This is a genomic window from Ruegeria sp. MALMAid1280 (genome assembly GCF_049195285.1).
Taxonomy (GTDB): Bacteria; Pseudomonadota; Alphaproteobacteria; order Rhodobacterales; family Rhodobacteraceae; genus Ruegeria.
In genome coordinates, this window is sequence record NZ_JBMIRT010000045.1 from 1 (window position 1) to 55787 (window position 55787).

Annotated in this window: 56 protein-coding genes and 2 pseudogenes (1 of these 58 running past the window's edge); 31 read left to right on the forward strand and 27 right to left on the reverse strand. The window is 60.4% G+C overall.

All coding sequences use genetic code 11. The features are described from left to right. Together ACOQFT_RS08950 and ACOQFT_RS08955 are read right to left on the reverse strand one after the other, a co-directional pair. A pseudogene (locus tag ACOQFT_RS08950) lies at nt 1-265 on the reverse strand (hypothetical protein); the annotation flags it as partial. A gap of 54 nt (nt 266-319) precedes the next feature. After that, nucleotides 320-1033 (reverse strand): uroporphyrinogen-III synthase, encoded by a 714-nt coding sequence (locus tag ACOQFT_RS08955; protein ID WP_421597593.1) that lies wholly within the window; start codon nt 1031-1033, stop codon nt 320-322. Between the two features lie 97 nt (nt 1034-1130). Here ACOQFT_RS08955 and tsaD point away from each other — a divergent pair, with 97 nt between their 5' ends. Genes tsaD through ACOQFT_RS08975 form a run of 4 tightly spaced genes read left to right on the forward strand, consistent with a single transcriptional unit; the run spans nt 1131 to nt 3880 of the window. Continuing rightward, nucleotides 1131-2228, forward strand: a complete 1098-nt coding sequence (tsaD, locus tag ACOQFT_RS08960) for a tRNA (adenosine(37)-N6)-threonylcarbamoyltransferase complex transferase subunit TsaD (RefSeq protein WP_421597594.1) — start codon at nt 1131-1133, stop codon at nt 2226-2228. Next, nucleotides 2225-3187 carry an NAD(P)H-dependent glycerol-3-phosphate dehydrogenase gene (locus ACOQFT_RS08965; protein WP_421597595.1) on the forward strand — a complete coding sequence of 321 codons (963 nt, stop codon included), beginning with the start codon at nt 2225-2227 and terminating at the stop codon, nt 3185-3187. The genes tsaD and ACOQFT_RS08965 overlap by 4 nt, the downstream gene beginning before the upstream one ends. Before the next feature lies 1 nt (nt 3188). After that, nucleotides 3189-3458, forward strand: a complete 270-nt coding sequence (locus ACOQFT_RS08970; protein ID WP_421597596.1) for a YciI family protein — start codon at nt 3189-3191, stop codon at nt 3456-3458. Next, a complete protein-coding gene (locus tag ACOQFT_RS08975; protein WP_421597597.1) occupies nt 3458-3880 on the forward strand; it encodes an EVE domain-containing protein in 423 nt (140 codons plus the stop codon). The genes ACOQFT_RS08970 and ACOQFT_RS08975 overlap by 1 nt, the downstream gene beginning before the upstream one ends. Nucleotides 3881-4083: 203 nt before the next feature. Here ACOQFT_RS08975 and ACOQFT_RS08980 read toward each other — a convergent pair whose 3' ends face one another. The 4 genes from ACOQFT_RS08980 to ACOQFT_RS08995 form a co-directional block, all read right to left on the reverse strand. Continuing rightward, on the reverse strand, nt 4084-4425 hold the full coding sequence (locus tag ACOQFT_RS08980; protein ID WP_421597598.1) for a DUF2853 family protein: 342 nt from the start codon (nt 4423-4425) through the stop codon (nt 4084-4086). Nucleotides 4426-4558: 133 nt separating this feature from the next. Further along, complete coding sequence (locus tag ACOQFT_RS08985) at nt 4559-5308, reverse strand: extensin family protein (RefSeq protein WP_421597599.1); 750 nt, start codon at nt 5306-5308, stop codon at nt 4559-4561. A 13-nt stretch (nt 5309-5321) separates the two neighbouring features. Next, complete coding sequence (gene ahcY, locus ACOQFT_RS08990; RefSeq protein WP_421597600.1) at nt 5322-6710, reverse strand: adenosylhomocysteinase; 1389 nt, start codon at nt 6708-6710, stop codon at nt 5322-5324. Nucleotides 6711-6810: 100 nt separating this feature from the next. Further along, nucleotides 6811-7125 (reverse strand): hypothetical protein, encoded by a 315-nt coding sequence (locus ACOQFT_RS08995; RefSeq protein WP_421597601.1) that lies wholly within the window; start codon nt 7123-7125, stop codon nt 6811-6813. 205 nt (nt 7126-7330) lie between these two features. On the opposite strand from ACOQFT_RS08995, the gene ACOQFT_RS09000 reads away from it, so the two are divergent. Next, complete coding sequence (locus tag ACOQFT_RS09000) at nt 7331-7924, forward strand: HD domain-containing protein (RefSeq protein ID WP_421597602.1); 594 nt, start codon at nt 7331-7333, stop codon at nt 7922-7924. Between the two features lie 115 nt (nt 7925-8039). On the opposite strand, the gene ACOQFT_RS09005 is transcribed toward ACOQFT_RS09000, so the two are convergent. The 3 genes from ACOQFT_RS09005 to ACOQFT_RS09015 all read right to left on the reverse strand — a co-directional run bounded on the left by ACOQFT_RS09005 (nt 8040) and on the right by ACOQFT_RS09015 (nt 9825). Further along, entirely contained in the window at nt 8040-8411 is a 372-nt protein-coding gene (locus ACOQFT_RS09005; RefSeq protein ID WP_421597603.1) for a DUF1330 domain-containing protein, read from the reverse strand. A 162-nt stretch (nt 8412-8573) separates the two neighbouring features. Next, complete coding sequence (locus tag ACOQFT_RS09010; protein ID WP_421597604.1) at nt 8574-9128, reverse strand: ActR/PrrA/RegA family redox response regulator transcription factor; 555 nt, start codon at nt 9126-9128, stop codon at nt 8574-8576. Nucleotides 9129-9204: 76 nt separating this feature from the next. After that, nucleotides 9205-9825, reverse strand: a complete 621-nt coding sequence (locus ACOQFT_RS09015) for an SCO family protein (protein ID WP_421597605.1) — start codon at nt 9823-9825, stop codon at nt 9205-9207. A 92-nt stretch (nt 9826-9917) separates the two neighbouring features. Here ACOQFT_RS09015 and regB point away from each other — a divergent pair, with 92 nt between their 5' ends. The 9 genes and pseudogenes from regB (at nt 9918) to ACOQFT_RS09060 (ending at nt 22164) form a co-directional block, all read left to right on the forward strand. After that, on the forward strand, nt 9918-11315 hold the full coding sequence (gene regB, locus ACOQFT_RS09020) for a sensor histidine kinase RegB (protein ID WP_421597606.1): 1398 nt from the start codon (nt 9918-9920) through the stop codon (nt 11313-11315). A 60-nt stretch (nt 11316-11375) separates the two neighbouring features. Then, nucleotides 11376-12881 carry a PAS-domain containing protein gene (locus ACOQFT_RS09025; protein WP_421597607.1) on the forward strand — a complete coding sequence of 502 codons (1506 nt, stop codon included), beginning with the start codon at nt 11376-11378 and terminating at the stop codon, nt 12879-12881. 41 nt (nt 12882-12922) lie between these two features. Beyond that, entirely contained in the window at nt 12923-13396 is a 474-nt protein-coding gene (tsaE, locus tag ACOQFT_RS09030) for a tRNA (adenosine(37)-N6)-threonylcarbamoyltransferase complex ATPase subunit type 1 TsaE (RefSeq protein WP_421597608.1), read from the forward strand. Continuing rightward, nucleotides 13393-14397, forward strand: coding sequence for an aminoglycoside phosphotransferase family protein (locus tag ACOQFT_RS09035; protein ID WP_421597609.1), 1005 nt, complete (start codon nt 13393-13395; stop codon nt 14395-14397). Before tsaE ends, ACOQFT_RS09035 begins: the two co-directional genes overlap by 4 nt. Then, nucleotides 14394-15080 (forward strand): nucleotidyltransferase family protein, encoded by a 687-nt coding sequence (locus tag ACOQFT_RS09040; RefSeq protein WP_421597610.1) that lies wholly within the window; start codon nt 14394-14396, stop codon nt 15078-15080. The genes ACOQFT_RS09035 and ACOQFT_RS09040 overlap by 4 nt, the downstream gene beginning before the upstream one ends. Beyond that, complete coding sequence (gene addB, locus ACOQFT_RS09045; protein ID WP_421597611.1) at nt 15073-18000, forward strand: double-strand break repair protein AddB; 2928 nt, start codon at nt 15073-15075, stop codon at nt 17998-18000. The genes ACOQFT_RS09040 and addB overlap by 8 nt, the downstream gene beginning before the upstream one ends. After that, on the forward strand, nt 17997-21356 hold the full coding sequence (gene addA / locus ACOQFT_RS09050) for a double-strand break repair helicase AddA (protein ID WP_421597612.1): 3360 nt from the start codon (nt 17997-17999) through the stop codon (nt 21354-21356). The genes addB and addA overlap by 4 nt, the downstream gene beginning before the upstream one ends. A 42-nt stretch (nt 21357-21398) precedes the next feature. Continuing rightward, a pseudogene (gene trxA / locus ACOQFT_RS09055) lies at nt 21399-21737 on the forward strand (thioredoxin); the annotation flags it as partial. Nucleotides 21738-21801: 64 nt separating this feature from the next. Continuing rightward, nucleotides 21802-22164: a Lin0512 family protein gene (locus ACOQFT_RS09060; protein WP_421597613.1), complete on the forward strand. Its 363-nt coding sequence runs from the start codon at nt 21802-21804 to the stop codon at nt 22162-22164. 57 nt (nt 22165-22221) lie between these two features. On the opposite strand, the gene ACOQFT_RS09065 is transcribed toward ACOQFT_RS09060, so the two are convergent. Beyond that, on the reverse strand, nt 22222-22416 hold the full coding sequence (locus ACOQFT_RS09065; protein ID WP_421597614.1) for a DUF1127 domain-containing protein: 195 nt from the start codon (nt 22414-22416) through the stop codon (nt 22222-22224). Nucleotides 22417-22613: 197 nt separating this feature from the next. Between ACOQFT_RS09065 and hslV the strand changes: the two genes are divergently transcribed. Continuing rightward, nucleotides 22614-23171 (forward strand): ATP-dependent protease subunit HslV, encoded by a 558-nt coding sequence (gene hslV, locus ACOQFT_RS09070; RefSeq protein WP_421597615.1) that lies wholly within the window; start codon nt 22614-22616, stop codon nt 23169-23171. Here the strand turns inward: hslV and ACOQFT_RS09075 are convergent. Beyond that, the gene (locus tag ACOQFT_RS09075) at nt 23163-24404 is read right to left on the reverse strand and encodes an MFS transporter (protein WP_170672576.1); all 1242 of its coding nucleotides are present in this window, start codon (nt 24402-24404) and stop codon (nt 23163-23165) included. The genes hslV and ACOQFT_RS09075 overlap by 9 nt on opposite strands. Nucleotides 24405-24595: 191 nt before the next feature. On the opposite strand from ACOQFT_RS09075, the gene hslU reads away from it, so the two are divergent. The 3 genes from hslU to ACOQFT_RS09090 all read left to right on the forward strand — a co-directional run bounded on the left by hslU (nt 24596) and on the right by ACOQFT_RS09090 (nt 28312). Beyond that, on the forward strand, nt 24596-25903 hold the full coding sequence (gene hslU, locus ACOQFT_RS09080) for an ATP-dependent protease ATPase subunit HslU (protein ID WP_421597616.1): 1308 nt from the start codon (nt 24596-24598) through the stop codon (nt 25901-25903). Nucleotides 25904-26000: 97 nt separating this feature from the next. Then, nucleotides 26001-27098: an alpha/beta hydrolase gene (locus ACOQFT_RS09085; protein ID WP_421597617.1), complete on the forward strand. Its 1098-nt coding sequence runs from the start codon at nt 26001-26003 to the stop codon at nt 27096-27098. Between the two features lie 68 nt (nt 27099-27166). Then, nucleotides 27167-28312: an MFS transporter gene (locus ACOQFT_RS09090; protein WP_421597730.1), complete on the forward strand. Its 1146-nt coding sequence runs from the start codon at nt 27167-27169 to the stop codon at nt 28310-28312. On the opposite strand, the gene ACOQFT_RS09095 is transcribed toward ACOQFT_RS09090, so the two are convergent. Genes ACOQFT_RS09095 through ACOQFT_RS09105 form a run of 3 tightly spaced genes read right to left on the reverse strand, consistent with a single transcriptional unit; the run spans nt 28309 to nt 30592 of the window. After that, complete coding sequence (locus tag ACOQFT_RS09095) at nt 28309-28896, reverse strand: Smr/MutS family protein (protein ID WP_421597618.1); 588 nt, start codon at nt 28894-28896, stop codon at nt 28309-28311. The two genes, ACOQFT_RS09090 and ACOQFT_RS09095, sit on opposite strands and share 4 nt — an antisense overlap. Beyond that, the gene (locus ACOQFT_RS09100) at nt 28896-29936 is read right to left on the reverse strand and encodes a murein transglycosylase A (RefSeq protein WP_421597619.1); all 1041 of its coding nucleotides are present in this window, start codon (nt 29934-29936) and stop codon (nt 28896-28898) included. Before ACOQFT_RS09100 ends, ACOQFT_RS09095 begins: the two co-directional genes overlap by 1 nt. After that, the gene (locus ACOQFT_RS09105; protein ID WP_421597620.1) at nt 29933-30592 is read right to left on the reverse strand and encodes a Tim44/TimA family putative adaptor protein; all 660 of its coding nucleotides are present in this window, start codon (nt 30590-30592) and stop codon (nt 29933-29935) included. The genes ACOQFT_RS09100 and ACOQFT_RS09105 overlap by 4 nt, the downstream gene beginning before the upstream one ends. Nucleotides 30593-30699: 107 nt before the next feature. Here ACOQFT_RS09105 and ACOQFT_RS09110 point away from each other — a divergent pair, with 107 nt between their 5' ends. Both ACOQFT_RS09110 and secB read left to right on the forward strand, forming a co-directional pair. Beyond that, nucleotides 30700-31188 (forward strand): FxsA family protein, encoded by a 489-nt coding sequence (locus ACOQFT_RS09110; protein ID WP_421597621.1) that lies wholly within the window; start codon nt 30700-30702, stop codon nt 31186-31188. Between the two features lie 64 nt (nt 31189-31252). Further along, the gene (secB, locus tag ACOQFT_RS09115; protein ID WP_421597622.1) at nt 31253-31750 is read left to right on the forward strand and encodes a protein-export chaperone SecB; all 498 of its coding nucleotides are present in this window, start codon (nt 31253-31255) and stop codon (nt 31748-31750) included. 27 nt (nt 31751-31777) lie between these two features. On the opposite strand, the gene dnaQ is transcribed toward secB, so the two are convergent. Genes dnaQ through ACOQFT_RS09135 form a run of 4 tightly spaced genes read right to left on the reverse strand, consistent with a single transcriptional unit; the run spans nt 31778 to nt 34512 of the window. Further along, nucleotides 31778-32500, reverse strand: a complete 723-nt coding sequence (gene dnaQ / locus ACOQFT_RS09120) for a DNA polymerase III subunit epsilon (RefSeq protein ID WP_421597623.1) — start codon at nt 32498-32500, stop codon at nt 31778-31780. Continuing rightward, nucleotides 32493-33086: a dephospho-CoA kinase gene (gene coaE / locus ACOQFT_RS09125; RefSeq protein ID WP_421597624.1), complete on the reverse strand. Its 594-nt coding sequence runs from the start codon at nt 33084-33086 to the stop codon at nt 32493-32495. Before coaE ends, dnaQ begins: the two co-directional genes overlap by 8 nt. Continuing rightward, nucleotides 33083-33916, reverse strand: a complete 834-nt coding sequence (locus ACOQFT_RS09130; RefSeq protein WP_421597625.1) for a shikimate dehydrogenase — start codon at nt 33914-33916, stop codon at nt 33083-33085. Before ACOQFT_RS09130 ends, coaE begins: the two co-directional genes overlap by 4 nt. Continuing rightward, nucleotides 33913-34512 (reverse strand): Maf family protein, encoded by a 600-nt coding sequence (locus ACOQFT_RS09135; protein WP_421597626.1) that lies wholly within the window; start codon nt 34510-34512, stop codon nt 33913-33915. Before ACOQFT_RS09135 ends, ACOQFT_RS09130 begins: the two co-directional genes overlap by 4 nt. 404 nt (nt 34513-34916) lie before the next feature. On the opposite strand from ACOQFT_RS09135, the gene ACOQFT_RS09140 reads away from it, so the two are divergent. The 7 genes from ACOQFT_RS09140 to ACOQFT_RS09170 all read left to right on the forward strand — a co-directional run bounded on the left by ACOQFT_RS09140 (nt 34917) and on the right by ACOQFT_RS09170 (nt 42279). Further along, entirely contained in the window at nt 34917-35366 is a 450-nt protein-coding gene (locus tag ACOQFT_RS09140) for a CopD family protein (protein ID WP_421597627.1), read from the forward strand. Between the two features lie 122 nt (nt 35367-35488). Continuing rightward, complete coding sequence (gene rho / locus ACOQFT_RS09145) at nt 35489-36760, forward strand: transcription termination factor Rho (protein WP_421597628.1); 1272 nt, start codon at nt 35489-35491, stop codon at nt 36758-36760. A gap of 30 nt (nt 36761-36790) precedes the next feature. Beyond that, a complete protein-coding gene (gene mnmE / locus ACOQFT_RS09150) occupies nt 36791-38077 on the forward strand; it encodes a tRNA uridine-5-carboxymethylaminomethyl(34) synthesis GTPase MnmE (protein WP_421597629.1) in 1287 nt (428 codons plus the stop codon). A gap of 12 nt (nt 38078-38089) precedes the next feature. Further along, nucleotides 38090-39958 (forward strand): tRNA uridine-5-carboxymethylaminomethyl(34) synthesis enzyme MnmG, encoded by a 1869-nt coding sequence (gene mnmG, locus ACOQFT_RS09155; RefSeq protein ID WP_421597630.1) that lies wholly within the window; start codon nt 38090-38092, stop codon nt 39956-39958. Beyond that, nucleotides 39955-40569, forward strand: a complete 615-nt coding sequence (rsmG, locus tag ACOQFT_RS09160) for a 16S rRNA (guanine(527)-N(7))-methyltransferase RsmG (RefSeq protein WP_421597631.1) — start codon at nt 39955-39957, stop codon at nt 40567-40569. Before mnmG ends, rsmG begins: the two co-directional genes overlap by 4 nt. Beyond that, nucleotides 40562-41365 carry a ParA family protein gene (locus tag ACOQFT_RS09165; RefSeq protein ID WP_421597632.1) on the forward strand — a complete coding sequence of 268 codons (804 nt, stop codon included), beginning with the start codon at nt 40562-40564 and terminating at the stop codon, nt 41363-41365. Before rsmG ends, ACOQFT_RS09165 begins: the two co-directional genes overlap by 8 nt. A 20-nt stretch (nt 41366-41385) precedes the next feature. Beyond that, nucleotides 41386-42279 carry a ParB/RepB/Spo0J family partition protein gene (locus ACOQFT_RS09170; RefSeq protein ID WP_421597633.1) on the forward strand — a complete coding sequence of 298 codons (894 nt, stop codon included), beginning with the start codon at nt 41386-41388 and terminating at the stop codon, nt 42277-42279. Here ACOQFT_RS09170 and ACOQFT_RS09175 read toward each other — a convergent pair. The 4 genes from ACOQFT_RS09175 to rph are packed head-to-tail and all read right to left on the reverse strand — an operon-like array spanning nt 42269 to nt 45094. Further along, entirely contained in the window at nt 42269-42622 is a 354-nt protein-coding gene (locus ACOQFT_RS09175; RefSeq protein ID WP_421597634.1) for a YbaN family protein, read from the reverse strand. The two genes, ACOQFT_RS09170 and ACOQFT_RS09175, sit on opposite strands and share 11 nt — an antisense overlap. A 3-nt stretch (nt 42623-42625) precedes the next feature. Then, nucleotides 42626-43780, reverse strand: coding sequence for a radical SAM family heme chaperone HemW (gene hemW / locus ACOQFT_RS09180; protein ID WP_421597635.1), 1155 nt, complete (start codon nt 43778-43780; stop codon nt 42626-42628). Next, a complete protein-coding gene (rdgB, locus tag ACOQFT_RS09185) occupies nt 43770-44384 on the reverse strand; it encodes an RdgB/HAM1 family non-canonical purine NTP pyrophosphatase (protein WP_421597636.1) in 615 nt (204 codons plus the stop codon). The genes hemW and rdgB overlap by 11 nt, the downstream gene beginning before the upstream one ends. Beyond that, entirely contained in the window at nt 44381-45094 is a 714-nt protein-coding gene (gene rph / locus ACOQFT_RS09190; protein ID WP_421597637.1) for a ribonuclease PH, read from the reverse strand. The genes rdgB and rph overlap by 4 nt, the downstream gene beginning before the upstream one ends. A gap of 112 nt (nt 45095-45206) precedes the next feature. Between rph and hrcA the strand changes: the two genes are divergently transcribed. Together hrcA and ACOQFT_RS09200 are read left to right on the forward strand one after the other, a co-directional pair. Next, the gene (gene hrcA / locus ACOQFT_RS09195; RefSeq protein WP_421597638.1) at nt 45207-46271 is read left to right on the forward strand and encodes a heat-inducible transcriptional repressor HrcA; all 1065 of its coding nucleotides are present in this window, start codon (nt 45207-45209) and stop codon (nt 46269-46271) included. A gap of 10 nt (nt 46272-46281) precedes the next feature. Next, nucleotides 46282-46845, forward strand: a complete 564-nt coding sequence (locus ACOQFT_RS09200; RefSeq protein ID WP_421597639.1) for a nucleotide exchange factor GrpE — start codon at nt 46282-46284, stop codon at nt 46843-46845. Between the two features lie 58 nt (nt 46846-46903). Here the strand turns inward: ACOQFT_RS09200 and mutS are convergent, their stop codons facing one another. After that, nucleotides 46904-49519, reverse strand: coding sequence for a DNA mismatch repair protein MutS (gene mutS / locus ACOQFT_RS09205; RefSeq protein WP_421597731.1), 2616 nt, complete (start codon nt 49517-49519; stop codon nt 46904-46906). A 163-nt stretch (nt 49520-49682) separates the two neighbouring features. Here mutS and ACOQFT_RS09210 point away from each other — a divergent pair, with 163 nt between their 5' ends. Together ACOQFT_RS09210 and ACOQFT_RS09215 are read left to right on the forward strand one after the other, a co-directional pair. Then, complete coding sequence (locus ACOQFT_RS09210) at nt 49683-51947, forward strand: NADP-dependent malic enzyme (RefSeq protein ID WP_421597640.1); 2265 nt, start codon at nt 49683-49685, stop codon at nt 51945-51947. Beyond that, nucleotides 51944-52813: a ribokinase gene (locus tag ACOQFT_RS09215; RefSeq protein WP_421597641.1), complete on the forward strand. Its 870-nt coding sequence runs from the start codon at nt 51944-51946 to the stop codon at nt 52811-52813. The genes ACOQFT_RS09210 and ACOQFT_RS09215 overlap by 4 nt, the downstream gene beginning before the upstream one ends. Here the strand turns inward: ACOQFT_RS09215 and msrA are convergent. From msrA to ACOQFT_RS09235, 4 genes are all read right to left on the reverse strand, one after another. Further along, complete coding sequence (gene msrA, locus ACOQFT_RS09220; RefSeq protein WP_421597642.1) at nt 52810-53481, reverse strand: peptide-methionine (S)-S-oxide reductase MsrA; 672 nt, start codon at nt 53479-53481, stop codon at nt 52810-52812. The two genes, ACOQFT_RS09215 and msrA, sit on opposite strands and share 4 nt — an antisense overlap. A 96-nt stretch (nt 53482-53577) precedes the next feature. After that, on the reverse strand, nt 53578-53862 hold the full coding sequence (locus ACOQFT_RS09225) for an SCP2 sterol-binding domain-containing protein (RefSeq protein ID WP_421597643.1): 285 nt from the start codon (nt 53860-53862) through the stop codon (nt 53578-53580). Nucleotides 53863-53926: 64 nt separating this feature from the next. Next, nucleotides 53927-54970 (reverse strand): M48 family metallopeptidase, encoded by a 1044-nt coding sequence (locus ACOQFT_RS09230; protein ID WP_421597644.1) that lies wholly within the window; start codon nt 54968-54970, stop codon nt 53927-53929. Between the two features lie 3 nt (nt 54971-54973). Continuing rightward, nucleotides 54974-55787, reverse strand: the 3' portion of a protein-coding gene (locus ACOQFT_RS09235; protein WP_421597645.1) for a YjgN family protein. 254 nt of this gene lie beyond the right edge of the window; 814 of the gene's 1068 nt are visible here — the last part of the coding sequence; its start codon lies beyond the right edge, outside the window; its stop codon occupies nt 54974-54976.

Sequence of the window (55787 nt, forward strand, 5' to 3'; positions counted from 1 at the left end):
CCGCGGCTTCCGCTTCGGCTTCGGCTTCGGCCTCCGCTTCGGCTTCGGCTTCGGCTTCGGCTTCGGCTTCGGCTTCGGCTTCGGCTTCGGCTTCGGCTTCGGCTTCGGCTTCGGCTTCGGCTTCGGCTTCGGCTTCGGAAAGGGCCTCTTCTACAGGCTCGACCGCGTCAAGAGGCGCACCATCCTGCGTGGAAACGGATTCAACCGCTTCGTTCGACTTGGGGTCTTCCACCGGCTTTCGATCGGTTTTCTTCTTACCAGCCACCGCAACGTTCCCCTTATCGAATCCAATTTCACATGAATAACAGACCACTCTAGGTTAATCGGTGGTCCCGCTGCCCTCAACCCGCATCGCATGTTTCACAAGTTTTTTAACGGCTTTCTGCATTTTCTTCGGGGTCGGCTCGTTGACAATCTTCAGATGCGCATAGTCCAAGGAATAAAGGGGGTCCGCCGTCGCCTGACTGATTGCGGCCAGCCACAAGGGCGCCGAACCGGTCCAGATATCGGCAAATTGTCGCGCCGTTCTGGGTGAAAACAGCGGTGCGACAACCGGTATATCTGCGTCAGCAACCGCAGCGGCTTCGGGTGTCAGCGGCAACAGGCGCTGCTGATAGACGGGTTGTTCGCGCACGGTCAGGCCCGACTCGGTCAGGCGGTGAGCGATATTGCCCCGGCTGTGTTCACCCCGCAGGTGCAGCAGCGGACTTTCAGGGCGATGCTTCAGCAGATACGCCACCAGTTCCTCGGCGGTTGCGCCAACCATCTGCGCGTCCCACCCGGCGTCTTTTGCGGTGCCGGTGGTGGCAGGGCCAACGCAAAAGGCAGGCATGTCGCGCGCCAAACCCAGAGACACCGCGGCATTCACCCCGTTGGCAGATGTGAATATCAGCCCGCGCAAACCGTTGGTATCGACGCTGATCGGCAGGGGTTTGATCTCGAGGATCGGGGAATAGATAACCTCGACCTGCGATCTGATGCGGGTCGGCAGCTGCGCAACAAACCGTTCAGAAGCAGCGCGCGGGCGGGTCATCAGCAAATACAACAGTCGGCGCCTTCCGCCTTGGGATTGTTTGCATCCGCGCGGGGTGATACCCCGCTTGGCAATCAAGGTGTAACGGATCGGGCCAATGGTGCAAACACTTACCGTCCTCGGACTGGAAAGCAGCTGTGACGACACAGCGGCCGCCGTCGTGCGCCAGACCGATGGCGCCGGGGCCGAAGTGCTGTCATCCATCGTACACGGCCAGACCGAATTGCACAGCGCCTTTGGCGGTGTGGTGCCCGAAATCGCCGCGCGGGCGCATGCGGAAAAGCTGGATACCTGCGTGGTGCAGGCGCTTGCGGCTGCGGGCCTGACCCTTGCCGATATGGACGCCATCGCTGTCACCGCCGGTCCTGGCCTGATCGGTGGGGTCATGTCCGGCGTCATGTGTGCCAAAGGACTTTGCGCCGCGACCGGCCTGCCTTTGGTCGGTGTCAACCATCTGGCGGGCCATGCTCTGACGCCGCGCCTGACCGATGGAATCGCCTTTCCCTACCTGATGCTGTTGGTTTCAGGCGGGCACTGCCAATACCTGATCGCCCAGGGGCCAGAACAGTTCACCCGACTGGGCGGCACTATCGACGACGCGCCGGGTGAGGCGTTCGACAAAACCGCCCGCCTGCTGGGTCTGCCGCAACCCGGCGGTCCCTCGGTCGAGGCCGAGGCCCGGTCGGGTGATCCCAAACGGTTTCGCTTTCCCCGGCCATTGTTGGATCGACCCGGATGTGACCTGTCGTTTTCGGGGCTTAAGACCGCGCTGATGCGGATGCGGGACCAGATCGTCGCCGAAAAAGGCGGCCTGACCCGTCAGGATCGCGCTGATCTGTGCGCCGGGTTTCAGCAGGCCATCGTCGACACGCTGGCCGAGAAAACCCGCCGCGCGATGGATCTGTATCTGGAGGAAAACCCCGCGGACCCGGTGATTGCCGTGGCCGGAGGTGTTGCCGCAAATACCGCCATTCGTGCCGCGTTAGAGACTGTTTGCGCCGAAAAAGGCGCCCGTTTCACCGCGCCGCCGCTGGCGTTGTGCACCGACAACGCGGCCATGATCGCCTATGCCGGGCTGGAGCGGTTTCGCACCGGCGCCCGCGATGGTCTGGACCTGACAGCCCGACCCCGATGGCCCTTGGACCAAACCAGCCCGGCGATGCTGGGCAGCGGCAAGAAAGGGGCCAAGGCATGAGTGTTTCGGTGCTGGGATCCGGTGCCTTCGGCACGGCGCTGGCAATTTCGCTGGCCGGAAACGGGCCGGTCACGCTGTGGTCGCGCAACGCCGGTCAGGTGGTGCAGATGCAAAACAGCCGCCAGAACTCGGCCCGCCTGCCGAATGTAACCCTACCGGATGCAATTACCGTGACCGCCGATATTGAAGACGCCGTCGCCGCGAATGTGCTGTTGCTGGCCGTCCCGATGCAGAAACTACGTGAGGCTCTGACAGAACATACCTCGGATCTGGCCGGGAAAACGCTGGTGGCCTGCTGTAAGGGGATCGAGCTATCCACCGGCCTCGGACCCATTTCCGTGATCCGCGCGACCATTCCGAACGCGCGCCCTGCCCTGCTGACCGGGCCTAGCTTTGCCGATGACATCGCACGGGGGCTGCCCACGGCGCTGACCCTGGCCTGCGCGGATGCCGATCTGAGCGAAACACTTCAGACCGAACTGACCACCGCCAATCTGCGCCTCTATCGCACGACGGATGTGATCGGCGCGGAACTGGGCGGCGCGTTGAAAAACGTGATGGCCATTGGCTGCGGGGCCGCCATCGGGGCGGGCCTCGGCGACAGCGCCCGCGCCGCCTTGATGACCCGCGGATTTGCCGAAATGCAGCGCTTTGCCCTGATGCGTGGTGCGCGACCCGAGACGCTGATGGGGCTGTCCGGGCTGGGGGATCTGGTGCTCACCTGCTCGTCCGACCTTTCCCGAAACTACCGTTTTGGCCTGAGTTTGGGTCTGAATCGTCCCTTTGACAGCCACACAACGGTCGAAGGCGTCGCCACCGCGCGCGCCATGTCCGAGATCGCCACAAACGAGGGGCTGGACATGCCCATCAGTGCCACAGTGGCAGACCTGAGCCACGGTGCCTACAGTGTCGCGCAAGCCATCGAAACCCTGCTCAACCGACCCCTCAAGGAGGAATAACATGCTGATCGCCCTCATCGCCCGTGACAAGGACGGCGCCTTGCAGACCCGGCTGGACAACCGCGCGGCCCATCTGGCCTATATCGAGGAAACCGGCGTCGTTTCACAGGCCGGTCCGTTGCTGAACGGGGACGCGATGATCGGCTCGCTGGTGATCCTCGAGGTCGAGGACATGGCTGCCGCCGAAATCTGGGCCGTAAATGACCCCTATGCCAAGGCAGGGCTGTTCCAGTCCGTCGACCTGATCCCGTGGAAGAAGGTCGTGGGCTGATGGCATACTGGCTGTTCAAATCCGAACCATCGACCTGGAGCTGGGACCAGCAGGTTGCCAAAGGCGATGCGGGCGAAGAATGGGACGGTGTGCGCAACTATCAGGCGCGCAATTTCATGCGGCAGATGGTGGTCGGGGATCGCGGGTTTTTCTACCACTCGCAAAAGGACAAGGCGATTGTCGGTATCGTCGAGGTCTGCGCCGAGGCCCATCCCGACAGCACCACCGATGACGAACGCTGGGACTGCGTGGATATCAAGGCGGTGCGGCCGTTTACAACACCGGTGACGCTGGACCAGATCAAGACGGACGAGCGTCTGGCCGAGATGGTTCTGGTGAAGAACTCGCGCCTGTCGGTTCAGCCGGTCAGCGAGGCCGAATGGCAGGTGATCTGCGCCTTGGGTGGCACGCAAGCGGATTGATCAAATAAAAAGGGAAGGCCCTGACGGTTGCAGAACCTTCCCTACCCCGCGTGCTCCCTACTCACCACACGCATATGGAAATCTTTGGCTCTGACCGTCCTGGTCGCACTCTGACACTAGCCCATTTCTGGCGGCTGGCACAAACGCCAAGTGCTTAAAATTGAAAACGCCCGCCGCGGGGCGGGCGCCAGAAAACCAAAGGATCAGGCGTAGACCGACTCTTTTCCGAACCGCTTGGTCAGCATATAGTAGACCACGGCGCGGTATTTGTTGCGCTCGGACATGCCATAGGTTTCCAGAACCGAATTGATCGCTTCCATCAGTTCCGGCCCGTCCGCCAGACCCAGTTTCTTGATCAGGTAATTGTTCTTGACGGTCTCAAGCTCGGCTTCCTGCGTGGCCGCCACGGTCGACGCGTCGGCGTCATAGATCGCCGGACCGCAACCGATGGTGACCTTGGTCAGCAGGTCCATATCGGGGTCCATCCCGCATTTGCCTTTCAGATCTTCGGCGTATTTGGCGATCAGCTCGTCGCGTTTTCCCATGTTCAATTCTCCTAAACTTGTGTTGTTACGGCGCATTGCGCCGTTCCGGAAAAGATTAGCCGCGACTATGGCCATCCCAAAAGGAAAAAAATCGGCAGTTTCTCCCCCCTGCTGGGGCCGCCGAGGGCAGAGGTTACCGGCAATACCCCCAGCCGGGTCCTTGCAGATGGAAATGATCCGCGTGAAGTCGGTTGAAATTCGGGCTCAGCACCACCCGGAACCAATTACAGGCGCCCTGCCCGATGCGGTGCAGAAACTCGGCCTCGGGACCGGGTGTTGCCCAGTCATGAAGCAGGCTGAGCTTCCGTCCGTCCTCAAGCTCCAGCCCAGTGATATCGATCGAATCCGCTGTCGCATGACTGCTCCACCGGTTGTTTTCACCCTCAGCGGTGCGCATGCGACGGCAGTTGTAGCTGCCCAGATGGCGAATTCTGTGAACTTTGGTCGCCAAAACATCCCGTGCAGCGGGCTGAACCACGTGGTGTTCCCACATCACCAACCGCAGGGCGGTGGTGCAACGGGTCTCAACCGGTGCAAGGCGGGCCGTGCCAAGTTGTGACAACTCTCCCCGGCCTGAAATCCCGCAATTCCGATCGACGACCAGATCTTCCATCGGCGCGAACATAACACCGGCCTCGGACAAAACCGCACGGCATTGGGCGTCATCCGCCAGCGCCCGGTTCAGCTGGTATCCGGTGATCGGGGTCACCGGGGCCGCTACCGATAAGTCCCGCAGCGGGTTCCAATGCGCCGGAAGGGGTGTTTTCGGATGGGACAGCAACAACCACCCGCCACCACCCACAAGGATCAGCAAGACAAGACAGGTAAAAAGAAAAGACGCCGCCAGATACAAGATCCGGCGGCGTCCCGTGCGTTTGGTCATACCCGACCCGCAATCAGTAGCGGTAGTGCTCGGGCTTGTAGGGGCCTTCGGGTTTCACACCGATATAGGCGGCCTGCTCGGCGTCCATCTTGGTCAGCTTCACGCCGATGCGGTCCAGGTGCAGACGGGCAACCTTTTCGTCCAGATGTTTGGGCAGGATGTAGACGTCGTTATTGTACTGATCACCCTTGGTGAACAGCTCGATCTGCGCCAGCACCTGGTTGGTGAACGAGGCCGACATCACAAAGGACGGGTGGCCGGTGGCGTTGCCGAGGTTCAGCAGACGGCCTTCGGACAGCAGGATGATGCGGTTGCCCGAGGGCATCTCGATCATGTCCACCTGTTCCTTGATATTGGTCCATTTGTGGTTCTTCAGGCTGGCCACCTGAATTTCGTTGTCGAAGTGACCGATATTGCCGACGATGGCCATGTCCTTCATCTCGCGCATATGCTCGATGCGGATCACGTCCTTGTTGCCTGTGGTGGTGATGAACACGTCAGCAGAGGCAACTTCGTCTTCCAGCAGCGTGACCTCGAACCCGTCCATCGCGGCCTGCAGGGCGCAGATCGGGTCAACCTCGGTCACTTTCACACGGGCACCTGCGCCAGCCAGCGACGCGGCCGAGCCTTTGCCCACGTCGCCATACCCGCAGACCACGGCAACCTTACCGGCCAGCATGGTGTCGGTGGCGCGGCGGATACCGTCGACCAGCGATTCCTTGCAGCCGTATTTGTTGTCAAATTTCGACTTGGTGACGCTGTCGTTGACGTTGATCGCCGGGAACGGCAGGTGACCCTCTTTCACCAGCTGATACAGGCGGTTCACACCGGTGGTGGTTTCCTCGGACACGCCCTTGATCTGGTCGCGCATCTTGGTGAACCAGCCTGGGGACGCGGCCATACGCTTGACGATCTGCTTCTTGATCACCTCTTCCTCTTCCGAACCGGGAACGGGGATGATGTCTTCCCCCGCTTCGGCGCGTGCGCCCAGCAGGATGTACAGCGTTGCGTCGCCGCCATCGTCCAGGATCATGTTCGGGCCGTCGTCGAACATGAAGGATTTGTCCAGATAATCCCAATGCTCTTCCAGCGTCTGGCCCTTGATGGCGAAAACGGGAATGCCGGCTTCGGCAATCGCCGCCGCCGCATGGTCCTGGGTCGAGAAGATGTTGCACGACGCCCAGCGCACATCCGCGCCCAGTGCAACCAGGGTTTCAATCAGAACTGCGGTCTGAATGGTCATGTGCAGCGAACCGACGATCCGCGCACCTTTCAACGGCTTGGCCTCGCCATATTCGGCGCGCAGGGACATCAGGCCCGGCATCTCGGTTTCGGCAATGTCCAGCTCTTTACGGCCAAACCCGGCCAATGAAATGTCTTTGACGATATAGTCCCCGGCCATCAGGTGCTCCATTGAGTAAATCACGTTCGGGCTGCCCCTAGCATTCCTTGGGGCAGGTGGCAACGCGAATGGCCGGAAACGGGGTTTTCCGCCGCTCAATTCAGCTGGGTTGACCCTTTAGCTTAATCTTCGGGATCGCTTCAAAAAAATCAGTGCCAACGGCGACAATACAACTGATGCCGTTCGCCTGGGTCACCAGAACCGTGTAGCTTCCGGTTTCCTTCGAGGTCCAGACCTCCATGACCGCCTGCGCACCGCGTGTTTTCTGCAATCCGCCAAAGACCAGCTCTTCTGAATAGCTGTCCTGCAGCTTGGCGATCACATGTTCACGCTGTGCACAACTTTGGGCAAATGCGGGTGGGGCAGTGGCGGCCATTCCAAAGGTCAGGGTAATTCCAAACAGTCGCTTAAACATAGCTAGCTCCTTTCGATACGAGTTACGTTCCGAGAGGGGCACACCAGGAGGAGCATGCACCCCCCTCAGCACAAATGTCGGTATCACCACGCGCTGGTTCAAAGCACGTCTGGTCAAGAAAAAGTTGGCAGCCGGTGATCTCGACAGGTACATCATAACACAAAAACGCGAAACTTACGTGTCCCACTTCACAAGGCATGGCAGAATGGCAACACAAGCACGAGCATGGCAGCGGATGTTGTCGGGGCGCAGGCTGGACCTGCTGGACCCGACCCCTGTGGACATCGAAATCGAAGATATCGCCCACGGGCTGGCCTTTGTGGCCCGCTGGAACGGCCAAACGGCAGGGGATTTTGCCTATTCCGTGGCCGAACATTCCCTGCTGGTCGAAGAGCTTTTTGGCCGGATCGCCCCAAAAGCACCGGTGAAATGGCGGCTCGCAGCCTTGTTACACGACGCGCCGGAATATGTGATCGGAGATATGATCTCGCCAGTCAAATCCGCCGTCGGCCCCGACTACGGCGCACTGGATGACCGTCTGGCGGCAGCGATCCACATCCGCTTTGGCCTGCCTGCTGCAGTGCCGAAAACGGTGAAACGACAGATCAAAAAGGCCGACAAGATCAGCGCCTGGATGGAGGCCACCCAGATTGCGGGTTTTTCCGAGGCCGAGGCGACCAAATTCTTCGGTCGCCCGGATAAGGCGGTGATGGAAGGGTTGGAGATTACTCTGCGCCCGCCGGTTGAGGTGCGAGAGGCGTATATGGAGCGGCATGAGGCGCTGATAGATGGGCTCTAGCTGTCCAATTTGGTCAAACGCCCCTTCTGAGCCCAAAGCAGACGCGTAACGAAGGTTCAAAGTACAAACCGGGCCAAAACCCTCGGTCCGCACCATTAAACAGTCATCACGATAGCTACTTGTTCAGTGCCTCTACCAAGACCCAGTCAACCGTTGATCCTGTCTGACGCAGATCACGAAGCGGTGCGTATTCCGGGTCATTGTACCAGGCAAGGGCGCTTTCAACAGAAGGGAACTCGACAACGAGTATCGCGTTTGCTTCTGGCGCCTTACCTTCCAGAGTTTCGACGGGCGCGCCCCTGACAAGAATTTTGCCGCCATGTTTTTCTAACAGTTCGGCAGTTTTCGGGCGGTATTCGGCGATCCAATCCTTGTTCTGGATTGTAACCGTTCCGACAATATAGCCTTTTGCGTCTTCTGCACTTGCCATAACCGGAACCAAAGAACCAAAAAGTAGTGAGAGTACTGAGAATACTTGACGAAACATTCGTTCTCTCCTTCTCCTATGACATGACAGCAAGTCTACCATAGTTCGAAGGATGACCGGAAATCAGGCCAGCAAGTCGAAACCGTTGGTGATCGGATTACCCCTGTAAGCAGGTAAAACCGATGTTTTCTGTAGGGAAGCCGATGTCCGGCTAAGGGTTCGCTAACGCGGACTACGTTTCGCCAAAATTCGCTGCAACGTCCGGCGGTGCATGTTCAGGCGGCGGGCGGTTTCCGAGACGTTCCGGTCACACAGTTCATAGACGCGCTGGATATGCTCCCAGCGCACGCGATCCGCGCTCATGGGGTTTTCCGGTGGTGGGGGCAGTTCGTCGCCCTTGGCCAGCAGCGCGCTGGTGATGTCGGTGGCGTCAGCGGGTTTCGACAGATAGTCGGTCGCGCCGATCTTGACCGCAGCCACGGCGGTGGCAATCGCGCCATATCCGGTCAGAACCACGACCCGGCTGTCGGGGCGTTTTTCGCGCAGCACTTCGACCACATCCAGACCGTTGCCATCCTCAAGCCGCAGATCGACAACGGCATAGGCGGGGGGGCGGGCGGTGGAAATGGCGCGGCCTGCGGCGACAGAGCCTGCGGTTTCAACCTCGAACCCGCGTTTTTCCATGGCCTTGGCCAGTCGCCTCAGAAACGGCTCGTCATCATCCACCAGAAGCAGGGATTTATCGGGGCCGATATCGAGGCCAGAGCTGTCCGCCATATTCTGTTCTTTCCGCTATTTCACGCCTTTGGCTTAAACATGAGTAATAGCAGCGCCATTCCAAAGGTCAAACGCATCACAGCTTATCCAGAAAACATCCAACCTTGTCGGCCATCTGCTCGGCACTGTCATCGCGGTTGAAAAACTCAAGGAAACCCTGCCCGGGCGTCACCAGGTAGGTAAAGGTGGAATGGTCGACCAGATAGAACTCGTCGCTTTTGTCATGCGCCCGGTAATAGGTCTTGTAGGCCTGGCTGGCGGCCTTTACCTGCTCGGGCGAGCCGGTCAGCGCGATGGTCTTGCCACCCAGGTTGAAGGCAAAGTCATCCACCACCTGCGGCGTGTCCCGATCCGGATCGATCGAGATGAACAGCGGCGTCACCGACTGGCCACGCTCGGCCAGAATGTCCACGGCCTCGGCGTTGCGCGACATGTCAAAGGGGCAGACATCGGGGCAGAAGGTATAACCGAAATAAACCAGTGTCGGCTCGGTGATCACATCGGTGTCGGTGACGGTTTCGCCCTTGCCGTTAACCAGCTCAAACGGACCGCCGATTGCGGCCGCCCCGCCGGCGATCTGGGCCGACCGGCATTGTGCGAACTGATCGTCCGACCCCGCCCCCCGCGTCAGCAGCCACATGGCGCCCAGACCGACGGCCAGAACAACGGTTGCAAGGATGGCGTAAAGGCGGATCATGACATCTATCCTGGGATGAGAGGGGTTGTTGATCGTTTCGGTCGGGACACCTATCAAGATGACCAGCCGATGCAACAGGACATAATAGACCGATGGCAAATTCCAACATCACATTATGGCGCAGTCAGGAACGCAGCAGCTGGATTCGGCTGCGCACGCTGATCCTGCTGCGTTGGGTGGCCATCATCGGTCAGTTCACCGCCATCACGGTTGCGCAGCAATATTTTCAGGTGCAGCTGGAGGTGGCGCTGTGTTACCTGGCCATCGGCGTGTCGGTCATGGGCAACATGACCGCCATTCTGCTGTTTCCGAAAAACAAGCGCCTGACCGAGTTCGAAAACTTCCTGATGGTGCTGTTCGACCTGTCGCAGCTGGCGATCCTGCTGTACCTGACCGGCGGCCTGAACAACCCCTTCGCCCTGCTGCTGCTGGGTCCGGTGACGATTTCGGCCAATGTGATGAGCACACGCTCGACCGTGATTGTCGGCGCCGTGGCAATTGCGCTGACAAGCATGCTGGCTGAGTTTCACCTGCCTTTGCGCACTGAACAGGGTCTCATACTGCAGATTCCGGATCTGCTTTTGTTCGGCAATTGGGCGGCGGTTGTTATCGCCATCGTTTTCATCGGCGCCTATTCCCACCGCGTCAGCTCCGAGGTGCAGTCGATGTCCGAGGCTCTGGCCGCCACCCATATGGCTCTGGCGCGCGAGCAGAAGCTGACCGATCTGGGCGGCGTTGTTGCGGCGGCTGCGCATGAGCTGGGCACACCGCTGGCCACCATCAAGCTGACCAGTTCCGAACTGATCGAGGAACTGGAGGACCGCCCTGACCTGAAGGAAGACGCTGCCCTGATCCGCGAACAGGCCAACCGCTGCCGCGACATCCTGCGCGATATGGGCCGGGCCGGCAAAGACGACCTGCATCTGCGGCAGGCGCCTCTGTCCACCGTGGTGCATGAGGCCGCCGAGCCGCATATCCACCGGGGCAAAGCCGTTCACTTTGCCGAAGGCCCGGCGGGCGATGGCGATGTGCAGCAACCCTCGATCCTGCGCAAGCCCGAGATCATTCACGGATTGCGCAACCTGATCCAGAACGCGGTGGATTTCGCCCGCGCCAATGTCTGGGTCGAGGCTGAATGGACTGCGGATCAGATCACCGTCAATATCATGGATGACGGGCGCGGATACCCGTCCCAGATGATCGGCCGCATCGGCGATCCATTCATGCGTCGCCGCCGGACCGAAAAAGACCAGAAGACCCGCCCGGAATATGAAGGCATGGGGCTGGGTCTGTTCATCGCCAAGACCCTGCTGGAACGCAGCGGTGCCGAGCTGGACTTTGCCAACGGCTCGGACCCCTACCAGACGCTGTGTGACAATCCCGAACGCCGGGGCGCGATTGTAAGGGTGTCGTGGCCGCGCAATCTGGTGGATGCCCAGACCGGCGATACCCCTGTCCCCTCGGGTGAGAACCAGCGCATCCGGGTCTGAGTTAAGACCCCGTTAACCATTAACACGCATAGTTCCCCCGGTATCAGTTCCGGAGGGCGCATGGTCGACTGGATCATTCTGGCCGCGATCAGCCTGGTGTCTGCCAGCCTGGCGGTGCAATGGCTTTTGCCCCGCCGCCGGCAGCGGGGCGACAATTTCGGCTTGTCCGCACCTGCATCGCTGTATGATGCGGTATTTCTGTTCGACGGCAACCGCCTGATCAGCCATTCCGACATCGCGCTGGAAGGGTTCGAAGCAGTCCGCGACTGGCCCGACCTGCGCCGTCTGCTGCAGCGGGATTTTCCCAGCTTTCCCGAAACACCCGACCATATCCGGCGTCAGGGCATGCTGATCATACCCGCCATCGACTGCACCGTCGAACGGGATATCCTGTGCGAGTGGATTGACGGTATCGTCCGGGTCCAGCTGCGCCACAGCGCCGACCGTCCAACTCCGGTCCAGCGCGACACGCAGGATCCGATCCGTCTGGCGATGGAGCAGGCGCCCTACCCCGTTTGGCTGCTGGATTATCAAAGCAATGTCCGTTGGTGCAATGCAGCCTATGTCGCCTTGGCCAGAAAGGTTCGTGGCCCGGATACCGATCTGACCGCACCGCTGTTTCCCGGGGCGGACGGCGATGCGCGGCTAAGCGCAAAAACCCGCATCTCGATCTCGTCCGAGAGCAGCGAAAACAAGCTGTGGTTCGACCTGACGCTGGTCGATCACCCCGAAGGTCACCTGTGCTATGCAGTTGATATCAATGCCATTGTTGCGGCCGAAACCGCCCAGCGCAAATTCGTTCAAACCATGACGAAGACCTTCGCCCAGCTGTCCATCGGGCTGGCGATCTTCGACCGCAACCGACAATTGGCGCTGTTCAACCCGGCCCTGATCGACCTGACCACCCTGCCCCCGGATTTCCTCAGCTGCCGCCCCGGCCTGTCCAGCTTTTTCGACCGGCTGCGCGATCAGCACATGATGCCGGAACCCAAGAATTACCGCAGCTGGCGCAGTCAGATGAATGACCTGCTCGAGGCCGCCGAGGACGGGAATTACCAGGAAACCTGGTCGCTGCCCTCGGGGTCGGTCTATTCGGTCAGCGGGCGCCCGCATCCTGACGGGGCGGTGGCGTTCCTGTTCGAGGATATCACCGCCGAGATTACCCTGACCCGCCGGTTCCGCTCGGAAATGGACCTGATGCAATCGGTTCTGGACAAGCTGGCCGATGCCATCGCGGTGTTCGGCGATGACGGAACGCTGGCCTTTACCAACCGTGCCTATCAAAAACTATGGGGAGAGTCCGACGAGACCGGGTTCGAACCGGACTCGGTGCTGGACGTCACGCGCAGCTGGCAGGACCAATGCGCTGCCACGCCGCTGCTGGGTGAAGTGCGCGACTTTGTCGAGATGCGCGACAACCGCGCCGAATGGTCCGGCGACATTCGGATGCGCAATGGCACCGAACTGATCTGTATCGTCAGCCCGATGCAGAACGGCGCCACGATTGTCCGGTTCGTGGTGGATGAGCTTCGGACGGCGCAGCCGATACGCCAAATCAGCGCCTGAACCGGGTTGCAGCCGACAGGGCCTGAGGTCATTGTGGCGCCATGACGCTGCACCCTCGTTCGATCACCCTGACTTCACCCGAAGAAACCTCGCAATTCGCCGCCCGGCTGGGGGCGGAATTGCGCCCCGGCGACGTGCTGCTGCTTGAAGGTGAGATCGGCAGCGGCAAGACCCATTTCGCCCGCAGCCTGATCCAATCGCTGATGACCGTCCGCGAGGATGTGCCCTCGCCCACCTATACGTTGGTGCAGGCCTATGACACATCGGCAGGCGAGATCTGGCATTGCGACCTCTACCGGCTGGGCGCCGTGGAAGAGATCGAGGAACTGGGCCTGACCGAGGCGTTTGATGCGGCCATTTGTCTGATCGAATGGCCCGGCAAGCTGGGTCCGCTGACCCCTGAAACCGCCCTGAAACTAAGCTTTGAAACAGACCCTGATACGATGGAAAACCGTCATCTGACCCTGTCGTGGTCCGATCCGAAATGGCCCCCCAAACTGGAGAGCGCCGCATGACCAACCGCGCTGTGCTGGCCGAGGCGCTGATTGCACAAACACCATGGGCCAACGCCAAGCGTGCGCCGCTGGCCGGGGATGCCTCGAACCGTCGATACGAGCGTCTGACCGATCCCGAAACCGGCCGGACCGCCGTGTTGATGGACTCTCCGCCGGGCAAAGCCGAACCGGTCGAGGATTTTGTGCGCATGGCGAACCATTTGCGGTCCGTCGGCCTCAGCGCGCCTGAGATTTATGCCGAAGATGCGGAATACGGCTTTCTGCTGCTGGAAGACCTGGGCGACGACTTGTTTGCCCGCATCCTGAAACAAAACCCAAAGAGGGAGCTGCAGCTATACGAGGCCGCAACCGACGTTCTGATCGCGCTGCACAAGGCCCCCACCCTGTCGCTGCCCTCATACGGCCCGTCACTGATGACCGAGCTTGCGGCACTGTCCTTTTCCAAATACGCGCAGGCGGTTCAGGGTCAGCACGACAGGGATGCGCGGGAACAGTTCGAATACCGGTTTTCGGACATTCTGCACCAGGAAACCTCGGGGACCAAAGTGGTGATCCAGCGCGATTACCACGCCGAAAACTTGATCTGGCTGCAGGACCGTGACGGCGTGAAACGGGTGGGTCTGCTGGATTTCCAGACCGCCATGCTGGGTCATCCGGCCTATGACCTTGTGTCGATGCTGCAGGATGTCCGCCGCGATGTGGCCGCGGGGACCGAGATGCGGATGGTCAGCCGCTATATCACCGCGACCGGCGTGAACGATCACGATTTCCGCACCGCCTATGCCGTGCTGGGGGCGCAGAGAAACCTGCGGATTCTGGGCGTTTTTGCCCGTCTGGCGACGGAATACGGCAAACCTCAGTATGTTGAACTGATCCCTGCCACTTGGGCGCATCTGATGCGCGATCTGGACCACCCGGCGCTGGCCACCGTGGCCGATCTGCTGCGCACGGCCCTGCCCGCCCCGACCCCGGAAAACCTGGACAGGCTCAGACAGACATGACCCGACTCCCCGAAGCCGTGATGCTGTTCGCCGCCGGGTTTGGCACCCGCATGGGCGCGATGACCAAAACCCGCCCGAAACCCCTGATCGAGGTCGCGGACCGCCCCCTGATCGATCATGCGCTGGATCTGGTGGATGATCTCGGCCCGGGTCGCGTGGTGGCCAATCTGCACTATCTGCCCGATCAGCTTGCCGCACATCTGGCCCCCAAAGGCGTGCTGATGTCCCGTGAAGAGCCCGAGATTCTGGAAACCGGCGGCGGGTTGCGGGCGGCTTTGCCCCTGCTGGGACCGGACCCGGTTTATACCCTGAACACCGATGCAATCTGGGCCGGACCGAACCCTCTGACCCTGTTGCGCGAGGCTTGGGATCCGGATCGGATGGATGCGTTGCTGATGTGCATTCCAACCAACCAGACACTCGGACACACCGGCGCAGGTGATTTCACCGCCGATGCCGACGGCCGGATCACCCGCGGTCCCGGTCTGATCTATGGCGGGGCGCAAATCCTGAAGACTGACGGGCTGATGGCCATTCCGGACAAGGCATTCTCGCTGAACCTGCTTTGGGATCAGATACATGGCCAAGGTCGCCTGTTCGCCGTCACCTATCCCGGCCGCTGGTGCGATGTGGGCCGCCCCGAGGGCATCGCTCTGGCCGAGGGGCTGATCGCGGATGTTTGAACCCAGCGCCGCACCCCGCGTCTTTGCCGTTCCGCCCGGATCGGATTTCCCCAAAGCGCTGGTGGACGGGTTGCGACAGCGCAGCGCCGAACACCCGCCCGAGGCCTTGGCCCGGGTGCAGCTTGTCGTGAACACCCGCCGGATGGCCCGCCGGGTGCGCGATCTGTTCGATCTGGGCCCGGCCTGCCTGTTGCCGCGGCTTTCGCTGGTCACCGATTTGGGGGAAAGCGTCGATCTGGCGCAAATACCCCCCGCCATTCCGGGCCTACGGCGCAGGTTGGAACTGACGCAGCTGATTGCCAAGCTGTTGGAGCAACAGCCTGATCTGGCCGCGCGGTCCTCGCTGTTTGATCTCTCCGACAGTCTGGCCGCGCTGATTGACGAGATGCAGGGCGAAGGGGTCTCCCCCGATACGATCCGCCAACTGGATGTCAGCGATATGTCTGGTCACTGGGCGCGGGCGCAGGCCTTTATCGGGATTGCCGATCACTTTATCGACTCCGGTCCCAATGCGCTGGATGCGCAGGCGCGGCAGCGGCGTGTGGTGGAAAGCCTGATCGATCGCTGGCAGGCGGCGCCACCGCAGCACCCGGTTATCCTCGCGGGGTCAACCGGCTCGCGCGGCACCACACTGATGCTGATGGAGGCCGTCGCCCGTCTGCCGCAAGGGGCGCTGATCCTGCCCGGCTATGATTTCGACCAGCCGGATCATGTCTGGCGCGGGCTGGAGGACGCGCTGACCTCGGAAGATCACCCGCAATTCCGGTTCCGCAAGCTGATGACCCGGCTTGAGCTTCAGCCCGGCCAGATCGAGCCGTGGACCGCTGATCCTGCTCCCTCGCCCGCGCGTAACAGATTGATTTCGCTGGCGTTACGCCCCGCTCCAATCACCGATGCCTGGATGTCCGAAGGACCTCAACTGACTGATCAGGACGATGCGACCAAGGACCTCACACTGGTCGAGGCGCAATCCCCCCGGGCCGAGGCGCTCGCCATCGCGCTGCGCCTGCGTGAGGCCGCCGAAACCGGCCAAACCGCGGCGCTGATCACCCCGGATCGGATGCTGACCCGGCAGGTCAGTGCCGCGCTGGATCGCTGGAACATCCTGCCTGATGACAGCGCGGGCCTGCCGCTGCAATTGTCGCCTCCGGGCCGGTTCCTGCGCCATGTGGCGGGCCTGTTCGCCCGGCGGCTGGAGGGTGAGGCGCTGCTGACTCTATTGAAGCACCCCTTGTGCCACGGTGGCGGCGATCGCGGCGCGCATCTGCTGCATAGCCGCGATCTGGAGCTGGACCTGCGGCGGCATGGTCCTCCGTTTCCCGACAGCGCCAGCCTGACCGCCTTCGCCATCCGTAAAGAGGTGCCCAAGGGCTGGATGGGCTGGCTGACCAGGCATTTCTGCGATCAGCATGTCACGGGTGAATTGCCGTTGTCGGATTGGGTGGCGCGGCTGCGTGCGCTGGCCGAGGCGATTTCTGTCGGCAGCGAGGGCGATACCGGGCCGCTCTGGGACAAGAACGCAGGCCAAAAGGCGCTGTCGGTACTGACCGCGCTGGAGGATGAGGCGCAGCATGGCGGTCCGATGACCGCCCATGATTTCGCCGATCTGCTGGGCGCTTTGCTGGCCGGGGAAGAGGTCCGCGACCGCGACGCGCCGCATCCGCATATCATGATCTGGGGCACGCTCGAGGCACGGGTGCAGGGTGCCGATCTGCTGATCCTGGGCGGCCTGAATGAAGGCAGCTGGCCCGAAGCCGCCGCGCCGGACCCCTGGCTGAACCGTCAGATGCGTGACAAGGCCGGGCTTTTGCTGCCCGAACGCCGCATTGGCCTGTCAGCCCATGATTTCCAGCAAGCGGTCGGCGCGCCCGAGGTCTGGCTGACCCGCGCAACCCGGTCAGACGACGCCGAAACCGTGCCGTCGCGCTGGCTGAACCGCATGACGAACCTGTTGCAGGGCTTGCCGGGGCAGGGTGGTCCTCGGGCCCTGTCAGCGATGCGCGCCCGTGGTCAGACATATTTGCGCTGGACGGAACAGCTAGAGGCCGCACCCCGGATCGACCCGGCGCCGCGCCCGTCTCCGCGCCCGCCGGTTACCGCACGCCCGCGCCGTCTGAGCGTGACGGAAATCAAACGCCTGATCCGCGATCCCTATGCGATATATGCGAAACATGTGCTGCGCCTGCGGCCGCTGGACCCGCTGGTGCAGGCCCCGGATGCCCTGCTGCGCGGAATCGTTATCCACGAAATCCTGGAACATTTCGTCAAGGACAGCGTGTTGGACAGCGCCTTGCTGACCCGTGAGAACTTCCTGAAACGCGCCGAGACACTGCTGGATCAGCATGTCGCCTGGCCCACGGCCCGCAAATTGTGGCTGGCCCGGCTGGACCGCATTGCCGACGATTTCCTGACCGCCGAAACCGCCCGGCGCGGCGATGGCGGGCCGGTGGCGTTCGAGGCCGTAATGAAACTGGTGCTGAGCCCGCTGGATTTCACCATCGCCGGTCGCGCCGACCGGATCGACCACAACAGTCGCGGTGCGCTGCGGATTGTGGACTACAAAACCGGCACCCCGCCGACCGAAAGCCAGCAGGCCAAGTTCGACAAGCAGCTGCTGATCGAGGCGGCAATGGCCGAGCAGGGCGCCATCGAAGGGATCGACCCGCTGCCGGTGGCTGAGGCGGTCTTTATCGGCATGGGCGGCACCTACAAAGAGGTCACAGCGCCGCTGGCCAAGGAACCGCCAGACAAGGTCCTGGCCGAACTGAAAGAGTTGATTTCCGCCTATTTAGAGCCTGATCAGGGCTTCACATCCCGCCGGATGCTGCACAAGGACACCGATATTGGCGACTATGACCATCTGGCCCGTTTCGGCGAATGGGACCGCACCGATGAGACCGATCCCGAGGTGTTGAAATGAACGCCCGCAACGATGCTACCGAACGTCAGGTGCAGGCTGCGCGTCCCGATGCCTCGACCTGGTTGGCGGCCAATGCGGGTTCGGGCAAGACGCGGGTTCTGACCGATCGGGTGGCGCGTCTGCTGCTGGGCGGGGTGCAGCCGCAGCACATCCTCTGCCTGACCTATACCAAGGCCGCCGCCAGCGAGATGCAGAACCGGCTGTTCAAACGGCTGGGTGAGTGGGCCATGTTGGGCGACGACACGCTGCTGACCCAGCTGACCGACCTGGGCGTGCCGGGTGTCATCAATCCTGATCGACTGGCGCAGGCACGTACGCTATTTGCCCGCGCCATTGAGACACCGGGCGGTCTGAAAATTCAGACGATCCATTCGTTCTGCGCCTCTTTGCTGCGGCGCTTTCCGCTGGAGGCCGGGGTCAGCCCTCAGTTTTCCGAGATGGAGGACCGCGCCGCCGCCCTGTTGCGCGAAGAGATTGTTGAGGATTTTGCCGAAGGCCAGCAGGCCGCGCTGATCGAGGATGTCGCCCGGTTTGTCACCGACACGGGGTTCGACAACCTGACCGCCGCCATCACCCATAAACGCAACCTGTTTGCTCAGCCGCTGGGCTGGCGCGACCTGCTGCGCCGGTTCGATCTGCCAGAGGAGTTTGACGAAGACGCCCTGCAGTCCCGCGTTTTCATGGGCGGTGAGGTCGATCTGATCCGCTCGATCCTGCCGGCGCTGGCTGAAAGCGGCGGCAATAACGCCAAAGCTGCGGCCAAGCTGGCGACCTTTACCCAAGCGCAGGTCGGTAACCTGCCGGTATTGGAAAGCGTGTTTTTGACCGGGAAATCCGCCAAGGAGCCCTTTGCCGCCAAGATCAACAGCTTCCCGACCAAGGCCCTGCGCGAAGGGGTGTTGGCCGCGCAGATGCCGCAGTTGGAATCCTTGATGTTGCGGGTCGAGGCCGCGCGCGAGCAGCGGCTGGCGCTGGTTGCGGCGCGCAAGACACATGTGCTGCACCGGTTCGCGGCCGCCTTCCTACCGGAATACGAACGCCGCAAGCAGCTGCGCGGCTGGCTGGACTTCGACGATCTGATCCTGCGCGCGCGGCAGGTGCTGAACGATCCGGCGGTGGCGGAATGGGTCCTGTACCGGTTGGACGGCGGCATTGACCATATTCTGGTCGACGAGGCGCAGGACACCAGCCCGGACCAATGGGACGTGGTCGAGAAACTGGCGCAGGAATTCACCAGCGGGGAAGGGGCACGATCCGGGGTTGAACGCACGATTTTCGTGGTCGGCGACAAGAAGCAATCGATCTATTCCTTCCAGGGGGCCGACCCCGCAGCGTTTGACCGAATGCAGCGGGAATTTGGGCGCAGATTGACGGAATCAGGCTCTAAACTGTGGGATTCGACGTTGGAGTACTCGTTCCGGTCCTCCAGTGCGATCCTGTCTCTGGTCGATATCCTGTTCGAAAACCGGGCTGAGGCCGGGTTTCACAAAGACAGCCTGCACCGCGCCTTCAAGGCCGATCTGCCCGGTCGGGTCGATCTGTGGCCGGTGGTTGAAAAAGTCGAAGACGACGATGATGGCGACTGGACCGATCCGGTCGACCGCCCCGGCGCGCGGCATCATACCGTCATTCTGGCCGAGAAGGTGGCCCGGTCGATCAAGGATATGATCGACAGGGGTGAGACGATCCCCGAGGATGGCGATGCGCCCGGCACATTTGTTCGCCGCAAGGTACAGCCGGGGGATTTCCTGATCCTCGTGCAGCGCCGATCCGATCTGTTTGCCGAGATCATCCGCGCCTGCAAGGCCCTGCGCCTGCCCATCGCCGGGGCCGACCGGTTGAAGGTGGGTGCGGAACTGGCCGTGAAAGACCTGGCCGCGCTGCTCAGCTTTCTGGCCACGCCCGAAGACAGCCTGTCGCTGGCGACCGTGCTGAAATCGCCCTTGTTTGGTTGGAGCGAACAGCAATTGTTCGATCTGGCGCACAGGCGGCAGGACCAATTCCTGTGGGCGGCGCTGCGCCAACGGGCTGAAGATTTCCCCGAAACGCTGGACGTCCTGAACGATCTGCGCGGTCAGATCGACTTTCTGCGCCCCTATGACCTGATCGAACGCATCCTGACCCGCCATGACGGGCGGCGCAAACTGCTGGGCCGGTTGGGGGCCGAGGCCGAAGACGGCATAAATGCGTTGCTGTCGCAGGCGCTGGCTTATGAACGCACCGATATCCCCAGCCTGACCGGCTTTCTTGTGTGGATGCAAACCGACGATCTGGAAATCAAACGGCAGATGAGCGGCGTCGGCAACATGATCCGGGTGATGACGGTGCATGGCTCCAAGGGGTTGGAGGCGCCGATCGTGATCCTGCCGGATACCGGCAAACGACAGGCCCCGCGTGACGCCGAGATCATGGTGGGTGAGGGTACGCCCCTGTGGAAAGTGCCCGGCGATGCCTCTCCGGCATTGATCACCCAGGCGCGGGCCGAGGCGCGGGCGCGGGAGGAAAATGAACGTCTTCGCCTGCTATATGTGGCTCTGACACGGGCTGAAAAGTGGTTGATCGTGGGCGCGGCGGGGGATGTCGGCAAGGATGGCACCAGCTGGTATCAGATGGTTGAGGCCGCAATGGCGCGGGCCGGGGCCACGCAACTGCCAGACTCGGGCACGCTGCGCCTGTCCCACGCGAATTGGGACGCGCTGCCGATTGTCGAACAGGCGGAAACTGAAATTGCAGAAACTCCCTTGCCGGACCGGTTCCAGACCCCTGCCACGATTCCCGAGCCGGCACCTGAAACGCTCAGCCCGTCTGATCTGGGTGGGGCCAAGGCGTTGCCCGGCGATTCAGGTCAGGATGAAGAGGCCGCCAAGCTGCGCGGCACGCGCTTGCACTTGCTGCTGGAACATTTGCCCTCGGTTGCGCAGGAAAAATGGCCGCAGCTCTGCGCCCGGGTTCTGCCCGATATGCAGGAAGCGGGCTGGCAGGATTTGCTGACCGAAGCGCAAAATGTGCTGACAGCGGATCATCTGCAAGCGGTATTCGCGGGCGACGCGTTGGCCGAAGTTCCGGTCGCTGCCGCGCTGAACGGGCGGCGGATGCACGGGGTGATCGACCGGCTGATCGTGACCGAGACCGACGTCCAGGTGATTGATTTCAAATCAAATGCCACGGTTCCGGACAGCCCTGCGACCTGCCCCCAAGGCCTGTTGCGGCAGATGGGGGCCTATGCGCAGGCGCTTGCGCAGATCTATCCGGATCGTGAAATCCGCACGGCGATCCTGTGGACGCGCACGGCAGAGCTCATGTGGTTGCCACACGATCTTGTGACGGATGCACTGACCTGCACCCAGATATCTTGACCTTACCATGCCCGGCCCCTACGTTCTGTTCCCGAGTTTACCCCATTCAGGAGACAGAGAATGTCGACCGTAGCCGTAACCGACGATACCTTTGACGCAGAGGTCAAGAATTCCGACATCCCCGTTGTTGTCGATTTCTGGGCCGAATGGTGTGGCCCCTGTAAGCAGATCGGCCCCGCTCTGGAAGAGCTGGCCGCTGAATACGGTGACAAGATCAAAATCGCTAAGGTGGACGTAGACAGCAACCCGAACGCAGCCGCCGCCATGGGCGTGCGCGGCATTCCGGCGCTGTTCATCTTCAAGGACGGTCAGGTTGTTTCGAACCGCGCTGGTGCGGCTCCGAAGGCGGCGCTGCAAAGCTGGATCGACGAATCCATCTGATCCGTTTGGATCACACAGATCTAAGGCGCCCCGCACCGGGCGCCTTTTTTCGCCGGAGGGCCAGATGGCAAGGACACGGGTTCTTGTTGAATTCGGCATGGGCACATCGCTGCGGCGCGAAGATTACACCAAGGCGGCGCGGCGGGAGGTGCAGGATGCGCTGCACCATTCCTCGATTACCCTGTTATCCACGCTCGGCATCGACCATGCCGAGATGCGGGTGATGGTCACGATAGGCGTGCAGGCACCGGACCATATGGATTGCGACCTGATCGCCGCAGATCTGCCCCGCGGCCGGGCCGAGGTGCGGGCCGTCAAAGATGGTCTGGACGTCGTGGATACCGAAGCCAGCACCCGGCATATCGTGGCAACCGCCGCGATCGATGCATTTCTGCCGGACTTTTCAGGTCAATCTAAGCTGTCCTGACAAAGAAAAAGCCGCTCGGGTGAGCGGCTCATCTTTTGCGGTCGTACTGATCGCGGATCAGATATTCTTGATATCCGCGCGGCACAGGCCAATGTCGTCCAGCTGTGCATCGCTCAGCTCGGCCAAAAGCGCACGTGTTTTGCGGGCTTCGTTCCATTCGGCTGCTTTTTCAAAAGCTGCGGTGAACGCGTCCACTACATGCAGGATGGTAGCTGCTCCGAGCGGCGCATGGATATTTGCGGTGGTTGCCATTTGCGCATTCCTTAAAACTGAAACAGCCGACCCTTCGTCGGTTGTGCGCTTTATTTAGGACCACTGGCTGAGTCTCACAATTGCTAGTCCGGTAACCCCGATTTGCGTTCTGTGCATATCATTTAGGCAGTTTGTGAACTGTTGCGCTGCGGGCGGGTCCGGCCCATATAAGATGCCAACGAAGAACGGAGGCCCTGATGGCAGACAGCGATTTTCCCGGTTGGCATGGCACAACGATCATTGGCGTCAAGAAGGGCGGCCATGTAGTGATCGCCGGCGACGGACAGGTCAGCCTGGGCCAGACCGTGATCAAGGGCACTGCCCGCAAGGTGCGCCGCCTGTCGCCCGGCGGGTTCGAGGTTGTGGCCGGTTTTGCCGGATCGACCGCCGACGCGTTTACTCTGCTGGAACGTCTGGAAGCCAAGCTTGAGGCGACGCCCGGCCAACTGGCCCGCGCCTCGGTCGAGCTGGCCAAGGACTGGCGTACCGACAAGTACCTGCAAAAGCTTGAGGCGATGTTGATCGTCACCGACGGCAAGGATCTGCTGGTGATCACCGGGGCAGGGGACGTGCTGGAGCCGGAACACAATGTGGCAGCCATCGGATCGGGGGGCAACTTCGCGCTGGCCGCGGCCCGCGCGATGATGGACGGCGACAAACCGGCGGAACAGGTCGCGCGTGAGGCGATGGCGATTGCCGCCGATATCTGCGTCTATACCAACGGCAATCTGACGGTCGAGACAATCTCAGGCTAACAGCGCCTTGATCTCTTTGCCCTTCCAGCGCAGGTGCATCCCGATCAGGCCCATCAGGGCCGTCGCGATGACGATGTAATAGGGCAGGCGGATATCAAAGCTCATCAATCCACCGCCGATCAGGGACATGACGCCACCGGCAAGGCAGAAGACCGCCGTGGTCACCCCCATGACCCAACCCTGATCGGTTTCGCTGACGGCTGATGAAAACAGGCCCAGCAAGGTCGGGTAGGACACGCCGAAGAAGAAATAGAAGAAAAACACCGGCACATAGCTGAGCACGCCGCTGGGGCTGAACGCAAAGCCAAAACCGCAGATCACCATCACCACCAGCGAGGTATAGATGATCTGGTGCTTGCTGAACCTCTCCTGCGCCGGTTTCACCAGGAATGTGCTGGAAAACGCCAGCGCAAAGCCGATCACCACCATCGCCATGCTGCCGCCGATCACACCGTATCCCCAGGCGCTGGTCAGGAAATTGTCGACGAACACATAGAAGGTCACGTTGGCGATCATGAACAGCGCATAGACCGGCAGGATTTTCAGAACCATCGGATGTTCGCGCACGGCGATCAGGCTGTCGGTCACGTCGCGCGGGCGAAAGACAAAGGCCGTTCGCTCGGTCCGCATGTCCCTGAAGAAAAACAACACCAGGAAAATCGCGATCAACACCAGAACAAAGGCACCGTAAAAGGGGGTTTTCAGCGTCGCGAAGCTGCCCAGCAACGTTGCATCGGACAACACCGCGCCAATGATAGGCCCGCCGACAAGACCGAAGCTGACGCCGGTGATGATATAGCCCATATTGCGGTCCCGGTCGGCGGCATCGGTGCTGCCGTCAATCATCGCCGCCTGTGCGATGGGTTGGTTCCCGGCGGTGAATCCGGTGATCGAACGCCCGACAATCAGCAGCAGCAGGCTGTTCAGATATAGCGCCGCAATCGTCAGCGCATACCCGGCCAGCGCGCCGCTCAGACAGACCAGCAGCGCGTTCTTGCGGCCGATCGAATCCGACACTTTCGAGACGTAGACCACACCCAGAAACCAGGACAGAAAGAAACATCCGATCACCAGGCCATAATATAGATGCCGCGTGCCCATGGCCGTACTTTCGGGCAGGAAACCGGATTTTGTCTCCATGATCAGCGAATTGATGATCGGGAAAACCAGCCCCTGCCCGATCAGGTCGACAAACACCACAAACAGCAAGGTGATCTTGGCAATTTTCGTCATGTCCGCGCTCCTGACCCTCAAAGCCTTGAAATCATTGTATCAGAGCGGGCGCGTTTCACCTATGGAAAGCATTTGCAAACCGGGTGGGGCATTGCTAACCAACGCTGCCAATGAAAAAGGCTTGGTTGTTTTCGCCTCATCGGTGATTACCTAAGCCCAAGTTTTGCTATGCCGACCGAAAGGACTGCGCTTTGACCGACCTGACCCCGCGCGAGATTGTCTCGGAACTGGACCGTTTCATCATCGGCCAGAAGGATGCCAAGCGGGCCGTGGCCGTGGCGCTGCGCAACCGCTGGCGCCGCAAACAGCTGGCCGATGACATCCGCGATGAGGTGTATCCGAAGAACATCCTGATGATCGGCCCCACCGGTGTCGGCAAGACCGAAATCAGCCGCCGTCTGGCGAAACTGGCCCGCGCGCCCTTCATCAAGGTCGAGGCCACCAAGTTCACCGAGGTCGGTTACGTGGGCCGGGACGTGGAACAGATCGTGCGCGATTTGGCAGATGCGGCGATACTCCAGACCCGCGAATACATGCGCGAGGATGTGAAAGCGCGCGCCTATCAGGCTGCCGAGGATCGCGTGATCGAAGCCATCGCCGGTGCCGACGCCCGCGAGGCCACGCGCGAGATGTTCCGCAAGAAACTGAAAGCCGGGGAACTGGATGACACAGTGATCGAGCTGGAGCTTTCCGACAGCTCGAACCCGATGCCGATGTTTGACGTGCCCGGCCAGCCCGGCAGCCAGATGGGCATGATGAACCTGGGCGATATCTTCGGCAAAGCCTTCGGCGGGCGCACCGTTAAAAAACGCATGACCGTCGCCGAAAGCTATGATGCCCTGATCGGGGAAGAGGCCGACAAGCTTCTGGATGATGAAACCGTCAACCGCGTGGCGCTGGAGTCGGTCGAACAGAACGGCATCGTGTTCCTGGACGAGATCGACAAGGTCTGCGCCCGCTCTGATGCACGCGGTGGCGATGTCAGCCGCGAAGGGGTGCAGCGCGACCTGCTGCCTTTGATCGAAGGCACCACCGTCAGCACCAAACATGGCCCGGTGAAAACCGACCATATCCTGTTCATCGCCTCGGGTGCATTCCACATCGCCAAACCCTCGGATCTGTTGCCGGAATTGCAGGGCCGCCTGCCGATCCGTGTGGAACTGCGCGCGCTGACCGAAGAGGATTTCGTGCGCATCCTGACCGAGACCGACAACGCGCTGACCCTTCAATACACCGCCCTGATGGGAACCGAGGAAGTCACCGTCAGCTTTACCGAAGACGGCATCGCGGCACTGGCCCGCATCGCCGCGGATGTGAACCAGACCATCGAAAACATCGGCGCGCGGCGGCTTTATACCGTGATGGAGCGGGTGTTCGAAGAACTGTCCTTTACCGCCCCCGATCAGGCCGGGGCCGAGATCACCGTGAACGCGCAGTTCGTGGACGACAATCTGGGTGAATTGACCAAGTCCACCGACCTCAGCCGTTACGTTCTGTAACACGGCCAGCCGGTTCTTGCCGCCCCCCTTGCCCCATGTCGCTGGACGTGGGGCGAGAAATCGATAGCTTGGCGCAAAAGGTTCCGAGGTCTGCCCCGTGCTGCGCTATTTTATCATTCTGATTGCTTCCCTGTCCCTGACTGCCTGCGTCGACCGGACGATCACGGAAACCGTGCCTTCGGCCGTGAACGTGGGAACGCCGCTGACCGTGTTTGCCAGCACCACCCGCGCCCGCGAGGCGGATGGATCATACGGTTTCCAGCGAGGCGAAACGCTGCAATTCCTGGAAACCAGGGTTTCGATCCCACCGAACCACACGCCGGGGACGTTGAAGTTTTCTTATGCCAACCCGAATCCGCAAAAGGAATTCGTGCTGGCGGGCATAACTGAACTGGACGGCCCGAAAGGCTTGCGGGAACACCTGCATGGTCAGGACGACGTCACCATTTTTGTGCATGGCTATAACTCGACCCAGATGGAAACCATCTTCCGCGCGGCGCAATTGTCCCATGACATCGGCCTTCCCGGACAGATCCTTGTCTATTCCTGGCCCAGCCGCGCGACAGGGTACGGATATGCCTACGATCTGGACAGTATGCTGTATGCCCGCGACGGATTGGAGCAGACCATACGCGAACTGAAATCCATGGGCGTCAAGCGCGTCATTCTGGTGGCGCATTCGATGGGCGGCGCCCTGTCGATGGAGATGATGCGGCAGGCCGAGTTGCAGGACCCCGGCTGGGCCAACAGAAACCTCGAAGGGGTCATTCTGATCTCGCCCGATCTGGACGTGGACCTGTTCCGCTCGCAGATGGAGCGGATCGACACGCCGCCCGATCCCTTTGTGGTCATGGTCTCGCAGAAAGACAAAATCCTGAACATCTCGGCCCGCCTGCGCGGAACGGCCGAGGGTGAGCGGCTGGGCAATATCAGCTCAATCGACTCGCTGGCTGAGTTTCCCATCAGCGTCATCGACACCACGGCGTTCAACAGCGATGCTGAGTCATCGCACTTCGTGGCGGCAACTTCTCCGGCGCTGCTGGCGATCCTCAGTTCGGTTCGACGGGTCAGCAACACGTTCGGGCCCGAACGGCCGGGGATCGACGTTCTGGCTCCGCCCAACGAACGTAATCCCGATGGTGCAACCGAAATCGTCCTGACGGAAACCGGCGAGGCCGAGGTGACGACTCCGTGACGTTCAGCCTGCGTCGGTATCTGATCGAAAATGCAAACTGGCTGAGCGCGGGTGTCCTTCTGACCTTCATGTCCAGCTTTGGGCAGACCTTCTTCATCTCGATCTTCTCGGGGCAGATCCGCGCCGAGTTCGGCCTGAGCCACGGGTCCTGGGGCGCGATTTACTCGCTAGGTACCACGGTATCGGCCATTGTTATGATCTGGGCCGGGGGGCTGACCGACATCTTCCGGGTACGGATATTGGGACCGGTGGTTCTGGCTGGTCTGTCACTTGCGGCACTGGCGATGGCAACGAACAGCGCGCTATTCCTGCTGCCCCTCGTGATCTTTCTGCTGCGCCTGTTCGGGCAGGGGATGAGCATCCATCTGGCGCAGGTCGCGATGGCGCGCTGGTTCACCCTGACACGGGGCAAGGCACTGTCCATCGCCTCGCTGGGCTATGCGATCGGGGAATCCCTGCTGCCGCTGATCTTTGTGGCTGCGATGGGTTTTCTGGACTGGCGCTGGTTGTGGGTGGTAGCCGCAGGCGCGACAATTCTGGGCATCCCGGCCCTGATGCGTTTGCTGCGGCAGGAACGCACGCCGCAAAGCCTGGCGGGCAATCACACGGCCACCGGGATGCAGGACCGGCACTGGACCCGGCGCGCGGCGCTGCTCCATCCGCTGTTCTGGTTCATGGCACCTGCGATCCTTGGGCCATCGGCCTTCATCACCGCCTTCTTCTTTCATCAGGTCCATCTGGCCGCGATCAAAGACTGGCCGCATATCCAACTGGTGGCCCTGTTCCCGGTGTTCACCGGGATTTCGATCCTGTCGATGTTTGCGGCGGGCTGGGCGTTGGACAAATGGGGCACCGCCCGTATCATGCCGTTCTACCAACTGCCCATGGCGGTCGGCTTTGCCATCCTCTCAGTCACGGACACGATCGGCGGAGCATTGGTCGGCCTGATCTTTCTGGCCCTGACCGTCGGCGCCAACAACACCTTGCCCAGCGCTTTTTGGGCCGAATTCTACGGCACCCGGCATATCGGCGCGATCAAGGCGCTGGCCACAGCTGTTATGGTGCTTGGATCGGCCATCGGCCCGGCGCTGACCGGCGTGCTGATCGACCGGGGCGTATCGCTGAGCACTCAATTCCTGTGGATCGCCGTGTTCTTTGTGCTGGTCTGCGTATTGGCCTGGACCGGTATCCGCCGTGCCCAATCCCAGTTCTAGCGGGTGCGCCGCAGATAGACGTAATAGGCCCCATCGCCGCCATGGCTGATATGCGCGGGCGTGACCTGCAGGACGGCTTGCGCCAAGGGCGGGATCGACAGCCAGTGTGGCACATTGTTGCGCAGCACACCGCGCGGGGTCGGGATCGGGCCGGGTTCATCCCGATCCTTGCCCTTGCCGGTCACCACAAGAACCAGCCGTTTGCCCTGCGCCTGTGCTGTCAGGACAAAACGGATCAGCGCCGGGTGTGCCGTGTCGACCCGCATCCCGTGCAGGTCCAGCTTGCCTTCGGGCCTCAGCTTGCCGCGTTTCATCCGCCCAAAGGCCTTGGTGTCCATCTGTACCGGGCTGGCCCGCAGGCTGTCAGTCACCGACGGTTTCAGCGCATGACGCACCGACTTGACCCGCGCGGTCTGGCCGACTTCAAACCCCTCCAGACGCATCTGTGGCGATTTCGACGGTTTTGGCTTGGGCAGGGTGGTCGGATGCACCGATTGCGGCAGCTCGGGGTGCAGGCGTTCGGCCTGTTTGGCGACCTTGCGCCAAAGCTCGATCTCTTCAGCGGTCAATTTGCGGCGAGGCATCAGAATTCACCCGGGATCAGAGCATAGGCGCGCTGGATCGGGAGCAGCAGGATCATCCGGCCCGGATCTTTCAGGCGTCCGGCGGCCTGTCCCGCCTCATCCCCGGTGCCAAAGAAGATATCCGCCCGCTGCGCCCCCTTGATAGCGGCGCCCGTATCCTGCGCGATCATCAGTCGGCGCAGCGGCTCTTTCCCGTCCTTTTCCACCCAGACCGGAGCCCCCAACGGCGTAAAGGCCGGATCGGCGGCGATGCTGCGCATGGTGGTGACGGATCGGTTCATCGCACCCAGCGGCCCGAATTCCGGCGCGACGCGGGTAACCTCGCGGAAAAACACGTATGAGGGGTTGTGAAACAGCAATTCCGCCCCGGCCTCGGGGTTCTTGCGCACCCAGGCCTTGATCATCTGGGCGCTGACCTGATGCGCCCCCAACGCGCCCTGCCGGATCAATTCCGAGCCGATGGAACGATAGGGATGCCCGTTGGCCCCGCCATAGCCGACCCGCAAAGCCCCGCCATCGGCCAGACGAATACGGCCCGAGCCCTGGATTTGCAGAAAGAACAGCTCGACCGGGTCATCGACCCAGGCAATCTCAAGGCCCCGGTCGGTCATGACATCTCCGGTCAGGATGTCCCGGCGGCTGAGCCAGGGTCCCTCGGCCCGCGCCTCGGGCGGCATTTCGTAGATCGGGTATTTGTAGCGATCCGTCCGGGTGCGCGACCCGTCCAGTTCCGGTTCGAAATACCCCGTGAACAGCGCATCCTGGCCGTCTTCGACCAGAACCGGCCGGAAGAACAGCTCGAAGAAGGAGCGCGCGGCATCGGCCTCATAGGTCTGTGCCACACCACACAGCGCGCGCCAATCCGGGTCGTCCAGATCGCCGCAGGTATTCAGAAAAACCGAAAGGGCTGCGCCGTGATCATCGGCGGCCCAGCCCTCAAGATCATCAAAAGACAAGATCGAGCGCGTCGCCTCGGCTCCGGCGGCGCTTGCGGTGGTCATTGCGCCCACCAGTAAGAGCGACCGGAATGCGGCAATCATGCGTCCGTGGCAACAAGCAGCCAGTTCGGATCGTCCGAGCCCATGACACGGGCAAAGGTCCAGCTGTCCTTTTGGCGTTTGACGGTGTTCGGGCTGCCTTCGATGATGTCGCCGCCGCGATCCCGCACGACCGAGGTCAGTTCACCCACGAATTTCATGGTGATCTCGGCCTGATTGGTATCCTTGTCGAATTTCGCATCGGCCAGCGTGGTCTCGCGGACACCAACGAACTCGGCTTCGATGGTCAAGCCCTGATCTTCGCGGGCGGCCACGACAGACACGAAAGTGTCAAACACCTCTTCGGACAGGAAAGGCTGGATTTCGTCCAGATTCCCTTTTTCGAACCCCATGACGATCATTTCATAAGCACCGCGCGCGCCCTGCACAAATTCAGTGACCGAGAAACTGGGCTCAACCCGCTTCATCGCGGCCAGGGTCTGTGCCTCCTCACTGTCTTCGGCGACATGGTCTGTGATGTCGTGATCCGGGCCGCCGTCGATCACCTCGAACCCGCGGCGGGCGTTCTGGGTATCGGGCTGCTGCTGCACGGGTGGTTTTTCAAAACCTTCACGCGTGCCCAGCACGCTTTTCAGGCGCAGGATCAGGAAAACGGCAATTCCGGCCAGGACCAGCAACTGGATCATCGGTTCGTTCATTTCATCCTCTTTTCAGACTGCGGCTTTGTATACGCAGCCTCATGCCACTATGTAGGTGACAGTTCGTGGCAAGTCCACCGCCCGGCCTTAGGTAAAGGATAACGCAAATGTACCTGTTCTTGGCATTTTTATTGGTTCCGATCATCGAGATCGCCCTGTTCATTCAGGTTGGCGGTCTGATCGGCCTGTGGCCAACGCTTGCGATCGTGGTTCTGACCGCAATTCTGGGTACCGCTTTGGTCAGGACACAAGGTCGCATGGCACTGGCCAACCTGCAGCGATCCTTCGCCGAACTGGACGACCCGACCGAGCCTTTGGCCCATGGCGCGATGATCCTGCTATCCGGTGTTCTGCTGCTGACGCCGGGATTTTTCACCGATGCGGTCGGCTTTGCGCTGCTTGTACCGGGCATTCGGGTGGCCGTTTTCCGTTATCTCAAGTCGAAAGTCACGATCACGCAGTTCCAGATGGGCACCAGAGCGCAGTTCCGGACCGGGCCGACGCCGTCCGATGATGATGTGATCGACGGCGAATTTACCGAGGTCCGACCGCGCCAGGACCCCTCAAAGCCATCCAAATGGGTCGGAGGCCCGTGACCTGCATTGAGGTGCCGCGCCCAACTTGCTAAGCAGTAGCGAAATTCATTTTCGGAGTAGATCCATGGCTGACGAAAGCCCTGCAGAAAACACAGCGGCACAGACCGCCCCGCAAATTCAGATGCGCGTTCTGGGACAGTTCATTCGCGATATGTCCTTTGAAAACGTGATGGCGCAAAAAGGCGTGTCCGGTGACGTTCAGCCCGAGATCGCGGTTCAGGTGAACCTGGATGCGAAAAAGCGTTCGGTCGAGCATCAGTACGAAGTGGCGATCAAACTGAACCTCAAGTCGAAAGCCAAAGGCATGGAGGACGTTCTGTTCCTGTGCGAGATCGACTATTGCGGCCTGTTCCACATCGAAGGCGTGGCCGAAGATCAGCTGCACCCGTTCCTGATGATCGAATGCCCGCGGATGCTGTTCCCGTTCCTGCGCCGCATCGTCAGCGACATCACCCGCGACGGTGGCTATCCACCGGTGAACCTGGACAATATCGATTTTGTCACACTGTATCGCAACGAATTGATGCGCCGTCAGGCCGAAGCCCAAAAAGCCGAAGCTTAATCGGTTTGACCCGCGCCGGGATCGGTCTCAGGCGCGGGTCCACAGGGCATTTTCGCCCAGTTTCCCGACAAATTCCTCATGCGCCGCGCGTTCTGCGTCGGTGATCTTTGACGCCAGCGGTGTCGGGCGCGCCGTCGGGCGCCAATCGTCCTGTCCTCCGGCACCCGAAGCAGCGGAGGTGGACAGTCCGAAATCCGGCTGCCGCCCGCCAATCAGTTCCAGATAGACCTCGGCCAGAATTTCCGAGTCGAGCAACGCCCCGTGCAGCGTCCGGTTCGAGTTGTCGATATTGAATCGTCGGCACAAAGCATCCAACGAGGCGGGCGAGCCCGGAAAGCGTTTGCGCGCAATGGCCAGCGTATCCAGCGCCTGATCCATCGGGATCTGCGGCAGGCCCAGCCATCTGAGTTCCGCGTTCAGGAATTTCATGTCGAAGGATGCGTTGTGGATCACCAGTTTGGAATCCTGGATGAAATCCAGAAAGCCCTGACCCACCTTGGCAAAAACCGGCTTGTCCTTCAGCGTGACCTCACCCTTTTCCGGCGGGCGCGGGTTTTCAAGCAGGTCGGGGCCGATGCCATGCACGCCAAACGCCTCATCGGGCATCGAGCGTTCGGGGTTGATATAGACGTGATAGGTCTCACCGGTGGCCACATGGTTCCACAGCTCGACCGCGCCGATTTCAACGATCCTGTCGCCGCTTTCGGGGTCAAACCCCGTGGTTTCGGTATCGAGTACAATCTCACGCATCTGTCAGTCCCGCCCGTATCTGCCTGACCACATCCTGCACCTGCGTGCGGGCGTGGTCCAGCGTATCCGTCACTATAATATAGTCCGACCGCACGCATTTTTCGTCATTCGGCATCTGCTTGGCGCGGATCTGTTCGAACTGTGCCTCGGTCATGGTACCGCGCTCCATCACGCGGCGCTTTTGTTCGTCGGCGGGGATCGAGACACAGGCAACCGCATCCATCGCCGCATCGCCACCGGTTTCGAATAGCAGGGGGATGTCGAACACCAGAATATCCGCCTTGGTCTGTTCGCGGAACGCCGCCCGGTCCGCAGCGACCAGCGGGTGCACGATGGCCTCGATCTGTTTTAACGCGGACGGGTCCTGCGCGATGATCTGTTTCAGCGCATCGCGGCTGACCGCACCATCGACAATGGCATCGGGAAAGACCGCGCGCATGGGCTCAACAGCAGCTCCGCCCCTTGAATAGAGTCTATGTACGGCCGCATCCGCATCCCACAGCGCGCAGCCTTCTTCGGCGAACATCTGCGCCGTGGTGCTTTTGCCCATCCCGATCGAGCCCGTCAAACCAAGCGCGAAACTCATCCCAGGACCGCCGCGCGCAGATCATCCGTCACCTCGGGGCGGGTGCCGAACCAGCGCTCGAACCCGGGGACCGCCTGATGCAGCAACATGCCCAGACCATCGACGGTAGTACAGCCGGCCTGTTCCGCCGATTGCAACAGACGGGTCTTCAACGGGGCATAGACCAGATCGGTGACAACCGCACCCGGCTGCAGCCCATCCAGCGGAACGCGCAATTCCGGCTGCCCCTGCATCCCCAAAGAGGTCGTGTTGACCACCAGTTCCGCGTTTTCGATGACATTTCCCGCCTGCAGCCAATCCACCACGGAAACGCGGTCACCGAATTCCTGCTGCAACTGATCGGCACGCGCACGGGTACGGTTGGTCAGCATAATCTGGGGCACGCCCGCGTCCAGCAGGCTTTGCAGCACCGCCCGCGCCGCACCACCTGCGCCAAACACCACGGCCGGGCCGTCCGAGGGCGTCCAGTCCGGCGCGCCGCTGCGCAGGTTCTCAAGGAATCCATAGCCATCGGTGTTGTCCGCGTGGATCGAACCGTCCTTCTGAAACACAAGTGTATTCGCCGCACCGATGACCGAGGCCCGGTCGGACACGTGATCGGCAATGCGCAGCGCGGCCTCTTTATGGGGAACGGTCACATTGGTGCCGACAAACCCGGCCATGGGCAAGGTCCGCAGCACTGTCTCAAAATCATCGGGGGCCACGTCCATTGGAACGTAATGCCCGGCCAGCCCGTATTTCTTCAGCCAGTGGCCATGCAGCTGAGGCGATCTGGAATGCGCAATCGGGTGCCCGATCACTCCGGCCAATGGAATACGGTTATGCGTCATTGATCGATCACCCCTTTGACGGCCAGAAAATCAAGCAGTTCCAACAGGGGCATACCCAAAACATTAAAATAGTCGCCGTCAATGGTGGCGAAAAGGCGGACGCCTTCCTCTTCCAGCTTATAGGCGCCGACCGCATGCCGGATACTGTCCCAGTTGCGGTCGATATAGTCGCGCAGGTAAGCGTCCGAGCTCATCCGCATCCGCAGACGCACCTGGCCGACATGGCGCCAGATCGGTTCGCCATCCCGATAGACTACCGCAGCCGACAACAGCATATGCCGCTTGCCCCGCATCATCTTAAGCTGCGCCAGAGCGTCCTCGGGCGTTTCGGGCTTGGACAGCAACTGCCCGTCAAAGTCCAACACCTGATCACAGCCCAGAACCATCGACCCGGGGGTTTTGTCACTGACCTTTCGCGCCTTCATCTCGGCCAACGCATCAGCGATGTCGCGGGGCGGGGCACCTTCGGCCAGCAGAGCGCGTTTCATGGACTCTTCGTCTACGCGCGCGACCTGAACGGAAAACGGCACGCCTGCGTTTTCCAGCAACTGCGCGCGAATGGATGAGCCCGAGGCCAGGATGATGGGGACAGGCATGTGGACAACCCCGTGTGCAATTCGTTGAGCGTTCCTGAACGGTTTGTATGGTTTTCCGATTGACACGCAACCCCGGGAATTTCGCCCAAAACTTCCCTGAGTCGCTCGAACACTGTCCATCCGGGACAAGGATAAGTCGGATGGGTGGGATAAGCGAGAACTCCACAGATACCCCGCATTTTATCCCCAGACAGATCATGGAGTGTAATTGTTAATTATATGAAATTAAATGGTTATTTGTGTCATTCACAGAATCACTCCGCTGAACCGGGCAACTTTCCACCTGGGGAAAACACATGTGTAAAAAAGTAATCCACGGATATTGTTCACCCTACAAAACCATCATCCTTTTTCTTTTCTTATTTTTTTATTAGGGAGAGTTCCGAGCAACGCCCGGAGCCAGAATGACCGATCTTCTTTTCACGATTTACCCGTGGGTGAAGTCTTTACACATCATGGCCGTGATCTCATGGATGGCGGGGCTGTTCTATTTGCCCAGACTGTTCGTCTATCACGTGGAAAAGGCCCAAAGCGTCGACGGGGCAGAGACCATTTTCTTTGAAATGGAAGACAAGCTGCTGCGCGTGATCATGCGCCCTGCGATGTACGTGGCATGGGGGTGCGGGCTGATCATGGTGTTCACGCCGGGCATTGTCGGCTGGGACTGGTCATGGCCCTGGGTCAAGGGCGCAGCGGTGCTTGGAATGACATGGTTCCATCATTGGCTGATGGCGCGGCGGAAAGACTTCGCAGAGGGCCGAAACAAGCTCACTGGGCGGCAGTATCGCATGATGAACGAGGTTCCCACCGTTCTGATGGTTGCCATCGTTCTGGCGGTCATTCTGAAGTTCTGACGGCCTGTTTGACTCCGAAGTCAGTCGCGCTTATGTAGGGATCAACACGCCCGTCCGGGCGGCGTATCTTCCGTACTGAAATCCCACTTCGTGCCGCGCTGTCAGCGGTGAAGGTATATATCATGACTACTGATGCCCTGAATCTGGCCGACCTGAAGGCCAAAAGCCCCAAAGACCTTCTGGCGATGGCCGAAGAGCTGGAAATCGAAAACGCCTCGACCATGCGCAAAGGCGAGATGATGTTCCAGATCCTGCGCGAACGCGCTGATGACGGCTGGACCGTCAGCGGCGATGGTGTGCTTGAAGTGCTGCAGGACGGTTTCGGCTTCCTGCGCTCGCCCGAGGCGAACTATCTGCCGGGTCCCGATGACATCTATGTTTCGCCCGACATGATCCGTCAGCATTCGCTGCGCACCGGCGACACGGTCGAAGGTGAGATCAAGGCACCGGACGAGAACGAGCGGTATTTTGCGCTGACCAAAGTCACCAAGATCAACTTTGAAAATCCTGAAAAGGCCAAGCACAAGATTCTGTTCGACAACCTGACGCCTCTGTACCCGGATGAGCGTTTGAAGATGGAAATCGAAGATCCCACCATCAAGGACAAGTCGGCCCGTGTGATCGACCTGGTTTCGCCGATCGGAAAAGGCCAGCGTTCGCTGATCGTTGCGCCGCCGCGGACCGGTAAGACAGTGATTTTGCAGAATATTGCGCATTCGATCGAACAGAACCACCCCGAATGCTATCTGATCGTTCTGCTGATCGACGAACGCCCGGAAGAGGTGACCGACATGCAGCGCTCGGTGAAGGGCGAGGTTGTGTCCTCGACCTTCGATGAACCGGCGACGCGCCACGTGGCCGTGTCGGAAATGGTCATCGAAAAAGCCAAGCGTTTGGTCGAACATAAACGAGATGTTGTTATTCTTCTCGACTCGATCACAAGACTTGGTAGGGCGTTTAACACCGTGGTGCCGTCCTCGGGTAAAGTTCTGACCGGTGGTGTGGACGCCAACGCTCTGCAACGGCCCAAGCGCTTCTTCGGTGCGGCGCGAAACATTGAAGAGGGCGGTTCGCTGACCATCATCGCCACGGCGCTGATCGATACCGGCAGCCGGATGGACGAGGTTATCTTTGAAGAATTCAAAGGTACAGGTAACTCGGAAATCGTTCTGGATCGTAAGATTGCAGACAAGCGCGTGTTCCCGGCCATCGACATCCTCAAGTCCGGTACCCGGAAAGAGGATCTGCTGGTCGACAAGGGCGATCTGGCCAAGACCTTCGTCCTGCGCCGCATCCTCAACCCGATGGGCACTACCGATGCGATCGAATTCCTGTTGTCGAAGTTGAAGCAGACCAAGACAAACGGCGAGTTCTTCGATTCGATGAACACCTGACACAGGTCTTAACTGACGCGAGGCCTTCGAATGGATACGATATTCGCCTTGGCCAGCGCACAAGGCAAAGCAGGGGTGGCGGTCATCCGCCTCTCTGGCCCTTTGGCGCATTCTGCTGCGGCTGATCTGACAGGCAGCCCGCTGCCGCCCCGTGGCTTGCGGGTTCGAACCTTGCATGCGTCAGACGGATCACGTTTGGATGACGGGCTGGTTCTGACCTTCCAGGCGCCGGCCAGCTTCACCGGCGAAGACGTGGCCGAGTTGCAGATCCATGGCAGTACCGCCTCGGTCAACGCCGTGATGCGCTGCCTGTCGGACACGGACGGGCTGCGGCTGGCGGAACCCGGAGAGTTCACCCGCCGTGCGTTGGAAAACGGCAAGATGGACCTGACCCAGGTCGAAGGACTGGCTGATCTGATCGATGCCGAAACCGAGGCGCAGCGAAAACAGGCACAGACCATTCTAGCCGGGGAACTGGGCGGATTGGCCGAACGCTGGCGCCGTGATCTGATCCGGGCGGCTTCGTTGTTGGAAGCCGTCATCGATTTTGCCGATGAAGAAGTGCCAACGGACGTCACACCAGAAGTGCAGACATTGGTGACTGGCGTCATGCAAGACCTGCAGCGTGAAGCGGAAGGCGTGAAGATTGCCGAACGCATCCGAACCGGGTTCGAGGTCGCCATCGTTGGCCTGCCGAATGCGGGCAAGTCGACCTTGCTGAACGCATTGGCCGGGCGCGAGGCGGCAATCACGTCGGAATATGCCGGGACGACTCGCGATGTCATCGAGGTTCGGATGGATCTTGGTGGATTGCCGGTGACGCTGCTGGATACGGCTGGATTGCGCGAAACCGAGGATCACGTCGAAAACCTTGGGATCGAACTGGCTCGAAAACGCGCCGATGCGGCTGATTTGCGGGTGTTTTTGGCCGAAGATACCTCGGAGCTTGGCGTTCAGATGTTGGAGGGCGACATTCAGATGTTGCCGAAATCTGATCTCCGTGAGGATGGCAATGGCGGGATTTCCGGGAAGACGGGGCAGGGGATTGATCAGTTGATATCCCACATATCGTGTGTTCTTGGTGAGCGATCTACTAGTCATGGTATCGCCACCCGTGAACGGCACCGCGTCGCGCTGATTGATGCCCGGTCAGCATTGGCTGCGGCGATGGCGGTTCTGGAATCAGGCCCAGACTTGTATGATATCGCTGCAGAAGAGCTGCGCACGGCGATCCGTGCCTTGGAAACACTGGTTGGCAGGATTGGGGTCGAAGACCTGCTGGATGAGATATTTTCCAGTTTCTGCCTGGGTAAGTAGGGAGTGTTTCACGTGAAACATTCGAAGTTCGATGTTGTTGTTGTTGGCGCAGGACATGCCGGAACCGAAGCTGCACACGCTGCCGCAAGACTGGGGGCTGAGACGGCTTTGGTCACTTTGTCCGCATCAGATATCGGTGTGATGTCCTGCAACCCTGCCATTGGAGGTTTGGGTAAAGGGCATTTGGTACGCGAGATTGATGCGCTGGATGGTGTCATGGGCCGGGTTGCGGATCAGGCAGGCATTCAGTTTCGCCTGCTGAACCGTCGCAAGGGCCCAGCGGTGCAGGGTCCCAGAACCCAGGCGGATCGTGCATTGTATCGAGCTGCCATGCAAAAAGAGACGCAGGCGCAGGATCGGTTGACGGTCGTAGTGGGCGAAGTCGTCGATTTTGTAATGGACGGGCTCAGGGTCGCTGGGATCAGGCTGGCGGACGATTCCGAAATCCTCGCCGGCGCCGTCATCCTGACCTCGGGGACCTTCCTGCGCGGCATTATCCATATCGGCGATGTTTCCCGGCCGGGCGGGCGAATGGGGGATCGGCCCTCAGTCAAGCTGGCAGAACGGTTGGACAGTCTTGATTTGCCGATGGGGCGTTTGAAAACCGGAACACCGCCAAGGCTGGATGGACGGACAATCGACTGGTCCGATCTTGAACGTCAGGACGGTGACGACGATCCTACGCTGTTTTCGTTTCTCTCCACCTCGGTTGTTGCACCACAGATATCCTGCGGCATCACGCATACAAACACACGCACCCATGAGATCATCGAAAAGAACCTGTCTCGATCCGCTATGTATGGGGGGCATATCGATGGGGTGGGGCCCAGATATTGCCCTTCGATCGAGGACAAGATCGTTCGATTTGCGGAAAAGGACTCGCACCAGATATTTCTGGAGCCTGAAGGGGTTGATGACCACACGATCTATCCGAACGGAATTTCTACCTCATTGCCTCAGGATGTACAGCAGGATTATGTGCGCTCAATCAAGGGATTGGAGAAGGCCGAGATCCTGCAACCGGGATACGCGATTGAATATGACTATGTTGATCCCCGCGTTCTGACATCGTCGCTGTCCTTGCCAGATGCACCTGGTCTATATCTTGCGGGCCAGATCAACGGCACCACAGGATATGAGGAAGCCGCAGCGCAAGGCCTAGTCGCCGGATTAAACGCCGCCCTGTCCGTTTTGGGTCACGATCCGGTTCATTTCACGCGGGCCGACAGCTATATCGGCGTGATGATCGACGATCTGACTACGCGTGGTGTAGCGGAGCCGTACCGAATGTTCACCTCAAGGGCAGAATTCCGACTGTCCTTGCGGGCGGATAATGCGGATCAACGGTTGACACCTTTGGGCACCGTTCTCGGGTGTGTCGGAGAGAAACGCCAAGTACGGTTCGGCGAAAAGATGGAGAAACTCTCCGCAGCCAAATCCATGCTGACCGATCGCACATATACGCCGAAAGAGGTGCGCGCAGTTGGAATCAACGTCAATCAGGACGGAAACCGCCGGGATGGAATGGCGATTTTGGCGTTTCCCGACGTTTCCTTTGATGATCTGGTCCCCCTGGTCCCGGAATTGGAAGAGGTTGAAACGGATATCCGCCTTCAAGTCGAGCGGGACGCGCTCTATGCGAACTACATTGCGCGTCAGCAAAAGGACGTCGAAGCGATGAAACGCGATGAATCCTATGAAATACCGCGGGATTTCGACTATTCTGCGCTGGAAGGTCTGTCAGCCGAGATGAAGCAGAAGCTTTCTCAGGCGCGGCCGATCAACATCGCTCAGGCCGGGCGGGTTGAAGGGGTGACACCGGCGGCGCTTACGTTGTTGTTGGCCAAATTGAGGCGTGAACAAAAGGTACGCAAGGCATGAGCCACGAGATCTTTGATGGTTCGAGTGTTTCACGTGAAACAATTGAACGGCTCGAAACCTATGTAGATCTGGTGCATCGCTGGAATCCTAAGATCAATCTGGTATCCCGCAACAGTTTAAAGGACATTTGGACGCGGCATATTCTGGATTCCGTACAGGTTTACCAGTGTGCAGGTGCATTCAATACCTGGGTGGATCTGGGCAGCGGTGGCGGATTTCCCGGTATGGTTTGCGCGATCATGGCCATAGATACAGCGCCAGACGCCAAATTCAGCCTAGTGGAAAGCGATCAGCGCAAATCAGCGTTCTTACGCAATGTGGCACGGGAATGCGGTGCCAATTGTACTGTCATTTCAAGGCGAATCGAAAACGTGGAACCCCTACAGGCAGATGTCTTGTCTGCGCGGGCGCTTGCCGATCTTAAGGCATTATTGTCATTTTGTGACAGACATTTAGGAAAAACCGGTACTGCTTTGTTGCCGAAAGGTGCAAGTTGGAAAAAAGAGCTGGAAGCCGCACGCGAGGAATGGAAATTCGAGTGCGAGCCGATTACAAGTTTAACTGAACCCCAAGCTGTTATCCTAAGGATCAAAGGAGTATCGCGTGGTTGATCTGTCTCGTCCCTCAGGGCCCCGGATAATTGCGGTTGCCAATCAAAAGGGTGGGGTGGGAAAAACGACGACGGCGATCAATCTGGCTGCAGGTCTGGCCGAGGCAGGATGCAGGGTCTTGGTTGTCGACCTCGATCCGCAGGGCAATGCATCAACCGGTCTGGGTGTCGAGGACCGGGATTGGACGACTTATGATCTGATCCTTGACGATGCCCCGCTTGAGGCAGTGGTACAAGAGACGGAAATCAATGGTCTTTTTGTGATCCCCGCGACAGTCGATCTGAGTTCAGCTGATATCGAACTGATTTCCAACGAAAAACGCAGCTATCTATTGCATGATGCGCTGCGGCAGACGCCAATCGACAAGTTCGAGCTGGATTTTGTGCTCATCGACTGCCCACCATCGTTGAATCTGCTGACAGTAAACGCCATGGTCGCGGCCCATTCCGTTTTGGTTCCGCTGCAAAGCGAGTTCTTTGCGCTGGAAGGCCTGTCCCAGTTGATGCTGACGATACGAGAGGTCCGCCAAACAGCGAATCCGGACCTGAGAATCGAAGGTGTTGTGTTGACAATGTATGACAACCGCAACAACTTGTCCCGACAGGTCGAAAAAGACGCGCGTGACAATCTGGGTGAGATGGTATTTAAAACCAAGATACCCAGAAATGTGCGGGTCAGCGAGGCGCCGTCTTACGCTTTGCCGGTTCTGCAGTATGACTCGGGGTCGTTGGGGGCGATGGCGTATCGCCATCTGGCGCGCGAAGTCATTCATAAGAATAAGAAAGCCGCCGCCTGAGCGGCAGTGAGGAGGGCTCAGTGGCCGTCAAGAAATCAAAACCCCGAGGTTTGGGCCGCGGATTGTCGGCCCTGATGGCAGATGTGACGCAGGAAGCCGAAGGTCTGGTTCCGTCAGAGCCCCGCCGGCCGGACATGAAAGTCCCGATTGAAAAGCTACGCGCCAACCCGAACCAGCCACGCCGGACGTTTTCACCGGATCAGCTGGACGAACTTGCAGCTTCGGTCAAAGAAAAGGGCATCATTCAGCCTCTGATCGTGCGCGAAATCAACGGTAGCGAATATGAAATCGTGGCCGGTGAGCGCCGCTGGCGGGCTGCCCAAATGGCGCAGCTGCATGATATTCCGGTGATCGTGCGAAACTTCGACGATACCGAAGTGCTGGAAGTCGCGATTATCGAGAACATTCAGCGCGCAGACCTGAATGCCGTCGAAGAGGCGGCGGGCTACAAGCAACTGATGGACCGTTTCGGGCACACGCAGGAGAAGCTCGCCGAAGCGCTGGGTAAAAGCCGCAGCCATATCGCAAACTTGCTGCGGTTGTTGTCTCTGCCGCTGGATGTGCAGACGCTGGTGATTGAAGGTAAGCTGTCGGCGGGCCACGCGCGGGCGCTGATTACGGCGGAAAACCCGTCTGAACTGGCAAAAATCGTTGTGCGCGATGGGCTGTCGGTGCGCGCGACCGAGGCGCTGGTGAAAAAACAGCAGGGTGATCCGGCCAAGTCTGCGCCACGGTCCAGAAACCTGGATGCGGGCAAGGATGCGGACACGCGGGCGCTGGAAAAGGACCTTTCCGCGATCCTGGCGATGAAGGTTGTAATCAACCACAAAGCTGGAACTGAAACCGGTCAGGTGGTTCTGACTTATGAAAACCTGGATCAGCTGGACGATCTTTGCGCCAAGCTCAGCCGTTAGGCCGGGTCCAGATAAAGATCATCACTCCGCTCAGCACCACGGCCTGAATGATCAGGACATGAGAAGGCAGGGCAAGTAGGACAGACAGGCCGAACACGGCGGCGATCGAAAGGGTCGCCGCTTTTTTTGCGCCCGGACGAATGGCGCCAGAGCTTTGCCAATCGACGATCAGCGGCCCGAATGATCGATGCGTGACCAGCCAATTATGCAGGCGCGAGGAGGAGCGGGCGAAGAAGAACGCCGCCAAAAGCAGAAATGGCACCGTCGGCAACAGGGGCAGAACGATGCCCACCATCGCAAGCCCGACGCAGATCAATCCCAGAATGGCCCAGAAATATTGCATCATCTATCCCAACAATTCCCGGATCACCGCATTCAGCACGGCGCGCCCGTCTTTGGTCGCAACCAGCCGCCCATTTGTCTGTTCGATCATGCCCAATTCAACCAGATCAGACAGCTTGTCCTGCGGCAGAGGTTGATCGGACAATGCGTTGAACCTATCAATATCTAGACCTTCAGTCACTCTTAGACCCATCATAAGGTATTCGTTGACCTGATCTTGCGGTGAAAGGACGGCGCGCTCTTTTTCTCCGGACCCGTTTTCAACGGCGTTCAGCCAAGCATTTGGAGACAGATAGGTTTCCGTCGCGAGTTTTCGACCGTTCAGAGTAATACGCCCATGTGCCCCGGGGCCGATACCGACATAATCGCCATAACGCCAATAGATCAGGTTGTGCTGCGATTCCGCGCCGGGCCGTGCGTGGTTTGAAACCTCATAAGTGGGCAGGCCATGCGCCTCGCAGATCTCTTGCGTAGCCAGATACATGTCGGCGGCGCTGTCATCCTCGGGCAACCCGCGCAGTTTTCCGATGGCATAGCGGTCGCCGAAGGCGGTGCCGTCCTCGATGGTCAGTTGATACAGCGACAGGTGATCGACGGCCATCGACAGCGCCTCGGTCAGTTCCTTGCGCCAGGCCTCCAATGTCTGATGCTGGCGGGCGTAGATCAGGTCAAAACTGACCCGGTCAAAACAAGCGCGGGCGATGTCAAAGGCGGCGCGGGCATCGGCGACTGTGTGGATCCGACCCAGTCGGCGCAGGTCTTCGTCATTCAGGGCCTGCACACCCATCGAGATTCGGTTCACGCCAGCGTCACGATAAGCGGCAAAGCGACCGGCCTCAACCGAACCAGGATTAGCCTCGAGCGTGATTTCCATGTCATTGGCAGGCCGCCACAGGGCGCGGGCCTCATCAATCACCGCAGCGACCGTTTCAGGCTCCATCAGGGACGGGGTGCCGCCGCCGAAAAAGATCGTGTTCAGGACACGGTCATGGATTTCGGCGGCCGAGCGGTGCAATTCGCTTAGATACGCGTCAAGCCATTGTTTTTGATTAATATTTCTGGAAACATGGCTGTTGAAGTCGCAATAGGGGCATTTGGCCTCGCAAAAAGGCCAATGCACATACAGGCCAAAGCCCCCGTTGCGCCAATCATCCGCCAAAACAGCCCTTCACGAACATCTCCACCGCGCGACCGCGATGGCTGATCTTGTTCTTTTCCCAGCGATCCATCTCGGCGAAGGTAATGTCGTACCCGTCGGGAACAAACATCGGGTCATAGCCAAACCCGCCTTCCCCGCGGATCGGCCAGACCAGATGGCCAGGGGCGATGCCCTCGAACACCTCGTCATGCCCGTCAGGCCAGGCCAGAACCAGCGTGCTGCGGAATTGCGCGGTGCGGGGGTGCGGGGCGTCTTTCGCCTCAAGCTCATTATGGGCGCGGGTCATCGCCATCAGGAAATCGCGGCCATTGCCGGTTTCGGCCCAATCAGCGGTGTAGACGCCGGGCGCGCCGTCCAGCGCGTCGATGGTGATGCCGGAATCGTCCGACAGGGCAGGCAGGCCGGTCGCCTTGGCCGCAGCATGCGCCTTGATCCGGGCGTTGCCGACGAATGTGTCCTCGGTCTCTTCTGGCTCGGGCAGGTTCATTTCTGCCGCGCCAACAACGGTCACGCCAAAAGGTTCAAGAAGATGCGCCATCTCTTCAAGCTTGCCCTTGTTATGCGTGGCCACCAGCAGCCTGTCGCTGTCGAACCTGCGGGTCATTCGGTGGCGGCCTTTTGCGCAGCGGCCAGCTGGGTCACGCCACTTTCGGCCAGATCCATCAGTTGATCCATCTGGGTGCGGCTGAACACCGAGCCTTCGGCGCTCATCTGCACTTCGATCAGTTTACCGGAACCGGTCATGATGAAGTTGCCATCCACGCCGGCCTCGCTGTCTTCGGGATAGTCGAGGTCCAGCACCGGCTGACCGGCGTAGATACCGCAAGAAACGGCCGCAACAGGGTCTACCAAGGGGTCCGAGACCACGTCGCCCGCCTTCATCAGCTTGTTCACCGCCAGACGCAGCGCGACCCAGCCTCCGGTGATCGACGCACAGCGGGTGCCGCCATCGGCCTGGATCACGTCACAGTCGACGGTGATCTGACGCTCACCCAGCGCAACCCGGTCCACACCGGCACGCAGAGCACGACCGATCAGACGTTGGATTTCCACGGTGCGGCCGCCTTGTTTGCCGCTGGCGGCCTCGCGGCGCATCCGTGTGTTGGTGGCGCGGGGCAGCATCCCGTATTCGGCAGTGACCCAACCGAGGCCCGAGCCCTTGATGAACGGCGGCACGCGATCCTCGATCGTGGCGGTGCACAGCACGTGGGTGTCGCCCATTTTGATCAGGCAGGAACCTTCGGCATGTTTGGTAAAGCCCGTTTCGATTGAAACCGGGCGCATTTCGTTTAGATCACGTCCTGAGGGTCGCATGGAAAATCCTTTGTTTGCTGGGTTGGGGATAACGCCCCGCGGCGTTACGATGCAACCCCGATTGACCTTTCATTTGCCTGCGATTTAATGACGACCCAGCAGGGGGCCGCCGATGAGCGAAGCAAGTAAAATTCTGAACGAGATGAATGACCGCTCGCGTGAGGTGTTTCGGTTGATCGTCGAAAGCTATCTGGACAGCGGGGAACCGGTGGGAAGCCGCACCCTGACCCGCACCCTGTCGGAAAAGGTCAGCGCCGCGACTGTGCGCAACGTGATGCAGGATCTGGAGTATCTGGGCCTTTTGGACAGTCCGCATGTCAGTGCCGGGCGGATTCCGACGCAGCAAGGGTTGCGGATGTTCGTTGATGGGCTGCTTGAGGTTGGCGATCTGGGCGCGGAAGATCGGCAGAAGCTGGATGAGACTTTAGGCTCTAACGCGGGCGATGTGGGCGGAATGCTGGACCGGGTGGGGTCGGCCTTGTCACACGTGACGCATGGGGCCTCTCTGGTCTTGACGCCCAAGCATGAATCCGAAATCAAACATATCGAGTTTGTCTCACTGGCCCATGACCGTGCTTTGGTGGTTCTGGTGTTTGCAGACGGTCACGTGGAAAACCGCCTGTTCACGCCTCCGCCCGGGCAGACGCCCAGTTCAATGCGTGAAGCGGCGAATTTTCTGAATGCGCTGATCGAAGGGCGCACGCTCGGCGAAGTGCGCCGTCAGATGCAGACGCAGATCGATGCCCGCAAGCAAGAGATCGACGTGCTGGCGCGGGAACTGGTCGAAAGCGGCATGGCGGCCTGGGATGGGGACGGGACCGACTCGGGGCGATTGATCGTGCGCGGGCGGGCGAATCTGCTGAATGAACCAGGTCAGGAAGAGGAGCTGGACCGTATCCGATCGCTGTTTGACGATCTGGAACGCAAGCGTGACATCGCAGAATTCCTCGAATTGACCGAAGAAGGCGAGGGTGTGCGCATTTTTATCGGCTCTGAGAACAAACTTTTCTCACTTTCGGGTTCCTCTTTGGTGGTGTCTCCATATATGAACGCTGATCGAAAGATAATTGGTGCGGTCGGGGTCATCGGGCCCACGCGTCTGAATTATGGACGGATCGTGCCGATCGTGGATTATACGGCGCAACTGGTCGGCAAGCTGATATCCGACCGGAGCTAGAGGGTAAGAGATGGCAGAGCCCAAGAACGAAGAATTTCTGGACGATATCGCAACCGCCGAAGCGGAAGAGCTGGCTGAAGAATTCGCGGAGATTGCCGGCGAAGCACTGGAGCTGGATGAGCTGCGTGCCGAGCGCGACGATTACAAAGACAAGTTCATGCGCGCATTGGCAGACGCCGAGAACGCGCGTAAACGCGGTGACAAGGCGCGTCGGGATGCGGAACAGTATGGTGGGTCGAAACTGGCTCGTGACATGCTGCCGGTTTACGACAACATGAAACGCGCGCTTGAGGCTGCGACCGACGAGCAGAAAGAGGTTGCCGCCGGTCTGCTGGAAGGGGTCGAACTGACCATGCGCGCGCTGAAGGACGTGTTCCAGAAGCACGGGATTGAGGTGATCACCCCCGAAGTTGGTGATCGGTTTGACCCGAATATCCACGAAGCGATGTTCGAGGCCCCGGTGCCTGGAACCCGCGCAGGTGACATCATTCAGGTTTCGGCTGAAGGCTTCATGCTGCATGACCGCCTGCTGCGTCCGGCGCAGGTGGGTGTGTCTTCGACGCCCGCCAGCTGATTGGCTTCAAAGAAGCCAAGCCTTCGGCGAGAGTATTTTGGAAAAGATGAAGGGGCGGTCAGGATCTGGCCGCCTCTTTCAGTTTGTAGATCAAGTCCAGCGCTTCGCGCGGGGTCAGTTCGTCCGGCAGGATCTCATTCAGCATATCCGTGACGGGTGAGGCTTTGGGCGCCGCAGGTGGCGGCGGTGGCGCGGCAGAGAACAGGGGTAGGTCGTCGATCAGGGCCTTCTGCTTGCCACCTTCGCGTTCGGTTTTCTCCAGCTGATCCAGCACCACACGCGCGCGGTCCACAACCGAGGCGGGCAGGCCGGCCAGTTGGGCGACCTGCACCCCATAGGACCGGTCGGCGGCGCCTTTGTGTACCTCGTGCAGGAAGATCACCTCGCCTTCCCATTCCTTGACGGCGACTGTGGCGTTGTCGACGCCCTCAAGATTACCGGCCAACGCGGTCAGTTCGTGGTAATGCGTGGCGAACAGCGCGCGGCATTTGTTGGCGGCGTGCAGATGTTCCAGCGTGGCCCAGGCGATCGACAGGCCGTCATAGGTGGCGGTGCCGCGGCCTATTTCGTCCAGAATGACCAGCGCGCGGTCATCTGCCTGATTGAGGATCGCGGCGGTTTCGACCATTTCGACCATGAAGGTCGAGCGGCCACGGGCCAGATCGTCCGAGGCTCCGACCCGGCTGAACAGCTGGCTGACCACGCCGATATGGGCCTGCTCGGCAGGGACGTAGCTGCCGATCTGAGCCAACAGTGCGATCAGGGCGTTCTGGCGCAGGAAGGTCGATTTACCGGCCATGTTGGGACCGGTCAGAAGCCAGATTGCCGCGCCCTGATCGGCGCTGAGGTCGCAATCATTGGCAATGAATGCATCCCCGCTTTGCTGGCGCAACGCGTGTTCGACGACCGGGTGGCGGCCACCCTGAACATTGAAGGCGCGGGATGCGTCCACTTGCGGGCGGCACCAGTTTTCTCCGCGCGCCAAGTCCGCCAGTGCGGTGGTCAGGTCCAGTTCGGCCAGCCCCCTGGCGGCTTGGTTGAGGCGGGCAGCGAGGGCCAGAATTTCGTCAGAAAGCCTTTGATAGAGCCGCTTTTCGATCTCGAGCGCCAGATTCCCGGCGTTCAGGATGCGGGTTTCGATTTCCGAAAGCTCTACGGTGGTGAACCGGACCTGATTGGCCGTGGTCTGGCGGTGGATATAGGTTTCGGAAAACGGCGGGTTCAGCATCTTCTCGGCATGGGTGGCCGTGGTTTCGATGAAATAGCCCAGCACGTTGTTGTGCTTGATCTTCAACGAGGTGATGCCGGTATGTTCCGCGTATTTCTGCTGAAATCCGGCGATGACCGAGCGGCCTTCGTCGCGCAGGGTGCGGGCTTCGTCCAGTTCGGTGTCGAAACCGGGGGCGATGAAGCCGCCGTCACGGGCCAGAAGGGGCGGTTCGGCGACCAGGGCCCCGTCCAGCAGGTTCAGCAGATCGCCAAAACCAACAAGGTTTTGCAGGGCGGTGGCCAGCAACACAGGCAGGTCCTGACCCTCGCAAATCGCGGCTATCGCTGCGGCCTGGGTCAGCCCGTTGCGGATGGCGGCCAGATCGCGGGGTCCGCCGCGGTCCAGCGACAGGCGAGATAAGGCCCGGTCCAGATCAGGGGTTTTGCGCAAGGCCTCGCGCAGGTCCGAGGCGGTCAGGCTGTCTTCGGCGGCAAAACTCACCGCGTCGAGCCGGGCATGGATCACATCCAGATTGCGCGAGGGGCTGGACAGCCGTTGTTCCAGCAGGCGCGCGCCGCCCGGCGTCACGGTCCGGTCGACCACGGATAACAATGATCCGGCGCGACCTCCGGACAGGGACCGGGTCAGTTCCAGGTTGCGGCGCGTGGCGGCGTCAATCTGCACCACACGGTCTTCGGATTCCTTCAGCGGCGTCTGCAGCAGCGGCAGTTTGCCCTTTTGGGTGATCTCCAGATAGTCGATCAGCGCGCCCATCGCTGACACCTCGGCGCGACCAAACGACCCAAACGCATCCAGCGCACCCACGTGGAACAACCCGCAGATGCGCTTTTCCGCCGCCGTGCTGTCGAAACTGGCGCGTCCGATGGGGGTCAGCGAGATGCCCAGATCTCGGGTGGGTTCGTGCAGCGCGGCCTCAGACCCGTCGGCCACGATCAACTCGGACGGGGCCAGCCGCGCCAGTTCGGGGCTGAGGCGGACAGAGGTCAGAGGCATCACGTGAAACGCGCCGGTCGAGATATCGGCCCAGGCCAACGCGGCCTCATCCCGAACCTCGGCATAGGTGGCCAGAAAGTTGTGTCGGCGGGCTTCCAACAGGGCGTCTTCGGTCAGCGTGCCGGGTGTCACCAGCCGCACGACATCCCGCCGAACCACTGATTTAGAGCCTCTTTTCTTCGCCTCAGCCGGGCTTTCCATCTGTTCGCAGACGGCGACGCGAAAGCCTTTGCGGATCAGGGTCAGCAGATAACCCTCGGCGGAATGGACCGGCACGCCGCACATCGGGATATCGTCCCCATTGTGCTTGCCGCGTTTGGTCAGGGCGATATCCAGCGCCTCGGCGGCATTCACCGCGTCTTCGAAAAACATCTCGTAGAAATCGCCCATGCGATAAAACAGCAGGGCGTCCACATGGGCCTCTTTGATCTCGAGATATTGCGCCATCATCGGCGTGACTGTGGACAAAAGCGGCCCCCTTCTGGCGTATTCCGGGCGCGACCTTACAAACCCGTCCCCTGCGACGAAAGGTGAAAACGTAATGTCGTTGAGGCGCGCCTTAGCCTGCGCTATGACGCAAAAGCCCAACAGATGTAAAGAAACGACATTTCCGATGCCCAAAACGAAGATCACCAAAGAAGAGGCGCTGGCCTTTCACCTCGACCCGACCCCCGGCAAGTGGGAGGTGCAGGCCACCGTTCCCATGACCACGCAGCGCGATCTGTCGCTGGCCTACAGTCCCGGTGTGGCCGTTCCATGTGAAGCCATCGCCGAAGCGCCCGAGACTGCGTATGACTATACCAACAAGGGCAATCTGGTGGCCGTGATCTCGAACGGGACGGCGGTTCTGGGGCTTGGGAACCTTGGCGCGCTGGGCTCGAAACCGGTGATGGAGGGGAAATCCGTCCTGTTCAAACGGTTCGCGGACGTGAACTCGATCGATATCGAACTGGACACCGAGGACCCGGACGAGTTTTGCCGCGCCGTACGTCTGATGGGGCCGACCTTTGGTGGCATCAACCTCGAAGACATCAAGGCGCCCGAGTGTTTCATCATCGAACAGCGCCTGAAGGAAGAGATGGATATTCCGGTTTTCCACGATGACCAGCACGGCACGGCGGTGATCTGCGCGGCGGGTCTGCTGAACGCGCTGCATATCTCGGGCAAAAAGATCGAGGACGTGAAAATCGTTCTGAACGGTGCGGGTGCGGCAGGGATTGCCTGTATCGAACTGCTCAAGTCGATGGGTGCGCGGCATGAGAACTGCATCGTCTGTGACACCAAGGGCGTGATCTATCAGGGCCGGACCGAGGGGATGAACCAGTGGAAATCGGCCCACGCGATCACCACCGACCTGCGGACATTGGAAGAGGCCATGAAGGGCGCGGATGTGTTCCTTGGCGTGTCGGTCAAGGGCGCGGTGACGCAGGAGATGGTTGCCAGCATGGCCGACAACCCGGTGATCTTTGCGATGGCCAATCCCGACCCCGAAATCACGCCGGAAGAGGCGCATGAGGTCCGCGTCGATGCCATCGTCGCGACGGGGCGCAGCGACTATCCGAACCAGGTGAACAACGTTCTGGGCTTCCCCTACCTGTTCCGAGGTGCGCTGGATATCCATGCCCGCGCCATCAATGACGAGATGAAGATCGCCTGTGCCCACGCGCTGGCCCGACTGGCGCGCGAGGATGTGCCGGACGAGGTTGCGATGGCCTATGGCAAGTCGCTGACCTTTGGCCGCGACTACATCATTCCCACTCCGTTCGATCCGCGCCTGATCCACCGCATTCCGCCCGCCGTTGCCAAGGCCGGCATGGAAACCGGGGCGGCGCGCCGTCCGATCATCGACATGGACGCCTATGAACTGAGCCTCAAATCCCGCATGGACCCGACCGCCAGCATTCTGCGCGGCCTGAACGCGCGGGCGCGTCAGGCGCAAAGCCGGATGATCTTTGCCGAGGGCGACGATCCCCGCGTGCTGCGCGCGGCGGTGACTTATCAGCGGTCTGGTTTCGGCAAGGCGCTGGTTGTGGGCCGTCCCGAGGACGTGAAACAAAAGCTGGAAGAGGCCGGTCTGGGCGACGCGGTGCGCGAGCTTGAGGTGGTGAATGCCGCCAATACCGCGCATCTCGATACCTATAACGACTTTCTCTACAAGCGGTTGCAGCGCAAGGGCTTTGATCGCAAGGATATTCACCGGCTGGCGGCGCGCGACCGGCATGTGTTCTCTTCGCTGATGCTGGCGCATGGGCATGGCGACGGTCTGGTGACCGGGGCCACTCGTAAATCGGCGCATGTTCTGGACCGGATCAACCACGTATTCGACGCCGACGCGGCGCATGGTGCCGCCGGGGTGACCGCGCTGCTGTACAAGGGGCGGATTGTCCTGATCGGCGATACGCTGGTGCACGAATGGCCCGATCAAAACGATCTGGCCAATATCGCCGAGCGTTCCGCCGCCGTGGCCCGACATATGGGGCTGGAGCCGCGCGTGGCCTTCGTCAGCTTCTCGACCTTCGGCTATCCGGTCTCAGAGCGGGCCGAGAAGATGCACGTCGCCCCGACCGTTCTGGACCAGCGCGGCGTTGATTTCGAATACGAAGGCGAGATGACCGTGGATGTGGCCCTGAACGTGGATCAGCAGGCAGGCTATCCGTTCCAACGCCTGACCGGACCGGCGAATATCCTGATCGTTCCGGCGCGGCACTCGGCATCGATTTCGACCAAGCTGATGCAGGAAATGGGCGGCGCGACTGTCATTGGCCCGATCCTGTCGGGTGTCGACAAGCCGATCCAGATCTGTTCGACCGTGTCGACGGCGAATGACATCCTGAACATGGCCATCCTGGCCTCGTGCGATATTTCGGGCAAGCCATGACGATCTGGAACCTCGGCTCGATCAACGCGGACATGATCTATGACGTGCCGCACCTGCCTGGGCCGGGAGAGACCCTTTCGGCCAATCGTCTGGATCGGTTTCTGGGCGGCAAAGGCGCGAATATGTCCGTGGCTGCCGCCCGGGCCGGGGCGCAGGTGGCGCATATCGGTGCCGTTGGGCCGGACGGGCTCTGGGCGCGGGATCGGTTGACCGAATATGGCGTGGATACGCGTCACATCGCTGAGGTCGATGTGCCCACCGGGCACGCCATCATTGCGGTGGATGCGCAGGGCGAAAACAACATCATCCTGTTTCCGGGCTCGAACCACGCAATCACGCCGGACCAGCTGGGGCAGGCGTTGTCCTCTGCATCGCAGGGCGATCTGCTGGTGATGCAGAACGAAACCACCCTGCAGGTCGAGGCCGCAAAGATGGCGCACGCGCTGGGTCTGACCGTCTGTTACGCCGCAGCCCCCTTTCAGGCCGCGGCGGTGCAGGCCGTGTTGCCCTATCTGGATTTCCTGATCCTGAATGAGGTCGAGGCCGAACAGCTGCGCGACGCCACCGGGCAATCGGTGACCGATCTGAAGATCGAACATGTGATCGTAACGCTGGGTTCAAAAGGCGCGCGGTATTACCTTCGCGGTGAGGTCTCGGATTTTCCTGCCCATAAGGTGCAGGCGGTGGATACCACCGGCGCCGGCGATACGTTCACCGGCTATGTTCTGGCCGGGATGGATCGGGGAATGCCGATGGCGCAGGCGATCCAACAGGCAAATCGTGCCGCGGCCCTGATGGTCACGCGGCACGGAACGGCGGATGTGATCCCCGACCTCAAAGAGGTGCACGAGGCGAGGTTCGATTAAGGCCCGGCGAACGGTGCCGCGCTGCCCCAGAGTTGCTTAATCCGGGCATCGCGGCCGCAGGCTTTGCGATAGGCTTTGTAGGCGCTGTGCTGGCGCTTGGGGCCAAAGCGGGTCAGGACCAGCTTGGTGCCCTTGTAGTAATCCTGATGATAGGCCTCGGCCGGATAGAACGCGCCCTGCTGCAGGATAGGCGTGACAACCGTTTGCCCCAAGGTGCGTTGCGCATCCGCCTTAGCCTGTTGTGCCAGCGCTTTTTCCCCTGTGTTAGAGACGAAAATCGCCGTCCGATAGCTGTTGCCCCGGTCGCAGAACTGACCGCCTGCATCGGTTGGATCGACCGAGCGGAAGAACATGTTCAGCAGCGTTTCACGAGAAACGCGCGCCGGGTCAAAGGTGATCTGGACCGCCTCGTAATGGCCGGTGCCGCCTTTGGTGACCTGATCATAGGTCGGGTTGGCGGTCTTGCCGCCGGTATAGCCTGAGACCGCACCGATCACGCCCGGAACGGATTCGAAATCGGATTCGACGCACCAGAAACAGCCCCCCGCAACGGTCAGGGTCTCAGTCCCCGCAGCCGGTGCAGGCGCGGCGCGCAGCAGAGCGGCCAGTGCGATCAACGCAATCAGCAGCGTCGGTTTGACGAAGTCGAGATAAGCGATGCGGGTCATGGCAGGGCTCCTTTCGGGATCAGGCTGCCCTGACTTATGCACCGGCGCAATCCGCTGACATGGTTTGTCACGCGGTGGTGAGACGAGTTTATCGCTCTAGCCCAGAAGTTGCCCCAGCTTCATCGCCACACCCATATTGCCCGAGATCTTGAGCTTGCCCAGTGCCACCCCGGTCATCGGGTTCAACTTGCCGGTCAGCAGCTTGGTCAGATTGTCATGCGAGATGCGGATGGTGCAGTCGGTGTCGCGATCCTGGGTGGAGGCCTGATTGTCGGCCAGCACGATGACACCGTCATCGCCGCAGTCGAATTTCAGTGAGCCTTCAAAGCTGCGCCCGACAAGGTTTTTCTGAATACCATCGGCAATAACGGCAAGTGTCATAGGGTCCCTCCTGTTTCAGCCCAAAGGGTTAGGGGGCAGTCGGGGCGCAGGCAATAGCCCGCGCCTAGTGACCTTGGGTCAGGGATTTCAGGTTTTCCTGACGGTCTTTGAAACGGGGATGGGTGCTGAGCCAGTCCGTCTCCTGATCGCCGAATTCCTGTTCCAGCAGGTCGAAGAAATCCGACAGGCCGTTGGGATCGAACCCGGCCTTGCGGGCCAGATCAACGCCGAACCGGTCAGCGGCCAATTCGTGCTGGCGGGAATAGGACAGGGACAGGATCAAGTTGCCTTCCAGCAGCACCTGTTCCAGCACCGGGCCGGTATCGCCGGCCATCATCCCGATCAGCACAAAAGCCCCGAGCGAGCGGTAGATCTGCGTCAGTCCGTGCTGTTCCGCCACATGCCCGATCTCGTGCCCGATCACCCCGGCCAGCGCGTCGGTCGAGACCCGCCGCACCAGTTCGTCGGTTACCACGATAGTGCCGCCCGGCAGCGCAAAGGCATTCGGGCCCATGCCGGGCAGGTCGCGGAATTTCAGGGTGTAATCGTGATCCTCGGCCGCAGGACCCAGTGCCGCCAGAACCCGGTCAAAACTGTCCTGAACTTCGGCTTTGTCACTGTCGCTCAGGGCGCTGGGCTCGGTCATGATCTGATCCAGCGCCTGCATTACCCCCGCATCAATCGCGGTGACCAGCGGCGGGGGCGTCATCCACACCGCCAGCGCCACCAGCACCGCCAGCCCGTATTTCCACACACCCCAGACCGCGACCAGACAGGCCAGCGTGACGACGATCAAACGGGGGTGAAACTTTTCGGCGTGGTGCAGATGCGATCCGCTGGTGTCGGCGATCAGATGTTCAAGTGCGGCGTGTTGGTCGGTCAGAAACAGGGTGCCATCGGGGAAATTGATCCGCCGTTCGGTCGCGCCGACGCGGGTCTCGACCGACAGCTCCCCGGGGGCGCAGCGGGTCTGGATTTGGCCCTGTTCGTCAATCAACCAGACGGTATTGGCGCCCACCGCCAGCCGCACCGGGATCTCGCGCGAACTGAGAGGCGGATAGGCGCGCCCGCGGACAGGCGCGCCGATATCATCGGGCAGCGTACCCAAAGGTCAGACCGCAATGCCGATATCGAAGCCCTCGATATCTCCGTAAGCGTCGCCAATGGCGCTGACTTGCGCGCTGACGTCGCCAACGAAATCATCCAGCGGACCGGAAGGGATGAAGGTGGTGTGATTGGCCAGATAGCGCACCCGGCGTACATGCGCCCAGGGCAGCATCAGGCCCAGTGTCACGCCGACAACCACTGCGTTCGACACGGAAATCCACAGCAGATGCAGGGCGCTTACATCCGAATAGAACCGGTGCCCGTCGCCCAGAATGGTATAGTTGTAGACCGTGTTGCGCACCATGGCGTGATAGATGATCAGCGCAGGCACCATTACCACGATCAGGAAACCGTAAAGCGACAGTATAATCATCAGCGCGGCAATATCCGCGTCGCCACTTTCCAGTGACTTGAAGGCTTCCAGGGTTCCGACATTCACGCCAACAATCGCCAAAAGCGCCGAAAGCCCAACGATCACCCAAAGGGCGGCGCACAGAAATGCCTTGTAAAACGGCCCGATCGGACTGTCGAAGGACATTTTGGTCTGTCCGAATGTATGCCCGTTCACGTGGAACCGTTGAACGGACCGGGTGACAAAAGGCCAAGTGGTATAGGCCGTCAGCGCGGCCAGAAGCGGATACAGGAAGTAATTGGCCGCTGCCGATCCCCATGAGCCCTGAAAATCAAACCGGACATTGGACCAACTGGACATCCGCGCCTGAAATCTTAGCGAGCGCACCAGCAGGTAGGGGATCAGGAACACCAGCCCCAGCAGCATGGCCAGGTTCACCAATGGGATTGCACCCAGAATGGTGTAG

Coding starts and splice junctions, on each gene's coding strand:
- ACOQFT_RS08955 (WP_421597593.1), bottom strand. CDS start 1,033: ATGACCCGCCCGCGCGCTGCTTCTGAACGGTTTGTTGCGCAGCTGCCG.
- tsaD (WP_421597594.1), top strand. CDS start 1,131: ATGGTGCAAACACTTACCGTCCTCGGACTGGAAAGCAGCTGTGACGAC.
- ACOQFT_RS08965 (WP_421597595.1), top strand. CDS start 2,225: ATGAGTGTTTCGGTGCTGGGATCCGGTGCCTTCGGCACGGCGCTGGCA.
- ACOQFT_RS08970 (WP_421597596.1), top strand. CDS start 3,189: ATGCTGATCGCCCTCATCGCCCGTGACAAGGACGGCGCCTTGCAGACC.
- ACOQFT_RS08975 (WP_421597597.1), top strand. CDS start 3,458: ATGGCATACTGGCTGTTCAAATCCGAACCATCGACCTGGAGCTGGGAC.
- ACOQFT_RS08980 (WP_421597598.1), bottom strand. CDS start 4,425: ATGGGAAAACGCGACGAGCTGATCGCCAAATACGCCGAAGATCTGAAA.
- ACOQFT_RS08985 (WP_421597599.1), bottom strand. CDS start 5,308: ATGACCAAACGCACGGGACGCCGCCGGATCTTGTATCTGGCGGCGTCT.
- ahcY (WP_421597600.1), bottom strand. CDS start 6,710: ATGGCCGGGGACTATATCGTCAAAGACATTTCATTGGCCGGGTTTGGC.
- ACOQFT_RS08995 (WP_421597601.1), bottom strand. CDS start 7,125: ATGTTTAAGCGACTGTTTGGAATTACCCTGACCTTTGGAATGGCCGCC.
- ACOQFT_RS09000 (WP_421597602.1), top strand. CDS start 7,331: ATGGCAACACAAGCACGAGCATGGCAGCGGATGTTGTCGGGGCGCAGG.
- ACOQFT_RS09005 (WP_421597603.1), bottom strand. CDS start 8,411: ATGTTTCGTCAAGTATTCTCAGTACTCTCACTACTTTTTGGTTCTTTG.
- ACOQFT_RS09010 (WP_421597604.1), bottom strand. CDS start 9,128: ATGGCGGACAGCTCTGGCCTCGATATCGGCCCCGATAAATCCCTGCTT.
- ACOQFT_RS09015 (WP_421597605.1), bottom strand. CDS start 9,825: ATGATCCGCCTTTACGCCATCCTTGCAACCGTTGTTCTGGCCGTCGGT.
- regB (WP_421597606.1), top strand. CDS start 9,918: ATGGCAAATTCCAACATCACATTATGGCGCAGTCAGGAACGCAGCAGC.
- ACOQFT_RS09025 (WP_421597607.1), top strand. CDS start 11,376: ATGGTCGACTGGATCATTCTGGCCGCGATCAGCCTGGTGTCTGCCAGC.
- tsaE (WP_421597608.1), top strand. CDS start 12,923: ATGACGCTGCACCCTCGTTCGATCACCCTGACTTCACCCGAAGAAACC.
- ACOQFT_RS09035 (WP_421597609.1), top strand. CDS start 13,393: ATGACCAACCGCGCTGTGCTGGCCGAGGCGCTGATTGCACAAACACCA.
- ACOQFT_RS09040 (WP_421597610.1), top strand. CDS start 14,394: ATGACCCGACTCCCCGAAGCCGTGATGCTGTTCGCCGCCGGGTTTGGC.
- addB (WP_421597611.1), top strand. CDS start 15,073: ATGTTTGAACCCAGCGCCGCACCCCGCGTCTTTGCCGTTCCGCCCGGA.
- addA (WP_421597612.1), top strand. CDS start 17,997: ATGAACGCCCGCAACGATGCTACCGAACGTCAGGTGCAGGCTGCGCGT.
- ACOQFT_RS09060 (WP_421597613.1), top strand. CDS start 21,802: ATGGCAAGGACACGGGTTCTTGTTGAATTCGGCATGGGCACATCGCTG.
- ACOQFT_RS09065 (WP_421597614.1), bottom strand. CDS start 22,416: ATGGCAACCACCGCAAATATCCATGCGCCGCTCGGAGCAGCTACCATC.
- hslV (WP_421597615.1), top strand. CDS start 22,614: ATGGCAGACAGCGATTTTCCCGGTTGGCATGGCACAACGATCATTGGC.
- ACOQFT_RS09075 (WP_170672576.1), bottom strand. CDS start 24,404: ATGACGAAAATTGCCAAGATCACCTTGCTGTTTGTGGTGTTTGTCGAC.
- ACOQFT_RS09090 (WP_421597730.1), top strand. CDS start 27,167: ATGTCCAGCTTTGGGCAGACCTTCTTCATCTCGATCTTCTCGGGGCAG.
- ACOQFT_RS09095 (WP_421597618.1), bottom strand. CDS start 28,896: ATGCCTCGCCGCAAATTGACCGCTGAAGAGATCGAGCTTTGGCGCAAG.
- ACOQFT_RS09100 (WP_421597619.1), bottom strand. CDS start 29,936: ATGATTGCCGCATTCCGGTCGCTCTTACTGGTGGGCGCAATGACCACC.
- ACOQFT_RS09105 (WP_421597620.1), bottom strand. CDS start 30,592: ATGAACGAACCGATGATCCAGTTGCTGGTCCTGGCCGGAATTGCCGTT.
- ACOQFT_RS09110 (WP_421597621.1), top strand. CDS start 30,700: ATGTACCTGTTCTTGGCATTTTTATTGGTTCCGATCATCGAGATCGCC.
- secB (WP_421597622.1), top strand. CDS start 31,253: ATGGCTGACGAAAGCCCTGCAGAAAACACAGCGGCACAGACCGCCCCG.
- dnaQ (WP_421597623.1), bottom strand. CDS start 32,500: ATGCGTGAGATTGTACTCGATACCGAAACCACGGGGTTTGACCCCGAA.
- coaE (WP_421597624.1), bottom strand. CDS start 33,086: ATGAGTTTCGCGCTTGGTTTGACGGGCTCGATCGGGATGGGCAAAAGC.
- ACOQFT_RS09130 (WP_421597625.1), bottom strand. CDS start 33,916: ATGACGCATAACCGTATTCCATTGGCCGGAGTGATCGGGCACCCGATT.
- ACOQFT_RS09135 (WP_421597626.1), bottom strand. CDS start 34,512: ATGCCTGTCCCCATCATCCTGGCCTCGGGCTCATCCATTCGCGCGCAG.
- ACOQFT_RS09140 (WP_421597627.1), top strand. CDS start 34,917: ATGACCGATCTTCTTTTCACGATTTACCCGTGGGTGAAGTCTTTACAC.
- rho (WP_421597628.1), top strand. CDS start 35,489: ATGACTACTGATGCCCTGAATCTGGCCGACCTGAAGGCCAAAAGCCCC.
- mnmE (WP_421597629.1), top strand. CDS start 36,791: ATGGATACGATATTCGCCTTGGCCAGCGCACAAGGCAAAGCAGGGGTG.
- rsmG (WP_421597631.1), top strand. CDS start 39,955: ATGAGCCACGAGATCTTTGATGGTTCGAGTGTTTCACGTGAAACAATT.
- ACOQFT_RS09175 (WP_421597634.1), bottom strand. CDS start 42,622: ATGCAATATTTCTGGGCCATTCTGGGATTGATCTGCGTCGGGCTTGCG.
- rdgB (WP_421597636.1), bottom strand. CDS start 44,384: ATGACCCGCAGGTTCGACAGCGACAGGCTGCTGGTGGCCACGCATAAC.
- rph (WP_421597637.1), bottom strand. CDS start 45,094: ATGCGACCCTCAGGACGTGATCTAAACGAAATGCGCCCGGTTTCAATC.
- hrcA (WP_421597638.1), top strand. CDS start 45,207: ATGAGCGAAGCAAGTAAAATTCTGAACGAGATGAATGACCGCTCGCGT.
- ACOQFT_RS09200 (WP_421597639.1), top strand. CDS start 46,282: ATGGCAGAGCCCAAGAACGAAGAATTTCTGGACGATATCGCAACCGCC.
- mutS (WP_421597731.1), bottom strand. CDS start 49,519: ATGATGGCGCAATATCTCGAGATCAAAGAGGCCCATGTGGACGCCCTG.
- ACOQFT_RS09210 (WP_421597640.1), top strand. CDS start 49,683: ATGCCCAAAACGAAGATCACCAAAGAAGAGGCGCTGGCCTTTCACCTC.
- ACOQFT_RS09215 (WP_421597641.1), top strand. CDS start 51,944: ATGACGATCTGGAACCTCGGCTCGATCAACGCGGACATGATCTATGAC.
- msrA (WP_421597642.1), bottom strand. CDS start 53,481: ATGACCCGCATCGCTTATCTCGACTTCGTCAAACCGACGCTGCTGATT.
- ACOQFT_RS09225 (WP_421597643.1), bottom strand. CDS start 53,862: ATGACACTTGCCGTTATTGCCGATGGTATTCAGAAAAACCTTGTCGGG.